Here is a 57,671-nt window from a genome sequence, read left to right as displayed (position 1 = left end):
GGATTTAACCAACTTAACTGAAATTGAAAACCTGCCTGTTGTAAATCGCGGCTTACTTCAGCTAAATCGTTTTCTACATATTGTGGTAATAAAAACTTGTCGTGTAACTCTGTACCCCAACGTATTAATGGCTTGTGGTAAGGTTTTTTCCAAAACCAAGCAAGTAAAGTACGCAACAGTAGCATTTGCACTAAACTCATTTGTGAATGTGGAGGCATTTCAAAGCCTCTAAATTCTACAATCCCTAAACGACCTGTGGCTGAGTCGGGTGAATAGAGCTTATCAATACAAAACTCTGCTCTGTGTGTATTACCCGTTAAATCCACTAATAAATTACGCAGTAACCTATCAACTAACCAAGGTTCAGGCACCTCACCTTCGGGCATATGTGAAAAGGCAATTTCTAGCTCGTATAAAACTTCATCACGGGCTTCATCCACTCGCGGTGCTTGGCTTGTAGGACCAATAAAAAGCCCCGAAAATAAATACGACAAACCAGGATGATGCTGCCAATAGGTAATAAAACTTCTTAAAATATCGGGTCTACGTAAAAATGGGCTTTGCTCAGGTGTTTCGCCACCAAGCGTTACATGGTTACCACCACCAGTACCAGTATGGCGACCATCTGCCATAAACTTATCGGTACCTAATCGGCATTCTTTTGCTAAACCGTATAACGTTGTGGTTCGACTGACTAATTGATCCCACGATGTTGAAGGATGAATATTTACTTCAATAACACCTGGATCTGGCGTTACAGCGTATTTTTCTACGCGGCTATCTTTAGGTGGGCTATAGCCTTCAATAACAAGCGGCATTTTAAGTTCTTTAGCCACACTCTCTATACTACTTATTAAACCCATGTAATGTTCAAAATGACTTGTTGGTGGCATAAATATATATAAACGCCCCTCTCTCACTTCCATTACAAGCGCAGTTTTAACCATTTCTTTACCAATAAAGCCCTTTTTAAGCTTTTTAGCTTTGGTAAAATTTTCTGGAATATCAAACGGGTCGCGGTCAATAATATTGCCGCTCCACTCAAGGCTGTCTAAAGGTAGGCGATAACCAAGTGGTGATTCACCCGGTAATAAAAAACAATGACCCCGTTTAAACTCCCACGTACACGACTGCCAACAGTTTTTACTATCGTTCCATTTTAAAGGTAGAACATAGCCAACAGGCTTTTCTATGCCTTTATCCATTTTGGCTAAAAAGCCTTTTCGGCTCATTGCATGGAGAAGTTCTGGTTGATCTGGCTTTATTTCGGTAGGTAATGAGGCTTCTTGCCACATGTGATATAAAATATCTTCATAAGCCGTAGTAAGTGCCTTGGTTTCAAGACCAAGTGAGTCACACAGTTTATCAGCAAACTTTTTAGTATCGGTATGATCAAATTTATAATCTTTATTAGGATCGGCTAATAGTGCAGCATCTTGCCATAAAGGCTCGCCGTCTTTGCGCCAATAACATGCGTATTGCCAACGTGGTAATGGCTCACCCGGATACCATTTACCTTGTCCGTAATGAGTAAAGCCACCTTTTGTGTATACTTTATTCATTTCTACAAATAAATTTTGAGCTAATATTCTTTTTTCTTTACCATCGGCATCAGTATTCCACTGAGGATGTTCCATATCGTCAATAGAAATAAACGTAGGCTCGCCACCCATAGTTAAATGTATGTTTTCTTCATTGTAAACATTGTCAACGTGCTGACCTAAGCGGTTAATTGCCGCCCACTGCGCCTCAGAATACGGCTTAGTAACACGTGGGTCTTCGTGTACACGCGTTACTTTATTATAAAAGCTAAACTCAGATTTACAGTCGTCTATACCGCCGGTTACCGGCGCTGCCGAGCTTGGCTCTGGCGTACACGCCAATGGAATATGACCTTCACCAGCAAATAAACCCGAGGTAGGATCAAGCCCTATCCAACCTGCACCCGGAATATACACCTCGGTCCATGCATGTAAATCGGTAAAGTCTTCTTCTGGACCGCTTGGACCATCTAGTGATTTTTGATCTGAGGTTAGCTGTACTAGGTAACCCGATACAAATCGAGATGCCAACCCTAAATGACGAAACAATTGTACTAACAACCAAGCAGAATCACGACACGAACCTGTTTTTTTACTTATTGTTTCGTTTGCCGTTTGCACACCGGGTTCTAAACGAATGCCATAACCTACTAATTCATAAATAGCTTGATTAACAGCCACTAAAAAATCAACGCTTCTAAGCGGCTCTTTAGGGTTTAAAGATTCGATTAATTCTTTAAATTTTGGACTGGCTTTGCGTTTTTTTAAATAAGGAGTGAGTTCTGACTTTGAAACAGCATCGTAAACAAACGGGAAGTTTTCGGCGTAATCTTCTAAAAAGAAATCAAAAGGATTAATAACCGTTAGTTCGGCGACCAAATCAACTGTAAAACTAAATTCGGTAGTTGGCTTGTTAAACACCACCCTCGCTTGGTAATTACCAAAAGGGTCTTGTTGCCAATTTATATAATGATCTTCTGGAACTATTTTTAAAGAATAACTTTTAATTTTTGTACGGCTATGTGGCGCTGGACGTAATCGGAATATATGCGGCCCCATATTAACTGACCGATCGTATTTATACTGAGTATGGTGCGAAATCCCAACTGTAATTGTCATCTATTAATTCCCCTTTAATAATGTATGGCCACAATATAACGCTGAAAATATTATTTGGACTAATTCACTTGTGCAATTTTTATACCAAAAGACTTGCTTAAGTAGTACTGTTCATCCACTCGCGGCTCTTGCACAAAGCAACGTTATGCATAAAGGTTTTGACCTAATTAATAGGAAAAACACACCAATTCAATAAATAGTAAACTTAGTGTAATTTAAACCATCAATTTTAGATTTTTAATGGTGCAGAAAATGCACCAAAATAGTGCTTTAAAATAACTTACAATTAAAGCTAATTAATTTAAAATATTGAAATAAAACAAATAAAGTTAATTTTTAAAAATACTTACTCCGTTATTTATAACGCTAAACGGGTATAATTAAAAGCATTTATTTAGAGTTTAAAAATCATTAAAAATAATCATTAAATAGTAAGAAATAGTTCACAATAAAGCTGCTGTTAAAGTAAGTAACGGTGCTATACTAGATCGATTTTTAACCGCTTACGTTACAGTAAAACTAACAATCTCGATGACATAAAACAAGCAACTTTTAATACATAGATGCTTACTTTAAAGATTAGTTTTGCAGTGGTGTGTTTTAATTTCAAACAAAACAGAACACGTCCAATTTGAAAAACCAGCACACCTCACTAACCTGTTAATTTTTCATTATCATCAATGCTAAAGGTAATGCAGCCCTGGCGTATTTTCAGATTTTTTAAATCAACCCAATCTACCTAATAGGATATTTTCTTATGCAAAAGCTAACAGATGTCGGTGAAAACTTAGTTAATGGTATAGCATCTCGTTATAACCTCAGTCACGATGCAGTAATTCACATGTTAGTTAGCGTTAATAACGGCGGTTGCTCAATGGCACAGTTTAATTGCCCAGAACTTGGTGGTTCTGGTCAATGGATGCGTGGCGGAATGACAATGGTTGGCGACATGTTTAACAACGGTTTAAAATCAACCGTTGATAACTTGTGCAACGAACTTGCTAATATATTGAGCAATAACCAAATATTTCCGGTTATTCCTGCAGGAACGCCCGGCAGCAATCAATGGTGGCCAGGTAATCTAGGCAGCCCATTTAGCAGTGGTGCGCAAAATAATATTCGCTACGCTATATTCCCTAATCGCTTAGCCGTTGAATTAAATGGACAAGTGAGCGTATACGACACGTTAGATCATAATATTGGTGGTGTAAGCCAACAGCAAGGCAATAATACCTCTCTTACATTTAACAGTCAGTGGGGGACAATTAATGTAAATACCCTGCCATTAATTTCAGGGCAAACGCCAACGCCTCCAGAACCTCAAAAAGATTTTACGCAGCAAGTAACGCAGCCGAATTTTGCATCGTTAACACCAAACCAAGTTGAAGCACCGGCTAATAATACTGTGGGGCAATACTCGGTAGACGAAACACTTCAAATTATTGAAAAGTTAGCACAACTTCGCGACTCTAATGCATTGAGTGATGATGAATTTAATATTAAAAAGTCTGAACTATTAAAAAGGATTTAACTATTAAAAAGGATTTAACTACTATCCTCCAATAGCATAGCGCTAAGTAAAAGTGGTTTATACGGTCTCTTTTTTATTCGGTAACATATGAAAACATTTAAATGTAATTGCACAGATCAACTTATTTTATTTTTTGAAAGCAGCCATTGTTTGGCTTGCGGTAGAACCGTGGGTATTGATGATGAGTTCGACCAAGTTGAACCCTATGAAATTGATGAGCAATCGGGGTTATTTTACAAAGCAGAAGCGCCTGAAGTTTTTTATAAAAAATGTGATAACAACGCTCAGTATCACGTATGCAATGGTATGGTTAATTTAGACACATTTATACCTGTTGCCGATAAAGACGAAGTGCTGTGTTTTTCGTGCCGCTTTAATGAAACGGTGCCCGATTTAAGTATTGTTGAACATATTCCATTATGGAAAAAAATGGAGACAGCAAAACGTCGCGCTTTGTATACATTAAAATCATTATCACTCCCTTTAAATACAACGATTCAAGAACCTGAAAGCGGATTAAGCTTCGATTTTATAGCAGACCGTAACGTAAGCGATCACTTTGTAAGCCCTATTATAGGTCAGGACGTTGTATTTACAGGGCACGATTGCGGGCATATCACTATAAACCTAGCTGAAGCAGACGACGTAGCACGCTCTCAAGCTAAAATAGCAATGGGTGAGCGTTACCGTACTTTACTTGGTCATTTTCGCCATGAACTTGGTCATTATTATTTTGATCAACTAATCGCAAATTCACCAAAAAAACATACTTTATGTAAGCAATATTTTGGTGATGACGAATTAGATTACCAGCAAGCGCTCGATACTCATTACAAGCAAGGTGCGCCAGCTAACTGGCATGAAACCTTTATTAGTGAATACGCTACTATGCACCCTTATGAAGACTGGGCAGAAACATGGGCGCATTACATGCATATTATCGATACTTTAGAAACAGCCAAAAACTTTTCAATTACAGGCTCAACAACGGGTAATGAGTTTGAATTAGATGAAGCAGACGAGCTTAGATTGCCACAAAGTGCTTATTACTTTAATTCACAAACATCGATTGATGCTATTTTAGATACTTGGATGGAATTTTCGATTATTCTAAATTCACTAAATCGCAGCATGGGACTTGCCGATGCCTACCCATTTGTACTAACTCAAGCGGTGCGAACTAAGTTATCTTTCATCCATCATGCTATCCATAACAGGCTCAATTTAATGCCTGATGTGAGCATTGGAAAAGTGTAATAAAATAAGCTCAGTCCAAAAAACATTTTAATAAAGAGCCATTTATTCTTGCTATGACTTTTCATGCATAGGTAGGTGGCTTTTTTATGATGAGAAAAAAGCCGTAAAAATAGTATATCCCCTACTTTCTCGCTGAAGCTTTGTTAGTTTGTCACAGCGAGGTTATTCTTAAGTCGACTTATGATTTTTTCTTGGTAAATACTAACTGTAGAAAACTTTTGTATTGAAACAAATAAGTCAGTTAGTTTTTCGTTTGATATATCAGAGATATTAATCCCTTTATATATAATAGGTGCATTATTTTGTCTGGTTAGATTATTCGACAGTAAAATATTCAATTTTACTGTACGTGCTAACTCTTCTTGATATAGAAAAAATTCTCTTAAATGTGTGCTAACAATATTGGCTGGTTTTGATCTGTCTATCATTAAAATCTCATCTATCAATCGATTTAACCTGCTGCGAGACTCTATTGCTTCGTCGAGAATATCTAACCAATTAAGTTCGCTATTTGATAGCAAAGCTAAAAAATATACCGTACGTGCTTTATTGTAATTAATAAAACCAGGCCACATAACATCTTCGCTAGATACTCTAAGTGCTTTATCGAACTGCTCAGCGGCAGATTTAAGATACATACTTACTTCTTCAAGTATTGATGGCTCTATGGTATTAATATTTTTTTGAGCCAACTCTAAACCATCAATCGTCAAAATATCTACAGAGTTCATATTTAGCGACTCTCGTAATAAATGCATGCCTTTTTTGTTGTAATACAAACCTAGGTAATTATGGTAAATGGTTTTTGTAACTGGATTACGAAGAATTGGACCTCTCACATGAAGTAAGTCTGCATGAATATTAAAATTATCATCTGCTACAAAACTTTGGTAAGACACAACAGCTTTAAATAGCTTTATTGTTTCCGTTATTTGAATTGAATTACCTTTACTCACCGAGTGTAATATTTCACAGCGCCTATCAACTTCTGACAAAATTGTATCCATACGCTTTTTATAAAGCACTTTGTTAGTTTCTGATGCATTAAAAACAGCTGGAAATAAAACAATTAGGTCAATTATATATTGCAGGGTATCGGCAAAAAGAACGGCGGTTTCTGACTCTTTTTTTAGTTTATGCTCAATAGAGTCAAAAATTTCTTTCTCTAATGTATTTTCATCTTGGGACTTAAACTGATTAATTAACTCTGGAAGTGAGGTTACGTAATTTTCATTATCTAAAATGTTACCTTCCATTTTGCTAATGTTATTTACACTATCAATTGATGTATATGTTCTAACAGTAATAAATAAAGCTAATACGGCTATACAAAAGCTTACTGTAGATATGGTAAAGCTTAGTAAATCTTTACCTTCTTTTAAATCATATACCCATACAGCAAGAAAAGCTGAAAGTAGAACAAGTAATAATATTGTAAAATATAACATTTTTGATGTGCGCATATGTCTTCCAGACTTGGGTCGAGCTAACAATCTAATATTGCTGATTTATAACACGAAAAACGCAGACTTCACACGCAAACTGAGAGTTACATAAGTTATTTATTATCGAGCTATAAAGCCTTTACTGAATGTAAATAATTAAATATTTGTATCACTCGTCCCATTTACCCAGCGCTTGTTTGTCACTTTGTTTAAACTCAACCCAATTTGATGAGTCTTTAAAGTGCTCTTTTTTCCAAAACGTGGCGTGGTTTTTTAAATAATCCATTATAAATTGTGCGCCTTCGAACGCGGCTTGGCGATGGCGGCTGGTCACGCCTACAAATACAATTTGCTCGCCAAGTGCTAAGTAACCAACGCGATGAATAATGCATATTCTCGCCAGTTGCCAGCGAGTTTGTGCTTGCTCTGCAATAGATTGAAGAAGTTGCTCGGTCATACCTGGGTAGTGCTCAAGCTCAAGTGCAATAACGTTATCGCCACTGCTGAACTCTCTTACCAAACCTGTAAAGGTGACAACAGCGCCATCGCTTTTATTATTACTACAAAGCGTATTGTGCTCGTCACCTACATTAAAATCATCGGTTTGTACTTGAATATGTATGCTCATTAGCCACCTGTAACCGGCGGGAAAAAGGCAAGCTCATCCCCTGCTTTCACTATTTCGTCGCTTGATGACATAGTTTGGTTAAGCGCTGCAAGTAGCTCACGCTCCTCCAGCCACGGTTGCCAATGCGGGTATTGACTCACTAATCTTAATTTAAGCTCTAAAATACTAAGCGGCTGCGTAATCTCAAGGCTTAATTTACTGCACTTTAACCGCTCTTTTAGTTGCCCAAAAAACAATAACTCTACTTTTCCGGCGCTAGATATAGCATCGTTTGGATTAATCTCGCTGCCAACTACCATTTTTGCCCCCTGCTTTTTGAGTAACGCGCATGCCGCTAATTTCCATTAGTGGGTCGGCTGCTTTACACATATCAAACAAAGTAAGCGCAGCAACAGATACCGCTGTTAACGCTTCCATTTCGACCCCAGTTTTACCGGCAAGTTTGCAGTAGCTGGTTATTTTAATTTGGCTGTTTGCTTCATCAAGTTCAAAATCAACAGCTACTTTAGTAAGTGCAAGCGGATGACAAAGCGGGATTAAATCAGCGCACTTTTTAGCGCCTTGAATACCCGCAATACGTGCCACGCCTAACACATCGCCCTTTTTGTTTTGATTAAGCATTACTTGTTCAAAGGCAAGCTTACTCATGCTAATAAAGGCTTCAGCTGAGGCATCGCGCAGGGTTACGTCTTTGAGCGATACATCAACCATATTAGCTTGGCCGTTTTCGTCAACGTGGCTTAACATACTATTGCTCACGCGATTCACACTTTTTACCAATGGTAATGTGCGGTGCAAAGTTACACGGTTTATGCATTGAGTTAAGTTGATCTTTTATAATGCCTGTCCACGCTGTTTTACATGCTCCGGTCGAGCCTGGCATACAAAAAATAACGGTGTTGTTAGCAAGCCCTGCAAGTGCACGAGATTGAATAGTTGAGTTACCAATTTCACCGTACGATATATGTCTAAATAGCTCACCAAAGCCGTCTACGCTTTTATCAAACAGCGGGGCAAATGCCTCAGGTGTTGAATCACGTTCGGTAAATCCTGTACCACCAGTCACTAAAATAGCGTGAATGGTGTCGTCGGCTATCCACTGCGATGCAATAGCGCGCATTTGGTAAACATCATCTTTTACAATTTCTTTATCGGCTAAGTGATGACCCGCCTCAGTTAGCGCTTTAATTAAGTAATGACCAGAAGTATCGGTAATCGCATCGCGCGTGTCGCTTACTGTAAGTACGGCAATGTTTAAAGGTATTTGTGTATCGCTTGTGTGGCTCATAATGTTCTTCTCAATAGGTTAATGCTTAGGTCAAAATGCTCATTTACAGCTTTAAATTGCGCCGGTGTATTGGTGTTTATTAATGCATGCGCTTTATTACATAAAAGCGTTTGCACACCAATGCTTTGGGTAAACTGTTTTATTGATTTATGACTGTTTGCGTTTGTGAGTATGTGTTTTAAATGATTTTTTACACTGCTTGTATTACGAATATACAGCGGTAGCGGTTCATTTTCAAAGTGCCAAGCATGTATTTGTGACTGATTTAATTGATTGTTCATACTTTGTACGTTATTTGACTGAGAAGCCAGCACTATTGTGCTTAGCAAACTACTCGTAAGTAGAGGCATATCTACCGCAGTAATAAGTAAGTCGTGCTCAGTGGCTATTAATGTTGAGTAAATTCCGCCAAGGGGTCCACTATTTGGGTATATATCTTTAACGTACTTTTCTGAGGGATAATCGCTCGGCGAGTAATGGCTCGATGACTTGACTGGATTTGTAATATTGCGGCTTATCAGTATGTTTTTAGCGCCTGCGTCTTTTAATAAATCACACCCATTTTGCAATAGTGTTTTATTTTTTAAAACTAAATCGGCTTTGTCTGTGCCCATTCTTGATGACTTACCACCAGCAAGCACAACACCTGTAAAATCTCGCTTAACTTTTATATCCGCTTCTATATGAGTATTCACATCAGCTCCCATATTAGCCACCTAACATGGCTAAGTGAGTTGTCGCACCTGTTAAGCGCTTATCTAGCTCATGACTTATTTCTTTATTGCCCATAGCAGCTCGAATTGCCTTTACGGTCGCTGCAGTATCGTCCTCGTTTAGCAGTTCGCGTAAATCTATACCTTGTTCGGCAAACAAGCATAAGTGTAATTTACCCAGCGCCGACACCCGTAAGCGATTACAACTTTTACAAAAATCTTTACTGTACGGCATTATTAAACCAATACGACCATCGTAATCAGGATGACAAAACTCCTCAGCGGGTCCGTTTAGTTTCCCCCTAACGACTTGTAACCAACCTTGGTCGAGTAATTGGGCTTTAACTGTTTGCCCACTTAAGTGGTTTTCTTCAAAAAATGTTGCGCCGTCACCTGTTTCCATTAATTCTATAAAGCGAACTGTAACTTTGTGGTGCTTTACCCACGCTAAAAAATCCTTCAATTGGTTTTTATTAAACTGCTTGGCAAGCACTGCATTTATTTTTATATCTTTTATGCCCAGCTCTACCGCGCGCTCAATCCCTTTTAAAATAAGGTTAAGTTTGTCGTGCCCTGTTATGAGTTTAAACATACTCGGATTTAAACTATCAATACTGACATTAAGCGCATCAAGCCCTGCTTCAGCAAATTCATTAATTTTCTTTAATAAATTAAATCCGTTGGTAGTAATGGCTACTTTTTCTATGCCGGGCGTGTTTTTACAAAGCTTTATAATATCGGTTACGTCGTTTCGTAAGCATGGTTCGCCACCTGTAATGCGCACTTTTTTAGTACCTAGCTCTGCAAACGCATTTACCAGCGTGCTAATTTCGTTTTTATTTAAAAAATTACGCGGCGTATCGCACTGATACCCGTTTGGTAAACAATAACTACAACTAAAATTACATACATCGGTTATTGAGAGGCGCAAATAGTTAAACTGCCGACCAAATTGATCATTAAGCATATGCTTCCTTTTTTCTTTACATTACAACCGCAACATCAATGCTGCTAGAACCTGCTTTGTAATGTTGTTTTATTAATTGGCTTAATTGTGTTTTACACGAACCGCAATTCGTTCCACATTTAAGTTCAGACCCCAATTGCTCGACGGTGTTTGCACCGTTTTTAATGGCGTTTATAATTGGCTGCTCTCTTACTTTAAAGCAGCTACACACTTGCACGCCTTGGGTAAATTCTTCATCTGGGGTTGCATAAAGCAAAGACTGTAACTGTGTAAAGGTCAGTAACGGCTCTGCAAATAGATGATTTATCCACTCAAGTGATATTTCTTTTTGCTCATTAGAAATAATACCAACAAACGCTAATAGATCGTTTTGAATACACTGCACATGCATGGCTTTTGCCGTATTCATAGCCGACCACTGCCCTTGTAAACCAGTTAAGGTTTGACAGTAATACAGTAAATCACTTTGTGGCTCATTAAGCGCCAATTGGTAGTTAAAGCAATTGCTTGCATTAACTTTGAGCCAAAAATCACTGTTTATAACAAGTTCGCTTTTAGCAAACAGCTGCATATATTGCACAAAGGGTGCTTTAGCTATATTAACAGCGCCGTGTTTGCACTCAGCCTGACCAGATAGAGGGTCAACTACCGATTGATACAACCCACTTACTGTTGCTGATGACGCAAATTGCTTGTTCCAATGAATAGGCATAAAGCATTCACCTTTTCGCACCGAATCGGTTACTTTTGCATGCGCGGTAACCTGCCCAGTTTGGGCAATCGCGCTTATTAAATCGTTTTGTTTAATTGCTAATTTACTGGCATCAAGCGGATTGATTTCAATATACGGGCGTGTAATATGCGATGAAAGCGCAGTGCTTTTACCCGTGCGGCTCATCGTATGCCATTGGTCGCGTATACGACCCGAGTTCATTACAAACGGGTAATCACTTGATGTTTTTTGCACAGGTAATTTCGGCGTTATGGGTATAAAACGCGCTTTTTTATCAGCGGTGCTAAATTGGTTATCTGTAAAAACCTGACCGTTTTTATAAGGCTCGTTTTTAACAACAGGCCACATAATGGGTTTTAAATTATCATACTGATTTTGTGTGAGCCCAACTAAACCAGAGAGGTTTAACAATCGGCTGCCGTTATTTTCAAAATCGGTTAATTGTGCCCATTCTTCAAAAATGCCACTTGGGTCTGTAAAATCAAACCCTTCAAAGCCCATTTTTTTAGCAACATCGCACATAATTTGCCAATCGTTTTTAGCTCCTGAATAAGGCGCTACTAACGGGCGCTGCCTTGATATTCTGCGCTCTGAGTTGGTTACTGTGCCGTTTTTTTCGCCCCATCCGGTTGATGGAAAAGCAACATCGGCAAATTTTAATGTATCACTTTTTGCAATACAGTCAGATACAACCACCAGCTCGCAGGTCTCTAATGCCTTTTTAATAGCGGCGTTATTGGGCAAGCTCACCATTGGGTTTGTTGCCATTATCCACACTGCTTTTATTTTACCTGCGGCTATTTCATCAAACATATCGATGGCATTGCTGCCTGCTTTTTTAGCAATAGTTGGCGAGAGCCAAAAACGTTGCACAAGTGATTGATGCGCTGCGTTTTCAATATCTAAATGCGCCGCTAACTGATTAGCCAAACCACCTACTTCGCGCCCGCCCATCGCATTGGGTTGCCCTGTAATCGAAAACGGACCGCTACCTGGCTTAAGTAATTTACCTGAGGCTAAATGCGCATTAATAATGGCGTTGCATTTATCTACACCCGAACTTGATTGATTTATACCCATTGAGTAAAAGCTAATCGCACTTGGGCTGTTAGCAAATAGCGCGTAAAACTCAGTGACTTGCTCAATTGCTATATCGCAAAAATCGCTAACTGCCTCACAACTCCATTTTGTTGCCTCTTGCAGTGCGCTTTCAAAGCTGTTTGTGTGCTGATCAATAAATTGCGTATCGAGGTGGTTATGCTCATTTAAATAATTAAGCAAACCGTTATAAAGCGCAGCGTCACTGCCTGGTTTTATATTTAAAAATGTGTCGGCAAGCTCGGCGGTGTCAGTTTTACGCGGATCAATAACCACTACTTTCATATTTGGGTTAAGCTGCTTTGCACGCTCCATTCGCTGATACAAAACCGGGTGAGTCCATGCAGCATTGGAGCCAATTAAAATAAGTAGCTCAGTTTGCTCTAAATCCTCGTAGGTACACGGCACTACGTCTTCACCAAAAGCGCGTTTATAACCTGCCACAGCAGATGACATACACAGACGCGAATTTGTATCAATATTGCCTGAGCCTATGTAGCCTTTCATTAATTTATTCGCGATGTAGTAATCTTCAGTAAGTAACTGCCCTGATACATAAAAAGCCACCGCATCGGGTCCGTGCTTTTGTATTATGTCGTTAAATTTATTGGCAACATGGTCGGTTGCTTCATCCCACGTAACAGCTTGATTATTAATAAGGGGTGACGTTAAGCGGTTATCACTGCCTGTTGTGTCAAGCAAATGCGTGCCTTTTACACATAAACGACCAAAGTTTGCGGGGTGCTCTCGCATGCCTTCAAGCTTGGTTGGCACATTATTAAAAAGTGAAATATCAACACCGCACCCTACACCACAGTAAGCACATGTTGTTTGTTTTAAACTGGTTTTATTTATAGTTGGTGACGTGTTTGCGGTTGTCATACTACTGCTCTCTTTTAGTGTGCTTTAATTTATGCAGGCTGTTTTACAGGCTCATTAAGAGTAACTACGTTAATAGTGTTACTTGCTTTAGCGAGCGCGCAGCTTATTACGTTTTGAACGAGCTTTTCACAACCTCCACAGCCGGTACTGGCTTTGGTGCTTTGCTGCACACTTGCTAGGTCTATAAAGCCTTTAGCGACTGTTTGTTCAATGGTGTGTTTAGTTACTTTATGACAAGCGCAAATAATGGCGTCATCAGGCAAGTCGTCGGCGCTTAGCTCTGCTATGTCGCCAGCAAGGGGCATAATGAGCGCTTCGGGCGCAGTGGTAAGTTCAATGTCGTTTAAATGATATTGCAGTAAATTATCGTAATCGCTGGTATCGCCAACAAGCACGGCGCCAATCAGCTTATTACTTTGTGAATTAGTGACTACTTTTTTATAAATACCATTGGGTTGATCTTCAAAATAATAGCTTATTGCACCTTCGCTGCGTGCATGCGCATCGCCAATAGAGCCCACTTCAACACCCATTAATTTAAGCTTGGTGCTCATATCGGCACCACTAAATTCATCGGCTTTATTGTCTAAGCCAGTACTTTGCAAAGTACCTTGCTGGGTCTGTTGTAAAATATGCCCAACTGCAATTTTAGCCATGGCGTAACCGGGTGCCACTAAGCCAAAAATAAAATTATTCCATAGTGCACATTCACCAATTGCGTATATGTTTTTGTCGCTCGTTTGGCAGTGGTTATTAATTACAATACCGCCGCGCTCGCCTAACTCTAAATTAAACTCGCGGGCTAAATTATCATAAGGGCGAATACCTGCTGAGAATACAATCATATCGGTTTCAAGGGTTTTACCACCTTTAAAACACATTTTGTAACGGCAGTTCTCACCCTCTACTATCTCCTCAGTTGCTACCGATGTATGCACAGTAACGCCTAAATCTGTAATTTTGTTTTTTAGTAGCCGACCGCCACCCGCATCAACTTGTACGCCCATAAGTTGCGGTGCAAATTCTATTACGTGAGTCTGTAAACCCAATTGCTTTAATGCGTTTGCAGCCTCAAGACCCAGTAAACCGCCACCAATTACCACGCCTACTTTACTACCGTGGGCTGAGTTTTTTATTGCGTGTAAATCGTTAATGGTCCGATAAACAAGGCAATGCTCACGATCTTTACCCGGTATAGGAGGTACAAATGGAAATGAACCTGTAGCAAGCACAAGCTTGTCGTATTCAAACGACTCCCCTTTAGCGGTCGTTACAGTTTGCGCATCACGATTTATGTCAACCACTTTAGAATGAGTATGAAAGCGTACTTGCCAATCGTCATAGGTTTTATTGCATGTAAGTGCGAGGTCGTCTGCGGTTTTGCCTTTAAAAAAAGAGGATAGTTGCACGCGGTCATACGCTAAACGGTCTTCACCGCTCAATACGGTAATTTCAAATTGCTCATCAGCTTGATTTTGAGAAACCAGCTGCTGCACAAAATGGTGCCCCACCATTCCGTTTCCTACCACTACAACACGCTGCTTGCTTAGCATTTACTCACCTTAAAATGATATCTACTTTAGTAATTGACTAAAATTGAAATCGAATGATTTGTTATAGGATTGTTATAGCAATATGTAAGCCAAATATATAAGCATTTAAAATCAGCAAGTTGCCTAAATTGGTGCAGGGGTGAAAAGCATAAAGCTCAACAAGATGGTGCAACTGCACCATCTTGTGTCGCCATAAATTACAAGAGGATTTTAGAAGATAGTGAGGGTTAAAATTTAGCGCTCATCCATACCCACAATTTTTGAGTATCGACTTTATTAGCTGCAGTATCGCCCGCTGAGTAATCAGCATATTTAACACCCACTGCGTATTGTTTATTAATAGGTTTAACGTATTGTACGTTTAGTTCAGTACCCAAATCGTCAACCCCATTTGATTGCTCATTAGCATCAAAGCTGTGATAAGCCACCAGCCATTTTCCGTCAAACGCTTTACCATTTAAACTTACGTAAGTGTCGTCCAAGCCTTGTGTGGGTGTATTTAAAAACGTATCTGTCCAACCATTAAATTTATGTAACGTGGCAAGTGGTGTTGCAAACCCGTAATCGCCATTGTCAGAGCCTAGTGACTCTATGCCGACTTTTAATGTTACTGTTTTTATACCCAAACCATTTAAATCAACAGCGCCTTCAAGTGCATAATAATCGGCATCAAAATCACTCACGCTTGTTGGCGCAGACTGCGTTGCATACTCCGCTTTGTAATAAAATTTTATGTCGTTTAGGGTTTTATTACCGTTAAAAGAGACGCCATAAGTGTCTAAACTGTCGTCCTGTAGTGCATCGTCACTTAATAAGTAACTGTATAAAACCACTTTACCGTAGTCTGTTTTAAAGCTTGCATTAATAAGATGATCGGACGATTTAATGTCTTTATCGTCAGCAAATATGCGGTTACGCTTATTTAAATAACTGTATTGTAAATCTATGTTATTAAATGCGTAATTAATGGTTGCTGCATCAAAGGTTTGTCTGTCTTGGCGCCAACCTACGTGCCCAACAAAACGCTGCCCATCAAGGGCTATTACTTGGCGTCCTACTTTTAGCGATAGACCATCGCGGGCATATTTAACAAAACCTTGGTCTATCTCAGTGCTTTCTGGGTCTGCAATAACAGAGTAATTAGTGTTTTTCCCCACCGTATTGTTGTAATCATCTATGCCTAATAGGCTGCGAGTGTCTTCTACTTCAATAACGGCTGAAAAACCATTAACCTCGTTTGTTTGATGCGTTAAGCGGGTTCTAAGTGTTAAGCCGCTTGCATCTTTTAAGGCATTGTTTTGATCGACGCTTTCAAAACGCAGTCTAAAATCAAGATCAGTTTGCGAAGCTTGGCTTATTGAAGGCGCAGTGAAGCAACCCAGTATAAAAATAATAGGTAAGTTGTTCTTATAGTTAAGCATTTTGGTTCTCTAAGTTTTAATTATTAATACACATACCAAAGCAATAAATAAACACAGCGAAATACATTTCCACACCATAACTGGATCGCGTTTCATTATTGAACTTTTATTAGCGGTACTTTCTAAATAAGGATTAGGTTTGTTGATATCGTTTATAAACTCAGAAAAAGCTTGGTATCTGAGCTCTGGTTTAGGGGCAAGCGCTTTCATAAGGGCTTGATCTAACCAAAACGGAATATCGGCTCTGTATTTACGAATACTTGTGTAGTGCCAATGGCTGTAATCTTTTGGCGCTACGTGGTTAAGTGGCAGTGGTTTGTAAGGTAATTTTGAGCACAATAACTCGTATGCAATAACGCCAAGTGAAAACAAATCACTTTTAAAATCGGCGTGCATAGTAATAAGTGTTTCGGGTGCAGTGTAGTCGGCAGTGCCTTGCGGGCAATCATCCGCAATTTGTTTAACCGACTCGTCCATAGCTGCAACACTTACTGTGCCGTAATCTATTAGCGTTACTTTTCCGTGCGCATCTATCATTACATTATCGAGTTTTAAATCGCGATGTACCATATCGAGTCGTTGAAACGCCCTTAGTGCATGTACTATTTGTTCAATAATACTGCGCACTTGGGTTATTTCTGGGTGCGGCACATCGTGCTTCCAATCACTGAGTGTTTGCCCGTCCATGTACTCACAAATATGATACAAAAAACGACTCTGCGATTGCGTACTCAATACTTTCATCACGTTTAAATGGTTTATGCGTTGCCCTACCCAACCTTCTCTTATAAAGCCTTGAAGGTAGTGCACATCGTCTTCAAAATTAACCGAAGGTGCTTTTAAAACCACTGGCGGTATATCGGGCGCTTGTTGCACTAAATAAATATGCGAGCGACTACTGGCATGCAATTTACGAATAACCGTGTAGTCATCAATTTTTTGTCCAACATTAAGCGCAGGTGGAATTTTTCGTCGTGTTAGCGAATGATAAAGCTCATCTAACTTTTGCTCGGCAATATTTTCTACTTTTACAAGCAAACAACTTACGTTGTCGTCACTACCTCGCGCTAATGCAAGTTCGGTAATTGCTTTAGCTGCATTTTCTAAATTAGTGTGATCTAAATTAACGTGTTCATTAATTAATTTAGCTATATCGCTGTTTGGGAGCACATCGTGTACGCCATCGCAGGTTAATATATAAATATCGTCTGCTTTAAGGTCAACTTCGTATACATCTATTTCTTGATGAAGTTGTGCGCCAAGTGCACGCGTTAGCGTATCGTTTACTTTGTGATCCCGTGTTATCGCCTCTATTTTATTTCCTCGCAAGCGGGTAATACGCGTATCACCTAAGTGAAATATATAACCCGTTGCCGACTTTAAAATAAGTGCTGTAAAAGTGGTCATCCAATCGGCTTGGCGCTGACCAAGGTGATTGTAATTAACCGATTGTGAATACAGCCACTGATTTAAACTTGCTAACACCTTCGACACTGACTTTTTAACCGCCCAACTTTCGGGAGTATTTAAATACTCATTTATAAAATGAGTAACCGAAAGTTGAGACGCTTGTTTAGCATTTTTTGCTGATGAACACCCATCGGCTAAGCAGGCAATAACGCCTTTAGACTCTTTTTCTTGCGCTTTGGTATTAAGAGCAGCAAACGCATCTTGGTTTTCTGCTTTTAACCCTTTAGCGCTGTGTCCGCCAAATGAAACATTGAGTTCATTTTTTAGCGCTTTAGCGTGGTGTGTTTCATCAAACATAGTCAATAATGCCTTAAGTCACTGAAATAAGTTCAACGGTGCCGTCTTCATTTACTTCGGTAATGTGTCCGTCTGGTTCTTTCATAAAAAACAGTGCGCCTAAGCCAAGTAATGCACTACCCGCAATAATGAAAAAGAAGGTTTGATAATCAACAAGTGATAATGCCGTTAAGTAAACTACTGCGCCTACATTACCGTAAGCGCCTGTCATACCTGCAATTTGCCCAGTTAAACGACGTTTAATTAGCGGTACTGCAGCAAATACGGCGCCTTCACCGGCTTGCACAAAGAACGAACATGCCATAGCAGCCACAACAGCAAGCCATAAAGGCCACGATGCATCAACCAAGCCCATTACAAAATAACCAACAGCAAGACCCATCGTAAGTACAATAAGTGTTATACGACGACCTAATTTATCTGAAATCCAACCGCCACCAGGGCGAGATGCTAAGTTCATGAATGCGTAAGCAGAGGCTAAAATACCCGCGTACACCATATCAAGCGCAAACACATCCATAAAAAACAGCGGCAACATAGAGACAACCGCAAGCTCAGAACCAAAAGTTGTAAAATATAAAATATTTAAAACAGCCACTTGCTTAAACTCATAACGATGCGACTCAGGTACAGGCTCTTTAAAAATATGACCATTTACGTCAAAGGTTTTATACACTTCGTAAATATAAAGTAGGACTAAAAAAGCATACACAGCAAGTACAAAATTAGCCGAAATTAGGTTAGCACCGGTTGGCGAAAGCTTCCAAGTAAGTAATGCTAATGCGCCGTACATAGGAATTTTCATAATAAGCAGTAATACAAAGTCGCCTTTACTGGTAACTTCCATTGCGCCTACTTTTTTAGGTTTAAAGTATGTACCGCCTTTTGGCGTATCGGTTACATTTAAGTACCAAATAACACCAAATATAACGCTTAATACACCGGTTAAACCTACTGCATAACGCCAGCCATCTTCGCCGCCAAACATTAGTGCAATAATTGGCAATAACATAGCCGCTGCTGCTGAACCAAAGTTACCCCAGCCGCCATAAATACCTTCCGCTATACCCAACTCATTAGCAGGAAACCATTCACTCACCATTCGAATGCCCACAACAAAGCCAGCACCAATAAAGCCTAAAGCAAAACGCGCTATTGCGGCTTGCTCAAATGTAGTTGCCATAGCAAACATAAAACATGGAATACTACAGCTAATAAGTAGTGCCGCATAAACAATACGGGGACCAAATTTATCAGTTAGCATACCCACCACAACACGCGCAGGAATAGTTAACGCTACATTTAAAATGAGTAATGTTTTAACTTGTGCCATGGTGATCCCAAGTGAACCCGCTATGGCACCTAATAAAGGAGCATGGTTAAACCATACAAAAAATGACACAAAAAAGACCATCCAACTTAGATGCAATACTTTCATTTTTCCGCTAAACGATATTAAGTTAAACCCAGAACTCGGTTGCATGTTTATTTTCCTCGTAAACGTATTATTGTTTTATTAATGCCCCACCCTTTTATATGAGTAGCAGCCCAATGTTTGTTAAATTTAAGTTAACCCGATATAGCAATTACTGAGCCACTAATTAAAAGCCATAAATTTCATATAGTTACATGCAACAGTTGTTTTTATACGTTATAGTTGCACTATATGAGTGAAGGGCTCTGGGTTGTTAGAGTGCAAATAAAAAGTGTTACTACTTGCTCTTGGATTTAACAACTTGGTATTGTTCAAAAAAATATGAGAAGTTTGAAAATGCAAAAAACACCGCTAACTTACCAGCAGCAACTGCGCTATTCTCGGCACATTATGCTGCCGCAGCTTGATATAGACGGACAAGAGCAGCTATGGCAATCGCATGCTTTAATTATTGGTGTGGGTGGGCTTGGGTGTGCGGTAGGTCAATACTTAGCGGCATCTGGCGTTGGGACGCTTACCTTAGTTGATAACGATGAAATAGACGTGACCAACCTGCAAAGGCAAATACTATATAAAGAAAGTGATATTGGTAGCTCAAAATGCAGTGCTGCTAAAAAACAGCTTAACGCGCTTAATAGTGAAATAGACATAAACACCATTGAGGCATTTTTTGATACAAGTACCTCTACAGAACAATTATTCAATAACATTGATATAGTGATTGATTGCTCAGATAACCTAGCAACGCGCAATGCACTTAATAGCGCCTGTTTTAAGGCTAAAGTTCCGCTGGTGTCAGGCTCTGCAATACGTATGGAAGGACAAGTCGCCTGTTTTACTATGGATAAAAACAGCCACTGTTATGGTTGTTTATCACAATTTTTTAGTGAACAAACACAAAGCTGCTCAGAATCCGGTGTGCTCTCTCCTATTGTGGGGCTAATAGGCAGTATTCAGGCTACTGAAGCGCTAAAAATGCTTGCTGGTTTGCCAAGTGGCTTAGACAAACATTTATTGCTGGTGGATGGTTTAAGCATGGAGTTTAATCGTTTTAAAATAGCTAAAAACAGTCAATGTGCGGTGTGCAGCATTTAGTTATTCTAGATTACTGATTGTTGTATAAAGCACATCGCCCACTTTAAAGTCGTTTTTGTCCCACACTCGTCTTGATGCCAAGCAATACAATGTTTGCCCATCTACATTAAGCGTTAACTGCCATTTATTATTAATAAGCTCAGCCTGAGTTAATACCGACTTTAAAACATTGCTATGCGTTGTTTGCTCAGGCTTTAACGCACTAAACGACATTTGCTCACTTTCTATAATTAGCTTATTACTGCTGTCTACAAGTGCAGGAAGCACAAAAAGCGGCTGCTCACTTTGCTGTAATTGTAGTTGATATAGCCCGTAGTCTTCATCAAATTTAACCACATCGTAATTAATTAAGCTCAGCGGTGTTTGCCTATCGTTTGCATAAATAGCCTTTGCAACGTGTGCACTTGCACCCTGGTTTATCACCTTACCTTTATCAAGCTGAATAAGGGTATCGCAGCAAAATAGCAGCTCTTTTAATGAGTGACTTACTATTATAAATTTAATATTAAACTTAACTGCAAACTCGCTAAGTTTAGTGAGCGTTTTAAAACGCAATGACCAATCAAGCGCACTAAAAGGCTCATCAAGCATTATAAATTTTTGACCTGCTAACAGCGTACGTGCAAATACTACACGTTGGCGTTCGCCACCCGATAAGCTTTGTACATCACGGTTTAGTAAGTCTTGTAATTCAAGCGCTTTAACAACGTATTCTAGCGTTAAGCTTGTTTGCTTATTCCCGCAGTGTTTTTGTGTAAACGCTAAATTACCTGCCACATCTAAATGAGGAAACAACGGGCACGATTGCAACTGAAGCGTAATACCGCGTTTATCGCTTGGCAACTCATGCACTGGCTGATTGTTTACATAAACACTTTTTGCAGGCTCTAAACCGCTAATACAACGCAGCAATGTTGACTTACCCGAGCCGGAAGGTCCGTAAACACCCAATACATTAAACGACTCAAGCTCAAGGTTTATATCTAAATCAAAATTATTGAGTGCTTTAAAAAGGCTTAACTTAATCATGTTATTGCTTAACCCCTACAATGCTTTTATTAAACTTAAATAACAGCACTAAACAGGCAAACGAAATAGCCAGTAAAATAAGTGAAAGCTGATGCGCCGCTGTATAATTTAACGATTCAACATGGTCATAAAGCGCAATAGACACCACCTGTGTTTGCCCCTGAATATTACCGCCAATCATTAATACCAAACCAAACTCACCCAATGTGTGCGCAAAGCCTAAAGCAAACGCGCTACCAATACTGGGTTTTAAAAGCGGAATAATTAAATGCACAAAGCGTTTAAACGGGCTTAACCCAAGCGCAATGGCTGCTTCGTTATAGGTTTGATTAATATGCTTAAACCCAGCCACAAGTGGCTGCATAACAAAAGGCAGTGAATAAAAAAGCGAGCCAATAACCACGCCCTGAAAACTAAACGCAAGCTGTGTACCCGTTAGCCAAAACCAAAACTGCCCAAAAGCGTGATCAGGCGAAAATAAAACAAGTAAGTAAAACCCTAACAACGTAGGCGGCAGCACTAAAGGCATTGCAATTAATGCCTCTAAAAATGGTTTAAATTTACCGTTATAGCCAGCGAGCTTGTAAGCCAGTGGAATACAAAAAACAAGAAGGAGTACTGCGGTTATAAAGGCAAGTTTTATAGTTAACCACAGCGCGGTTAAATCACTTTGAAGCATTGTTGTCCTTTATTCTGTAACCTAATTCAATTAACTGCTGCTGCGTAGCCTGCGTCATTAAAAATTGCATGAGTTGCTTAGCGCTAGCACGCTTTTTAGTCGACTTAATAATAACGCCTTGTTGAATTATATCGGGATATTGATTGGTAGGCAGCACGGTGTAATCTAAATATTTTTGATCTTGCGTGTTACTGTAAGCCGCCTTTAGTGATGAAACAGCCACTAGCCCTACTCCTACATTACCACTTTCAACAAACTGAAACGCATGCGTAATATTATTACCGTATACATAGTTTACTGGCTTTTTAAAATGGTTATTCGCGTAGTGCTCTGAGGCACGCCCGTATGGTGAAAAGCGCGGATTAGCAATGGCTACTTTATCGTTTACTTTTTCAGCTTTGGGTTGCCACAAAGCAAGTTCGCCTAACGCGTAAGTGATTAAGCTACTTTGCTCGGCATAACCTTCTTTAATAAGTGATTGCGGTCGAAAATCGTCAGCCGATAAAAACACATCAAATGGCGCGCCATGCACTATTTGCGAATATAAAACACCGCTAGAAGCGGCTGATATTTTCACGTCAACATTAGGTAATGGGGATTTTTTTAGTAGGGTTTGCAATACAGTTTTAAAATTACTCGCTACGGCTACTTGCAGCGTTTCTTTTGCGTTTACGCCGCACGAAAGCGTGCATGCTATAAGCAAAAAATAACCCAACCATGTATTGTAAAGCTTTGACATTATAAGTATTGTTTCAAAATAAAATGATTTAAGTAAGCAATATATATGAACGATGTTTGCAATGCACCCGGTTTATTGCCAATTGAAACTGCAATACAAAATATACTTGGCTCAATAACGCCTGTTAAAGACGTTGAAACCATCACTATAATGCAAAGCGTTGATCGCGTTTTAGCAAGCGATGTTAAATCAACTATAAACGTACCAGCTCATAACAACTCCGCAATGGATGGCTATGCGCTATGTATTTCAGATAAAAGCTTAACCTATACACAAATAGGCAGCGTGTTTGCGGGTCAAGTTTTTGAAGGAACGCTTACCCCAGGGCAATGCGTAAGAATAATGACCGGCGCCGCAATTCCACCCGGCGCTAACGGCGTTGTAATGCAAGAAAACGCCTCGGTTGATGGCGATAAAATTACGTTTACTGCGCAACCAGAGCTAAATGAAAACGTGCGTTTTGCTGGCGAAGATATTGCAATCGACGATGTTATTTTAAAAGCAGCCGATAAATTAAAAGCCGTTGATGTGGGGTTACTTGCATCCTTAGGAATTGCCAATATAGACGTGGTAAGAACCCTAAAAATAGCCGTGCTTTCTACAGGCGATGAGCTAATTGAACCTGGTCAGCCGCTTAAGCAAGGCGCTATTTTTGAAAGTAACCGCGCTGTTATTATTAGTGCGCTGCAACAAAAAAATATCGACGTGATTGATTTAGGGATTATTCCTGATGACAAAGAACTCATTACTAATGCATTTTTAAAAGCGAACGAACTTGCCGATGCCGTAATAAGCTCAGGCGGTGTATCGGTTGGTGAAGCCGACTTTACTAAAGAAGTGCTCAACGAAATTGGCGAAATTCACTTTTGGAAAATAGCCATGAAACCAGGCAAACCTTTTGCCTTTGGTAAACTAGCTAACAGTTACTTTTTTGGCTTGCCAGGTAACCCTGTGTCGGCTGCAGTTACGTTTAATCAGTTAGTAGAGCCGGCACTGCAAAAGCTGTCGGGTCTTGGTGAAGTAAACCCTAAAATGCGTTTTAACGCTGTTACTACATCCGTTATTAAAAAGCGCCCAGGAAGAGCTGATTTTCAACGCGGTACTGCAACAACTAACGAGCAAGGTGACTTGGTGGTTGCCCCGTTTAATAAACAGGGCTCGGGTGTACTTTCGTCGCTTAGTAAAGCTAACTGCTTAATTGTAGTGCCAGCACAAAGCGGCAATATCGAAAAAGGCGCAACAGTAAGTATTGAGTTGCTATAAGCCTAAAATGCTACAGCTAACTGTATAATTTAGCTGTAGCGCTATGTAGGTCTTAAAATATTTTTATATTTAATGTTTGAATTAAACAATTTAACTTTTCGCTACGCCCTACAAACTCTTCTTTGCTCAATTTATTAACACACTTTAGCGCATTTTTAGTCGCAAAGTATCTATCATAACTTAGGCTTCTTTCGCATTTAACACTATACGTTGAGGGCCAAGAGCCACCAGCACCTGTTGCTACTCCAACAACATTACATGTAGCATCTATATACTGCTCCCATGCTGATATTTGCGCTTTAACTGCATCAACTTGGTAATCATCAGTTAGTTGCGGGTAAATTTCATCCATCATTTTACTGATTTTAGTTTTGTATCTATTACCCTCTAAATTATAAGTATTGCCGGTGTGCATTGCACCGCCTTCTGGCCAACCATCAGCGCTTTGTGCAAATGCGCCAAATGATGAAATAGCAAAAGTAAACCCAATAATAATTTTATTCATTTTAAATCTCTTTAATACCAATCTGCTTATATATGGGGTCTATTTAACGTTAAGAAAATTACGCTAGAACTAGGCAAAAATTTTTGTATCTAGTTGTTCTAAATAAAAAATTTTTAACGACGTTATAGTGCAATTTAATTCGTTAAATTGATCAAAGATTTATGCAGGTTGGTATAATAGTTAGACCAGATACCTGTAAAAAAACGCCTATAAAAAAACGCCTATAAAAAATGCCGCTAAGCTTAACTGAGCGGCATTATATTATTCAATAAGCTTTTAAAGAGGTCTATTTAAAAACCAAATATTTTTAAATCAAAAAACTTAGTCGCCACTGTATTTATAAATATCACAGCTAGAATGACAGGAATAAACGTTGAAAGTGAAAAGTTGACGTACTTTTCCATCAAGCTTCCCGCATAATTAGGCGAACCTAAGCTTAGCTCTTGCGTTAAGCGTGCTTTTTTCCAGCGGTACATTACAAACAAACACACCATTAAGCCATTAAGCGGTAAAATTGTGTCGTAAAATACATCAACAATAATATCAAAAAAGCTCTTATTAACGCCGCCATAACTGGTGAACGAAGTAAGGCTGTCAATCATACCAAACGACATTGTACATAAAATAGTAAGTACACCGGTTGAAAGTGTAAGGATGCCCAATGCTTTTTTACGGCTAATACCTTTACGGTCACTTAGTGTTGCTGTCGGTACTTCTACTATTGAAACAAGTGAGGTAATTGCTGCAAAAAATACTAATAAGAAAAATGAGAACGCAACAATAGACGCACCTACATAACCAATATCATTTTGTAGTGCTAATAATATTTTAGGTAGGTATACAAAAATCATTGATACAGACGAGTCAGAAAGTGCTGATGGGTCTGTGTTTGGATCAAAGCTAAATATAGCGGGCAACACCATTAGGCCCGCTACAAACGCAACGAGTGAGTCCGTGATAGCGACCATTTTAGCGCTACTTACAATGTCATCTTTTTTAGAAATGTATGACGCGTAAGTCATTAATATACCCATACCCAGCGATAGCGAGAAAAACGCTTGGCTTAATGCGCCATTAAGTACACTTGCACTCATCTTAGAAAAATCAGGAATAATGTAGTATTTAACACCGGCCATTGCGTTATCAAGCGTTAATACATAAGTAACTAAGGCAAGTAGCATGAAAAGTAAGGCTGGCATTAAAAATTTAGCGGCTTTTTCTATGCCTTGTTTAACACCCCCTAATAAAATTAAGTTAACAATAATAACCACAACGGCCATATAGCCAAACACAGTGTAACTATTAATAAAAACACCAAAGTGGCCAGGATCTGCAAGTAAATCTAAATTACCGAGGCCTGTTTGCGTTAAGTAACCAAAAATCCAAACTGTAATTACCATATAAAACACAGCAATCATAAATGGTGTAAGCACCGCTAAAAAACCTGCTAGCTTCCATTTTTTATCGTTATTAGATAATAGCTTGTACGAACCAAGTGGATCTTTTTGAGCGTTACGACCCATTGCCATTTCAGCCATCATGACTGGTAAACAAATGAACACGACAAATAAAGCGTAAATTAATAAGAATGCGCCACCACCATTTTTGGTAGCAGAAACCGGAAAACCAACTAAATTACCAATACCAACAGCCGAACCTGCCGCTGCCATTATGAATCCGAGGCGGGAACTAAATCGTTCTCTATTTTCGCTCATGCATAAAACCTTTTTATTATTTTGTATATTTCAGCGACTCTACCAGTGTTACACAGATATTTTCAAGCAATTACAGCTTAAAAATAAAATCGAAGTGTAAACCTGTGTAAATACGCTTTTAATTCACCAATTTTCAACGCTGTGGTAGTATTGCGTTAATCAAATTTAACAATTTTTATGAGATTCCTTATGTTGTACATGATTCACTCAACAGATGTTGAAAACAGCTTAGAGCTTAGAAAAGCAGCACGCCCGGCACATTTAGCACGCCTTAGTGAGCTTGATTCACAAAACCGTTTATTAACTGCGGGTCCGTTTCCGGCAGTCGATAGTGAAGATCCTCAAGAAGCAGGTTTTACCGGTTCATTAGTTGTTGCTGAGTTTGAATCAATAGAAGCAGCTCGAGAGTGGGCAGCAGCTGACCCTTACGTTGCCGCTGGCATCTATGAAAATACAATTGTTAAACCTTTCAAAAAAGTGTTCCCTGCTTAAAAGTGTATTAAACCCTAAGAGCGTGTGTTGCACTGTAATTCAGGGTTTGTTCACAAGATTTTAATTAAAATTACTGAGATAAAAGCGAATTTAGCGTTTTTACTTGAATTTTAGTAACTTAGTTAATTAAACTAAGTGGGTCTGGTCTAGGAGTTTTCCATTATGCGCGTATTATTAAGCCTCGGTTTTATTGCTTGTGTTAGCTTAGCTAACTTTGCTCAAGCAGCGACGGCCACCCAAGCATCTCATGCTGAGGTGGACAAAAAGAAAGCCGTAATACTTGCAAAGAAAACAATAGGCGGTAAGACCTTAAAAATTACCGAAAAAACAGATTTTTATACCGTACGAATACTCAAATCTGACGGCCACGTCGTTGATTTACATATAAATAAAAAAACCGGCGAAGTGAAAAAGGATTAACAAATGCGAATTTTAGTTATTGAAGACGATTTACATTTAGCAGATAACCTACGTAATGCTTTAGAAAAAGAACGTTACAGCGTGGATTTATGTCACGATGGTGAAGCAGGTCTTTTCCACATTACAGAATACCCGCTTGATATGGCCGTAGTTGATTTAGGTTTACCTAAAATAGACGGTATTGAGCTAATCAATAAAGCACGAGCACAAGGCATTACTATCCCTATTTTAATCTTAACAGCGCGCGATCGCTGGCAGGATAAAGTAGAAGGTTTAGATGCAGGTGCAGATGACTACCTTACAAAACCATTTCATGTTGAAGAACTTATTGCACGTTGTAATGCATTAATTCGTCGCAGTGCTGGTAAAGCAAATCCAGAAATGACTGCGGGTCCAATTAAAATTCATACACGTTCACAACAAGTATGGGTTGATGATAAAGAACTTAGCCTTACAGCTTACGAATATAAAGTACTTGAATACTTAATGGTAAATCCGCAAAAAGTAATTTCTAAATCAGAACTTACTGAGCATATTTACGACCAAGACTTCGACCTTGATTCAAACGTAATTGAAGTATTTGTACTACGTTTGCGTAAAAAGCTTGACCCTGAAGGCGTACTAAACCCAGTAGAAACACTACGTGGGCGTGGTTACAGGCTTAAAAGCCAGTGGTAATACCGCAAATATCGTTAAAAATAAGGCAAGGATTTATCCTTGTCTTTGTTTTATTAGTCGCACTCCCTATCTTATTTTATTCAATTGGCAAAGCGTATTATGCTTCACTGGTTGATGCGACAGAAAAAACCCTCGAGGCACAGCTCTACTCGCTAATATCTGAAGTCGACTTTACTGAGCATGGTATTATTATGCCCAGCACTATTTTAGCGCCTGAGTTAAACAGATTAAATTCAGATACCTACGCAATGATTTACCGCGATGATGACCCTGTTTGGAACTCAGAATCGGCTGTAAATTTAAACTATGTACCTCAACAAATAGAGACCAAAGCCGGTGCCGCCGACTTCAGGCGCGTGGAGTATAATAATACCGCGTACTGGCAACTTAGCCTGACTGTAATTTTAAACAACATAGATCAATCAGAACAAGCTCGCTTTATATTAGTCAAACGTAACGACGCTCTACTTCGTATAATGGATGGCTTTAAGCAAACCCTTGTAGATTGGATGTTTATCATGGGGATTGCAATTGCAGGCCTAATGGCGATTGGTTTCATTTGGAGCGCTCGCCCACTCCAACGACTCGATAAAGAAATAAAAGCGATTGAATCGGGTGATATTCAAGAAATTAAAGGCCTCTACCCTGTAGAGCTGCAAACAATAAAAGCAGACCTAAACTTGCTACTTGAGTCGCAACAGCGCCAAAAAGAGCGCTACAGAGCCTCATTAAGCGACCTTGCTCATGCACTTAAAACACCGCTTGCAGTACTAAAATCAAGTCCATTGGCAAACGATGCCGATGCACAAGAACAACTCGACCGAATTAATGTGATGATCGAGCACCAATTAAAGCGTGCTGCAACGGGTGCATCAGACACGTGGAAAAAGCAAACACCTATTAAGCCAGTACTCGATTCAATACTCAGTGCTATGGCAAAAGTATACCGTGATAAAGATATTATTTTTAACTGCACTGTAACTGAAAAAGATTACTTTTTAGGTGACCAAACAGATTTAATGGAATTACTCGGTAACTTGATTGATAACGCCTGTAAAGCGTGTCGCTCGCAAGTAGAAATACAAGTAATCCAAAGTAAAACTCTGTGTATTGGAATTAGCGATGATGGTCCTGGTGTGCCAGAGGATAAACGTGAATCTTTACTTACACGTGGTACTCGCCTCGATACATACGAAAGCGGACACGGCGTAGGCATGGCGATTGTATCTGATTTAGTTAAGTCGTATAACGGGACGCTTACCATTACCGATGCTGATAACTTAGCCGGCGCTCAATTTATCTTAGAGTTTAATTACTATGACAAAAAGTAACTATTTATTAAAACTAACTGCCATTGTGCTATTAGCTACAAGCCAGTACAGCTTTGCAGATGAGGCATGTACTTTAGCCGCTAAAGCAACAACCGATGAAGCTAAGCGGTATATTCAATGCCTAGATAGCCAGATTGATAAAGCAAAGCAAGCACAAGGCAGTTGGATACAAAAGCGCAAATATGAGCTAACTAAATCACAAGAAAGCACAGGTAATACGCAAGTACTGCCGTTATTTATGCGCAGCATTAAAAATAATGAAAAGTACCTTGAGAGCGCCTGCCAATGGCGTTACTTAATAAAACTTCCTAATGCGACAACAGCGGCCATTAGCTATAAACTCTGTGAAATAGAGCTTATAAATCAATTTACAGAATCACTAAAACACCCATTTTAACGTAACTTAAGCACACTAAACTAGTTACGTTTATCTACTCGTTCCCTTTAGCCTACTTGACAATTTATTCATATCAAAACAAACTACCTACTAGTAGATTGCTAAATAGCTAATAGGTAAACAAATGACTAAACCAGTAATAATTATAGGTGGCGGACTGGCCGGCTTATACAGTGCGTATAAATTACAACTGCTTAATATTGAGTACTTATTACTGGAAGCTAAATCGCAATTAGGCGGCCGAATTTTTGCTGCGCAATCACCAATAAATAACGATGTTAGTTTTGATTTGGGTCCTACGTGGATATTTCCTCACCAACCAAAAATCCAAGCTTTAGTAAAGTCACTCCACTTAAGTATATTTGAGCAATACAACAAAGGTGATGTGTTATATCAAGCACCTAACTCCAAGCAGCCTCAACAAATTGCAGGTGCTGGAGATATGCAGTTATTTAGACTCAAACACGGCATGAATACCTTAATAACTGCCTTATACGAGCAACTTAATCCTGATTCAGTGTTATTAGAACACAATGTCACTGAGCTTAAAAAAGGTGATAATAACTGGCAAATTACGGTTAATCACTTAGGTAATATAAAGCACTTTACTACTGAAAAACTAATTTCAGCAATTCCTGCTCGTATGGTTACAACACACTTAACACCTGAACTATGGGCTACTCCAACGCTCATAAACCGCCTTAGTAGTGTACCTACATGGATGGCAGGACAAGCCAAATTTATAGCTACTTTTGAACATGCATTTTGGCGTGATAAAAACTTATCAGGGCAATGCTTTAGTCGCGTAGGCCCAATGGTCGAAGTTCACGATGCCAGTGCTGGAGATGGCAATTACGCCGCATTATTTGGCTTTATAGGTGTGCCCTACTTATCACGAAACCAAGTAACTAAAGAGCAATTAATTCAAGCCTGTGCCCAGCAGCTTAGCTACTTTTATGGTAAAGATGCTAAAAAGGCAACGGGGTATTTTATTAAAGACTGGGCAGACGATAAGTTTGTAGCTAATAGAGACGATCAAACTCAACCTTCGCAGCACCCAGAATTTGATTTTTCAGGCTTAGATGAGCAATTAAATAACTTGAACATTCATTTTGTAGCGAGTGAGTTTGCAAAACAAGAAGCGGGATATTTAGAAGGCGCAATAAACGCAGTTGATGAAGCTATCAATTCGTTTACTGATCAATAGCCGAACACTCAATAACTAGTATTAGTAACCGAGTATTTAACTATCAAAGGCCATAATTTATACAGCCCTTGATGGTTATAAATGTTAGTTATTTTTAGCAACGTCTTCGCCACTGCCTAGCAAGGTGGCAACCCACTTACCTTCAGCACTGGCTTCTAAGCCTATTTTTACAATCATAGTTAATGGCACAGATAAAAGCATACCCACAGTACCTAATAACCAGCCCCAAAATATTAATGATAAAAATACCACTAGCGTTGAAAGACCCAGCCCTTTGCCCAAAAACTTAGGCTCTACAATATTGCCCATCACCGTATTTATTGTTAAATAACCTGCAGCAACCAATCCCGCAATTAACGGACCTTGAGTAATAAGCGCAAGTAATACAGCCGGTACAGCCGCAATAATTGACCCAATATTAGGAATGTAATTGAACATAAATGCCAATACCCCCCACAGCACAAAGTAGTCAACGTCTAAAATCCATAAGTAAAACGCAGCAATAATACCCGTACCTAAACTTACTAGCGTTTTAATTGCCAGATATGAATTAATAGACTCTAAAAAGCGGTCAATTTGCTTCATTTTGCTATCGGGATCTTCAAGTGCCATATGTATTTTTTTGCTCAGCATTGGCCCTTCAAACAACATAAAAACAACGGTTAAAATAATTAAAAACATGTTTGCCATTACGCCACCTAAACCGGTGAGCATATTAGTGGCTACATCAACCATTTTACCTGGGTCGAACATATTGATTAACTGTTCTTTATTAATCAGTATGTTGTATTGAGATGCTAAATCTACAAGCCATACAAATTCTTCTTTGAGTTGTATTTTATACTCAGGAAGTTGCTGCGAAAAATCGTTTATTGATTGCCCTACAAGCCCGCCAAGGCTTACACCTAAGCCAACTATAATAAGCACTACCAACATAACAGCAATGCCTTTAGGAATTCGGTAGCGCGCAAAAAACTTGATAAGCGGATTACAAATAATGGCAATAAACGCCGCCAAAATAAACGGAATAATAATTACACTTGCCGCTTTTATCCCCGCGAGTACGACCACTAAGGAAGCAAAAACTATTAAGCTTTTATTTACTCCAGTTAAACTTGCCAATTTATTAATCCTTTTATTAATGATATGGCTTTAGTGTAAGGCAAAAGGTAATTAAATGAAATAATTACGAAGTGATCATAAAAGCCTGTTTTACGTATAAATTTGCAAAGCTGTTTGCTAGCGAGTATGTTTTTTAATCACTTGCTACTATTTTATTGTAAGGATTAATAATGCATATATTTGTTACTGGCGCGACGGGATTAATTGGTAAGCACTTATGCCCTTTTTTACTTCATCATAATACTGTTACTGTGCTTAGCCGAAATCCGACTAAAGCAAACGTATTATTGGGCCATAAAGTTAAAGCCGTAAGCAATGTCAATGCAGTAGATTTTAACACTGTTGATATTGTTATTAATTTAGCTGGCGAACCTATTGTAAATAAACGCTGGAGCGACAAACAAAAGCAAATAATACGCGACAGCCGTATTGGTGTTACACAACAAATTAGTGAAGCTATTAAAGCTTGTAGCACTGCCCCGCATACTTATATATCTGGAAGCGCCGTTGGGTTTTATGGTCGACAAAATAGTAACCCTATTGATGAAACTTTTGAAAGTCCACATGATGAATTTAGCCACCAGCTTTGTAAAGACTGGGAAAATGCAGCGCTACTCGCGCAATCAGAACACACCAGAGTGTGCCTTTTGCGCACGGGTATTGTTTTAGCTAAAAAAGGTGGAGCATTAAGTAAAATGCTCCCTGCCTTTAAATTGTGTTTAGGCGGCCCAATTGGTAATGGCGAGCAAGGAATGTCGTGGATACACATCGACGATATGATTCAGCTAATACTCTTTATTATTAAGCATCCAGAAATATCTGGCCCTGTTAACGCAACTGCGCCAAATCCTGTAAGCAATGCTCAATTTGGTAAAAGCTTAGGCGAGGCGTTATCGCGACCTGCATTTATCACTATGCCCACTGCAGTACTTAAACTATTAATGGGTGAAATGTCAGACTTACTAACAACGGGACAATTTGTAGTCCCTAAAAAGGCACTCGTTCATAATTATCGTTTTCATCATCCTGATATTAAATCAGCTTTAGAGAGTTTGGTTTAGCGGGCGTTAATAATTCTTGAGGTAAAATATAAAAATTGAAAAAGCAATCCTTTTAACTGAATTGACCTTTTCTTATTAATACATAATAATTACAACAGTTAGTTAAATATATATTTCATCATTTTATAATAAAGAGAATAAATCATGTTTCATTTGCCTACTGTGATCTTCTTCTCTTTTATCCTTAACTTATTCATAAGCTTATTTTTTCTCTCAATTTATAAATATAAAAAACAAACATCTTTTTTATTATTTGGTTTAGCCTGTGCCACATTTGCATTAGCCGAAATACTGGCATGTTTGCGCTTATTCATAGACTTTCCTTTAATAACCCACTATTTAGCTAGTGTTTCAATGATTACTAGCCCACTTTTAATCATTGTTGGACTATATAAATACAAAAACGTACAAAATATTAGCTTAATGCCTCTTTACTGTATATTTGGTTTTTCTAGCTTATTGTTATTGGCAATTTATCCTTTCGGTGCAGCAAAAATGCTAACGAGTTTAGTAATTGCCGGATTATTTATTTACACAGCGTATTTAATCAAAAGCATGAGCTTTGTTGCTAAAGCCCAGAAAAAGGCGTTAATTACCTGCTTTTTAGTGCACAGTGGAGTTATGTTTTTAAATGCTATATTTCTATCAATACCGGTACTTAGTTCGAGTATTCAAGATGTAGCAACCCCTTTGCAAATTGTGCTTATTAGTCATTTACTATTAGCCACACTGAGTGCTCTTATACTGCCATTTTTGTTATTTTCCAATAGTGAATACACGTTATCGAACCTTGCCAATACCGACTCTCTTACACAGTTATTTAATCGCAGAGGTTTCTTTAATAACGCCAAAGCAGTCCTTAAACAACCTAATAACAATGATATAAATGTATCTATAATTATTCTAGATATCGACTTTTTTAAGCATGTAAACGATAAGTATGGCCACGACACGGGCGATCAAGCAATTAAATGGATTGCTCAGCACATAAAAGAGCAATTTATTGATGAAGGTATTTGCGCCAGAATAGGCGGTGAAGAATTTGCAATATTACTACCAGACTATTCTCTACGAGCAGCTAAAGAATATGCAGAGCATTTACGTGAAAATATTTCTAAGCATCCGTTTTATTATCAAAACGCGCATATAAACCTATCTGTGAGCGCGGGAGTGAGTCACTCTGTAAATGGTAAAATGAGTGTAAAAGACTTACTATCGCTGGCTGATAAGCGCCTTTATCTTGCTAAAGAAACCGGCAGAGATAAAGTAGTCAGCTTTGACGAAAAAAACCTCTTAATGCAGTGCTAATTATTTTACAAGCAATTATAAAAAAGGCCCCACCAATAAAAACGTGGTAACACTTTGTATTTATAACGACTTGTTCCTATTTAGTTATATCAATTAGCTCAAGTATTTATGCAGGTTAGTATTAATCCTCTACATAAAAAAAGCCCTTCATTCGAAGGGCTTTGGTATACACACAATAGAGTTAATAAACTACTTACAAGACAGTGTAGCTTCGCCTGCCTTATTTGGCACAAACTGAATATTAGCCACAGAAATTGATGCTTTACCATTGCTGCGTAAACTAAATGGGCTTGTTAGGTTTGCAAAATTAACACCCTTATCAGCAAAACAACCTAAATCGATTGATACTGACTGCCATTTATTCTCAATGCTTTTATCTACAACGTTTGCTAAATCAATGCTTGCACCACATTCGCCCGAGCAAGTCATAGCAAGTGCTATATCGCTCGTTAGTGCTTCGTTTAATTTAATATCAAAGCTAATCACACTATCGGCTTCAACGTAGGCAATGGTATCTTCTGCAAAGCTTGTTACTATTTCAGCACTGGCTTTTTCTGCACCGCTAAAGTTAAATTGGCGAGCGTCTTCTTGTACTATTTTGTCCTCAGTTCGGTATTTAATTGCACCAAATTCATGTGTACTACTCGATACATCTAAAAGCTCATCGCCCGATTTTAACAATAAGCGCCATGGTGCTACAGGTGCACCAACAAGTATATCCATACTCGTAAGCCCTGAGTTATCAAGTTTAGAGTCTTCATCAAGGTCGTCAGCTAACACGTTTTTATCGCCGTACGTTAAACCAAAACCATAAGGAAGTAATGGGTCGTAATTTTCATCGCCTTTATTAACCGCAGTTTGTACCGCTGATTTAGGCCAAGAAAACGATAGCTTACCTTTAAAGTTATTTTGAATGGTGCCGTCTGCCGCTTTTAATAAAACATCAGCAATACCTGCGCCTTCTGTACCTGGCAACCATGCAGCTACAAACGCGTCAGATGCGTTAAGTTCACTGTTCACCCACATAGGTCGACCTGATATAAACACCGATACAACAGGGATACCTTGCTCTTTTAGCGAGCTTAAAAGTGCTAATGACTTTTTATTTCCGCGCTCAAACTCAAGGTTATCTTTATCGCCGTGCCCTTCTGCGTAAGGTTCTTCACCAAATACAACAATGGCAACATCAGGACGTTGATCAAACGTGCCATCAGCACTTAAAGTAACACTTCCATCTGCTGCTGATACTTGTTCTTCAAGCCCTTTATATATCGAAGTAGCACCAGGGAAATCTGCATTTTTATTATTAGTCCCTTGCCACGTAATACTCCAACCACCCGACTGTTTACCTATATTATCAGCACCATCACCTGCAACAAGTACGCGTTGATTAGCTGCGATAGGTAATAGGTTATTTTTATTTTTAAGTAATACAAGCGATTCGCGCACAGCTTGACGTGCGACTTCGCGATGCTCTTGCGCGCCAATTAGCTCTGTTTTTCCAGAGTAAAGACGCTTAGCCGGGCTTGGTTTATCAAATAACCCAGCGCGTAACTTAACGCGTAAAATACGTGCAACCGCATCATCAATGCGGCTCATACTAATTTCGCCTGACTTAACTTGCGCAATTGTATTGTTATAAAGTGGCTTCCAGGCACCTGTTGGCACCATAAATATATCGAGGCCTGCATTAACGGCTTGTGCACAGCTTTCGTTAGTACAGCCTTTAATTTGCCCATGACCATTCCAATCACCCACTACAAAGCCATCAAAACCCATACGTGTTTTTAATACATCTGTAAGTAAGTATTTATTGCCGTGATTTTTAACGCCATTCCAGCTATTAAAAGACGCCATAACCGATTGGCTACCTGCAGACAAGCCACCTACATAACCTTGGGCATGAATATCAAATAGCGACTGTTCGCTATCTATATTATTTCCCTGATCATCCCCATCAACGGTGCCGCCATCGCCAATAAAGTGCTTAACCGTGCTAATAACACGCTTATCACTTAAAAAGTCGCCATCGGCTTTACCTTGCAATCCATTTACAATCGCTGCTGAGTAATCGTGAACAATCTTTGGATCTTCAGAGTAGCCTTCGTACGTTCTGCCCCATCGGTCGTCTCGTACTACAGCTACAGTGGGTGCAAATACCCAATCTATCCCCGTAGCCATTACTTCTACTGCGGTAATAGACGCTATTTGCTCTATTAAATCTGGGTTATTAGCCGCGCCTAAACCAATGTTATGTGGAAAAAGTGTCGCGCCAATTACGTTATTATGACCATGTACTGCATCGGTGCCCCACATAGTTGGGATACTACTGCCATCAAGTGAGTCATCAACAGAAGCTTGATAAAAGCTCTCAGCTAAGGCTACCCAGTCCATTGGTGTTGCATGTTTGTCGCCATTAGGGAATGCTCCACCGCCATTAAGATATGAACCAAAGCCATATTTACGCATGTCTTCAACGGTAATATCACGAATTTCTGGCTGAATCATTTGAGCAACCTTTTGCTCAAGTGTCATAGCTTTTAAATAGTTAACTATTTTAGCTTCAATATCGGCATCTTTTTTAACAGCAATATTAAGTTTTGGCCAAATTTGCGCTGTTTTAGATAACGTTTCATTACTCTCAACCGATGTCACAGCGTCGTTTGAACAAGCCGATAAAGTACCTACTGATGCAATTAATGTTGCTAAGGCTATTTTATTAAGTGTAAAAGGGGTTTTCATTATAGAGTCTCCTGCGCTTGAACTGGTTTGCTACCGCTTAAACCATAGAACACGATAAATATGTAACATAAAATAGGTAAAACATACGAAAGTTGAACACCCACACTATCAGCAAGTGCACCTTGTAAAAGTGGCACTATTGCACCACCTACAATCGCCAAACACAAAATACCAGAGCCTTGAGCGGTATGCTTACCAAGTCCATTTAACGCTAAACTAAAAATAGTGGGGAACATAATAGAATTGAATAAACCAACCAAGAGTATTGACCACATTGCTAATTGACCCGACGTGCTCATGGCAATAACGACTAAGATAATAGCCATGGTCGCGTTAAAGCCAAGTACTTTACCAGCGGGTAATTTTTGCATTACAGCAGCACCAATAAAACGCCCAACCATAGCACCACCAAAATAATAAGTGATGTAATGAGCTGCAACATGCTCTTTTAGTCCTGCAATATGTTCTTGCGCTAAAAAGCTTACTAAAAAGCTACCAATTGCCACTTCTGCGCCAACATACATAAATATACCCACAGCACCTAATGTTAGGTGACGGTATTGCCATGCACTGCCCTCAATAGTGTCTGAGTTTTTAGCCGCTTCTTTTTGTTCACTCATAATGTCTGGCAATTTAAGCCATGCAAAAATACCGGCTAATAAAATAAGCATTGCAGCTAAAAGGAGGTAAGGAAGTTGTACTGATTCTGCATTTTGTGCCGGTGTTAAAAAGGCGTCCGACGCTGAGTCCAGAATTAACAGAGCACCAAATGATGGCGCAACTGTAGTGCCTAACGCGTTAAAAGCTTGAGTAAGCGTTAAACGAGACGACGCTGTTTTTGCCGAACCCAACAAACTTACATAAGGATTTGCAGATACTTGTAATAACGTTATGCCACTGGCAAGTACAAATAAAGCGAATAAAAATACAGGATAACTATGTAAAGACGCTGCTGGGTAAAATAAGACACACCCTACTGCCGCAATTAAAAGCCCAACCACGATTCCTTTTTTATAACCAAGCTTTTTAACAATCTGTCCACTAGGGAGTGACATTAAAAAGTAAGCGCCAAAAAAGCAAAACTGCACAAGCATTGCTTGTACATACGTTAAATCGAAAACCGCTTTTAAATGCGGAATCAAAATATCATTTAAGCAGGTAATAAAACCCCACATAAAAAACAGTGAAGTTAAAGATGTAAGTGCAAAACCATAGTTTTTATCTTGGTGGTTTTGCGACTGTGTGTGTGATGTCAGTGGTGCTGAACTAGCCATGTGCTCTCCGCAATTTATTATTATAAATTGATCTTCAGTAAGTAATTAATACAAACCCCGCTAAGGCGCAGTATTTAAGAGTTGACCTGAAGATTAATTAACATTAATCTAAAAATGTAAGCGCTTTCACGGCTAATTAAATACGAACATGTTACATATTTCAACAACTTTTATTTTTAATAATGTTTTGTACCCGCTGAAAGTCAGTAAAAATAAGCGCTAAGCGTGCAATTAAGTTCTCAAAAAGGTTTGTAACCAATGACAAAAATATCATTACCATTTAATTCACCTCTATTAACAAAAGACTTTGTTTATGGTGTAGCTACAGCATCATTTCAGATAGAGGGCGGATATGAGCATCGCTTACCGTGTATTTGGGATACCTTTTGTAGTACTGCAGGTAAAATTGCTGACAATTCACATGGTCATATTGCCTGCGATCATTACAACAATTGGCAACAAGACATAGATTTAATAGAGTCTCTAGGTGTTGATGCTTACAGGCTTTCTATTTCATGGCCTCGCGTGATGACTAAAGACGGAAAGTTAAATCCTGTAGGCGTTAAGTTTTATACTGATATTTTAGATGAGCTAAAACGAAAAAATATAAAAGCCTTTGTTACTTTGTACCACTGGGATTTACCGCAACACCTTGAAGATGAAGGCGGCTGGCTCAACAGAAAAACAGCTTATGCATTTGAGCAATACGTAGAACTAATTACTAACGCATTTGGAACTCGAGTGTATTCGTACGCTACATTAAACGAACCCTTTTGCAGCGCGTTTTTAGGTTACGAGATTGGCATACATGCCCCAGGTCTAGTAGGCAAGCAGTATGGTAAAAAAGCAGCTCATCACTTACTACTCGCTCATGGTCTGGCTATGAACGTGCTAAATAAAACATCGCCTGATACTCAAAACGGCATTGTGCTTAACTTTACACCCGCCTACCCACTTACCGATAATCAACAAGACATAGACAGTGCCAAATACGCTGATGACTACTTAAATCAGTGGTACATGAAACCAATAATGGATGGTAAATACCCGGATATAATTAACCAACTACCAAGCGATCATTTACCAGACATACACCCTGGTGATATGGAATTAATTTCTCAGCCAATTGATTACTTAGGCATTAACTTTTATACCCGCCAAATTTATAAAGCGCATCCTACTGACATTTATGAACCCATTGCACCTACAGGTCCGTTAACTGATATGGGATGGGAAATTTACCCGCAATCGTTCACCGACTTGCTCGTATCGCTTAATAAAACATACACCCTACCGCCTATTTATATAACCGAAAATGGCGCAGCCATGCCCGATACATATAATAATGGTGAAGTTAACGACTTAGATCGTTTAAATTACTATAATGATCACTTAAATGCGGTTCATAATGCGATTGAACAAGGTGTTGTTATAGATGGCTACTTTGCTTGGAGCTTAATGGATAACTTTGAGTGGGCAGAAGGTTATTTAAAACGTTTTGGTATTGTGTATGTAGATTATAAGACGCAGCAACGCACCATTAAAAATAGTGGCTTAGCTTATAAAGAACTCATCTCTAAAAGATAAGAGTATATCCATAACTAAAAACAAGTATAAAGCGGGATAAACAATCATGGTCAGTGTAAAAGAAAAAATAGCGTATGGCTTAGGCGACACCGCCAGTAATATTATTTTTCAAACAGTTATGATGTTTTTAATGCTGTACTACACAGACGTAGTGGGTTTATCGCCTGCTGTTGTAGGTACTATGTTTTTAGCAGTGCGTATTTTTGATGCCGTAACCGACCCATTAATGGGTAACCTTGCAGATAAAACACATACGCGCTGGGGGCACTTTCGCCCCTACTTACTTTGGCTTGCCCTCCCTTTTGCCATTATTAGTATTTTAGCGTTCACTACGCCCGATTTAGAAGGCACCGATAAAATAATTTATGCCTTTACTACTTACACTCTGCTTATGGTTGTCTACACCGCTATTAATATTCCTTATTGTGCATTAGGCGGCGTACTTACAAGCGACGCAAAAGAGCGCGTTACTATTCAGTCTTACCGGTTTGTATTTGGTATGCTAGGCGGCGTAATAGTAGCGGGTTGTACTATGCCAATGGTTGAGTATTTTGGCCAAGGCGATGCTGCCAAGGGCTATCAATACACAATGACTGCAATGAGCATTTTAGGCTTTGTACTGTTTTTACTTTGTTTTTTAGGCACAAAAGAGCGTATACAACAGCCTAAAGAGCAAAACATTCCTTTTGCCCAAAGTGTTAAAGCATTAATTAAAAACGATCAATGGCGAACACTTTGCTTAGCTGCATTCTTTTTACTTACCGGGCAAGTATTAAGGCTTACGCTTGCTGTTTACTACGTAAAATACTATTTAGGTCGAGACGATTTAATCACTTTATTTATGACGCTAGGTGTTGCAGCCAGTATGGTAGGTTGTGCTTTAGCTCAACCACTTGCAAAGCGCTTTTGTAAAATAAAGGCCTATATAAGCTTACAAGTTATTGCCGCCGCTATTTGTGGTTTTAGTTACTTTATTAGTAAAGATCAATTAGTACTCGCATTTACTGCCTTTATTTTATGGAAATTCTTTTTAGATATGGCAACCCCGTTGTTGTGGGCAAAAATGGCCGACACCATAGATTACGGGCATGAAAAAACAGGTGTACGCATTACGGGTTTGGTTTATTCAGGCGTTATATTTTTTATTAAAATGGGCGTGGCTGTAGGCGGCGCAATTGCAGGCTGGTTGTTATCTTTTTACAGTTATCAGGCCGATGCAGTACAAACTCTTGATACCCAACACGGTATTTTACTGTCATTCACTGTACTACCTGCTTTTGGCTCATTATTTGTTGCCTACATAATGAAAAAATATACACTGACTAATCAGGTTGTTGAAAATATTCAATCTAAACTAACAGCTAGTTAAGATATATACTCTAAGGTATTATTTAGCCGAAGTAGTTAAGGATAAGCGAGTGAACAAATAACATGGCAACAATTTATCAAGTCTCAGAGCTTGCGGGAGTATCGTTAGCCACCGTTTCTCGCGTGATGAACAAAAATACCCGTGTAAGCGATAAAACTAAACAAAAAGTGCTTGATGCTATGGCGCAGCTTGGCTACAAGCCTAATTCAATAGCGCAATCTTTAGCCTCTAACTGTACTAACAGTGTCGGTATTTTAGTGTCTGAGTTACATGGTCCTTTCTTTGCCCAAATGATGGCAGGTATTGAGTCAGAGCTTCGTGCTGCGGGTAAACACGTTATTATTACCACCGGACACAGTGAAGAAGACAAAGAACAAGAAGGCATTGAGTTTTTAATTAGCAGACGCTGCGATGCCATTATTTTGCACGTAGAAGGCGTCTCAGACGACTACCTAATAAAACTAAGCCAAGGCTCTACACCCGTTTATTTAATGAGCCGTTACGTAGAGCAACTAAAAGACAACTGTATCAGTCTAGATAATCAATTAGGTGGTTACCTAGCCACTAAATCGATATTAAATCAAGGCCATACACAAATAGCGTATATTGCAGGCCCGCAGTTTAAAGCCGATGCTTTTAACCGCTTAGAAGGTCATAAACAAGCGCTTACAGAGGCTGGTGTTAAATTTGATCCTACGCTTTATTATATTGGCGACTTTAACGAAACCGGTGGTAGTAAAGGCTTAAAACATTTTATTGATGAAAAACTTACCTTTACTGCACTGGTATGCGCCAATGACGAAATGGCCTCCGGTGCCATGAAGTATGCACGAGAGCACGGTTATAACTTACCAATTGATTTATCGATTGTTGGATTTGATAACGTTATTTTTGCAAACTACCTATACCCTACACTCACGACCATAGATAATCCGGTCGGAAAAATGGGCGAAATGGCTGCTAAATTAGTACTTAAAGACGTATATCAAAATAAAAACCTCGTTATAAATCGTTTTTTTGAACCCACTTTAATGCAGCGCGATTCATCAGCACCACTTATTAAATAAAAACTAAAGGCTAAAAACGAGTACTGATTTTGGTACAAAAAAAGCGGCTAAATGCCGCTTTTTGTATGTGAGCTACTTAACAATCCAAGGCGTTACTTTAATAACGTTCGATATATCGCCAAGCACTGCGCTATCATCTTCCCAGCTATCTTCAACTGCAAAATAACACACTGACTTTTCACACGTTATATTTTCATCATCAAATTGCATTGGGCTTTTAAATGTAACTGCTACGCCCTTTTGCTCTGGTAATAAAAACCACATTAATTTACTTACAAAAAAGCCCGACAAATCAGTTAATAGCTCATCAAGTTCTTCGTTAATGGTATATAACGACTGCTTTGAAAACGCTAAACCTTTAAGTTCGTTTGCTTCTATTTGTAGCTTTAATTGGCAATCGTGTACAGGATTGAGCGGCTCTACTACAATGACCGCTTTATCGGTATCAAGCTGCTTATCGAACGGCAATAGTAATTGTGCTTTATCGGTAAAGTTAAGTGGATACTCGTTTCTTTCGGTTAAAATAGTACCGCTTTTAATCGCACATGTTTCATTAGTACCAATATCACTAATGTAAAAGTTAACTCGCGCATATTGAAAATCGCCTTTGTTAACAATTTTTAAGCGGTCGTAAAAACCGTCATACGACATCACAAATTCTCTCGCATTTACATTAAACGCACTAATGCTCAGCAGTACTAACACAATAGCGTTGGTACAATTAAAAATGTATTTATTCATCAAAGTAGGCTCTATTTTGGCTAATCATCGTGTTTAACTCTTCTATATACGCTTCACCGCGCTCAGAGTAAGACATTAAACCTTGTGTAAGTTCAGTCGCTAAAATTGGTTTTTGCTCAAGACGTAAGTTTTCACGTATTGCGCGCAAATCTTTATAAGCAGGATGCGTATTTATGTTTTTAAAATAAGAGTTTATAGCAGCTCTTACTGATTTAAACGCAGCAACTTCGTGCGCAGCCCCTGTATTACGGCGTTTTGGCACCATGCCACAACCTTTTGTGTAACACCACTGACCAAAAAAGTTAAGGCCAATACGTGCAAAACGTGATGTGCCCCATGCAGATTCGTTTGCGGCTTGCATAAGCGCTAATTCTTTAGGAATTATATCAACACGGCGTAGTGCTTGCGTAAGTATTAGCGTATCAACCGTGGTTGGTAAGTCATACGACTTTAAAATTTTAGCAATATCTTTGTTTTGCTTTTTTTCTAAAGGTAATTCGTTTTGTAACATCATGCGTGCTATTTCGAGCTTAGCGCGTTGCTGTAATATTTTTTTATTTTCGGCTTCAACGTGCGGACGAATAAAGCTAAAAAATGCATGTTTTTTTTCTTTAACATCACTAAATTCTGAAAACTTTGGCAGTTTTACATTATGTAATGGTTTTTCTTTTTTCTTCACTTTTTTTGGTTGTTCTGACGTTTGCTCGTCTAAATCAACATCATCATTTTGTATAAACGGGTATGCAAGCGCCCATACAAAAAACACGGTTAGTAAAAGCTTAAAAATCGTTTTTAACATGTATTCTCTCTTTGAAACAACAGCTATGCATGGTTAATACACAAGCATACGAAGGCGCATTATACCTAAGCCACTTTATAAACGCGAATAACTGGGGTTTGATGACCTTTTACGGTTGAATTTTCAGCAGTGTATTTGGGTTTTAGATAAAACAGAGCCTATGTAGTGCATTTGTTCATTCGCAATTTATAAGTCCATGGGTATACTGAGCAAAGTTTAATAATATTAACGATGTGTGAGTAAGCAGTATGGATAAACAATGGCAAAGCCGAATAATAGAGCAATATAAACATCGTCCTAACGATAATCGCTCGCCGTGGCAGGTCGATCGTTCGCGTATTATTCATGCCGCTGCATTTAGGCGTTTGCAAGCAAAAACCCAAATTATGGGTATTGGCCTAAACGACTTTTATCGCACTCGCCTTACCCACTCTTTAGAAGTATCGCAAATTGGTACTGGCATATTGCGCCACTTAAAAGCGCAACATAGCGACTTTACGCACTTTCCATCAACCGGACTGCTAGAAACACTGTGTTTGGCGCACGATATTGGCCATCCGCCTTTTGGTCATGGTGGTGAAATAGCGCTAAATTACATGATGCGCGATCACGGTGGTTTTGAAGGTAACGCACAAACACTGCGCATAGTTGCAAAACTTGAGCCCTACAGTAATGAGCACGGGATGAACCTAACTCGTCGTACTTTATTAGGTTTTATAAAATACCCCGCGTTTATTAATACGCTTTGGCATACCATTCCCGACGATACAACCGGTCGTGCATTTATAAAAGCAGATGATTGGCGACCTGCCAAAGGGTTATACAACGACGATGAAGCCATATTCAATTGGATAGTAGAGCCACTGAGTCAAAACGATAAAACGTTGCTGGGTAACCATGGCGCTATTGATAAGTACCGCGCTAAAACAACGTATAAATCGCTCGACAGCGCCATAATGGAACATGCCGACGATATAGCATACGCCGTACACGACTTAGAAGATGCCATTGCAACACATGTACTTACGTTAGACGATTGGCAAACTCATGCTCTACCTCATTTAAAAGCACTAAACTTTGACTGGTTAAACACCATGCTTGAGTCGCTCACCCAGCGTTTGTTTTCAAAAAATGATTATGAGCGAAAAGATGCCATAGGTGAGCTGGTTAATACCTTTATTATTCATATACATTTAGATATTCAAAACGATGACTTTGAATGCCCTATTTTAAAGTACACCGCTAAATTAGATGCCCAATACGACAGTGTATTGCAAATACTTAAGCATTTTGTGTTTCAACGTTTAATACGCGACCCCGAAATGCAGCAAATAGAATTTAAAGGCCAAAACTTACTAATAGAGTTATTTACCGCGTTTGCTAGCGATCCGCTGCGTTTATTGCCCGAAACTACACAAGCACAATACATAGAAGCACAAAAGCAAAATCAAGGGATGCGTATAATTTGCGATTATTTGAGCGGAATGACCGACGAATACGCTTATAAAACGTATCAACGATTGTTTTCACCTATACAGTAGCAATACCAATAGACGTAAGTAATATAAAACTAGCAAACATTAAAAAGGCCGAGTAAATTAAATTTACTCGGCCTTTTTGCTCAGCTATTAAAGTTAGCTATTTTGTTAAAGCGCTTTTATAACGACTCTACGCCCATGTTATATAGCGTAAAACCAAATATATCAGCGTACTGCTCAATTGTTTTACTCGTTGGAGTACCTGCACCATGCCCTGCGTTTGTTTCTATGCGAATAAGCGTTGGGTTATTACCTGTTTGCTTTGCTTGAAGCTCAGCTGCAAACTTAAACGAATGCGAAGGGACAACGCGGTCATCATGATCGCCAGTTGTGATCATAGTGGCTGGATACTCAACACCTGCTTTTACATTATGAAGTGGTGAATACCCTTTTATGTATTCAAACATTTCTTTGCTTTGCTCACTGGTACCGTAGTCATATGCCCAACCAGCGCCGGCAGTAAATGTATGGTAGCGCAGCATATCAAGTACACCTACAGCAGGTAGAGCAACCTGAAATAAGTCTGGGCGCTGCGTCATCACTGCGCCAACTAACAAACCACCGTTAGATCCACCGCGAAGTGCTAAACGCTTTTTAGACGTGTACTTTTTATCTTTTAAGTACTCAGCTGCCGCAATAAAGTCGTCAAACACATTTTGCTTTTGCAATTTAGTGCCGGCATTGTGCCAGTCTTTACCGTACTCACCACCACCGCGAATATTAGCAACGGCGTATACACCACCTTGCTCAAGCCATACTGCATTAACAGGGCTAAAGCTTGGCGTTAAACTAATATTAAAACCACCGTAACCGTATAAAATAGTAGGGTTTGAACCATCAAGCTTAATGCCTGATTTATAGGTAATTACCATCGGTATTTTAGTACCGTCTTTTGATGTGTAAAACACTTGCTCAGACGTGTAATCATCACTATTAAAATCAATAGCCGACTTACGATAAACACCCGATTCACCCGTAGTTACATCAAACGTATAAGTAGTACCTGGTGTTTTGTAGTTAGTGAACGAATAATAAAGCGTTGTTTGATCTTTTTTACCGCCAAAACCACGTGCTGTACCCACGCCTGGTAATGTAATTTCGCGAATTAGCTCGCCTTTTTTGTTGTACTGTTTTACCTGCGAAATAGCATCAACCATGTAGTTGGCAAAAAAGGTATCGCCACCTTTTGTAAGGTTTAGTACGTTTTTGGTTTCAGGAATTAAATCAACCCAATTTTCAGGGCTTGGGTTACTTGCATCAACCGTCACTACTTTTTTGTTTGGTGCATTAAGGTTAGTAACTAAAAACAGCTTGCTGCCTTCGTTATCAATAACCGATGTATCTGAATCAGTATTTCCAACAACCGTTACAAACTCACTGTTTTCTTTTGTTAAATCTTTTATAAACAGCTTATTGCCTGAAGTAGACGTACTAGCTGAAATAAGTAAGTAGTGGCCGTCATGGGTTACATCAGCGCCTACATAGCGATGTTTTTGCTCATCAGTTTCACCAAATACAACACGGTCAGCAGACTGAGCAGTACCTAGCTTATGGTAATACGCTTTATGCTGATCTGTTTTAGCCGAAAGCTCACTGCCTTTAGGTTTTTCGTAACTTGAATAATAAAAACCTTCGTTGCCTAACCAATCAATGCCACTAAATTTAACGTCAACAAGCGCTTCTTCAACTTGCTCTTTAGTATGTGCATCAATAACTATAATTTTGCGCCAATCGCTGCCGCCTTCAGATATTTGATACGCGAGTAATGACCCATCTTTTGAAAACGATAAACCCGACATAGACGTCGTACCATCGTCACTAAACTTGTTTGGATCTAAAAATACTTCAACGTCGCCGCCATCTTTACTGCGGTACAAAACATATTGATTTTGCAGGCCATCGTTTTTATAAAAATAGGTGTAATCGCCTTCAGTAAAAGGAGCGCCTATTTTTTCGTAGTTCATTAGTTTTTCAAGGCGCTGCTTTAACTTATCGCGATAAGGGATTTGTTCTAAATAAGAAAATGTTAAATTGTTTTGCGTTTTAACCCAATCGGCAGTCTCGTCGCTCATATCATCTTCAAGCCAACGATATGGGTCGCTAACGGCTTCTTCAAAGTAGGTGTCTACGATATCGCCTTTTTTTGTTTCTGGGTATATAACTGCGTTAACTTGCTTCATTGGTGCTTTTACTTCTTCTTGAGTTACCGTATTAGTTGGCTCTGAACAGCCGCTAAGCGCTACAATTACAGCACACGCTAGAGTATGTTTAAACATCCTGAGTTCCATTCTTATTTATTAATAGTGCGCCTAAGTTATTAACTTTTAGCCCTTTTGTCTATTTAGATGCGTTAAGCGCCATTTATCGCTGTAAACAAATGTAAACTTACGCTTTAATAACACAACCCTCATTAAAATAAAAAACAATAAAAGAGCACACTATGCAAAGTACAAACCCCACGTTTAAAAGCTTTAAAGCCTTCTACCCTTATTATTTAAAAGAGCACCGCAATGTGATTTGCCGCCGCTTACATTTTATAGGAAGCACCCTTGTTCTTGCTGTAATCGCAATAGCATTATTAAAACAACACTACAGTTTATTGTGGCTATTACCTGTTATTGGATATGGATTTGCGTGGGTCGGGCATTTCTTTTTTGAAAAAAACCGCCCAGCTACTTTTAAACACCCTTTTTACAGTTTGTGGGGAGATTGGGTAATGTTTAAAGATATGCTTGTTGGAAAAATTAAATTTTAACACTATTTTTAGTGCTATTTTTTATACCAATTACTTATAAAAACAAAATTGCTTCATGCTTTAAAGTATAGGTTCTAATAAGTAGTACATAATTTATAGTACACCCATTAAATGTTAATTTAGTTAACATTTAATGGGTTTATTTGTATTTTAAATTTTAAAAAATATTTATAGATCAACAGCTATTTATTGCCAGCCCAATAAAAACGGCTTCCTACTCATGATTAGTTAAACCTACCAACCTCATCTTACCAGTTAATTAAACGTTAAATTTAATTTTTTAATATAATTCATTATCCATCAATTACTTAGCAATTACCTTCGCTATATACCTAAAACAATGATCATTATAAAAAACAACCAAATGTAATTATAAAAAACCTTAAATTAATTGAATGTTATTCAATTGACTGGCTTTGTTAATTAAGTATATGTTCAAGGTAACAAAGAGGTTTAATCTTTTTGTACAAAACTAAAATAATTCAATGGGTATGGGGAAATACAGCATGAATAGAAAACCGTTATTTAAATTACAGCAATCGGTACCACAAATATTACTCGCAATGAGCGCGTCTGCTGCACTACTTGGTTCGCTCTGCGTAAATGCTGCAGAGCAAGACACTAAAGCAGAAGAAAACATCGAACAAATAAGCGTAATTGGTTCTCGCCGATTAGGCCGTACAGTAGAAGACAGCGCAGTACCCATCGATATAATTGGTGCAGATGCACTTAAAAACTCAGGCTTTACTGAAACGAATGCCCTGCTTAGCAGTTTATTACCAAGCTTTAACTTCCCACAAGCATCACTTACTGATGGCAGCGACCATGTACGCCCTGCTCAACTTCGTGGTTTAGCACCCGATCACACCTTAGTGCTTGTTAATGGTAAACGCCGCCACAGCAATGCATTACTTAACTTAAATGGCTCAACGGGTCGTGGTTCATCATCGGTTGACTTAAATGCGATACCTGCAAATGCTATTGCCCGTATTGAAGTATTACGCGATGGTGCAGCAGCGCAATATGGCTCTGATGCTATAGCTGGTGTTATTAATATCGTACTTAAAAGTGCCAGCAGCGGTGGTTCAGTTGCGGCTATATATGGTGCTAACGTAACCGAAATGGACGGTGTACCACAGCTAAAATCAGTATCTGAAGGCAGTGATGGTAATTTAGCATTTACCGAAGGGGGCGATCGCTCTTTAACCGATGGTCAAACATTAACGCTGCAAGGTAATATGGGTTTTGAGCTTGGCGATAATGGCTTTTTAAACATCTCAACAGAATACCGCGACCGCCATTCAACTAACCGCTCAGACTACGATAACCGTGAAAACTACGCACGCATAGATGACGGTTCAGTAGATGGCGCGCTTGACCCACGTGAACTTACCGTAAATCGATATAACCATAACTTTGGTAATGGCGATGTTGAAGATTTTTCAATGTTTTATAACGCAGGTTACCAGTTAACAAACGAAGTCGACTTATATTCGTTTGGCTCTTACAGCAAACGTGAAGGCGAAGGCGGCGGGTTTTATCGCCGTGCAAGCGATAGCCGTAATATAGAAGAAGTATACCCTGATGGCTTTTTACCTGTTATTACCTCAGACATAAATGACTTTTCATTGGCACTTGGCGCTAAAGGTTTTGTAAGTGAATGGAATTACGATGTATCGGCCGTATATGGTCAAGATGCATTTGAGTTTGGTGTTATAAATAGCTTAAATACCTCATATGGCCCTACTAGCCAAACAAGCTTTGATGCAGGAACACTTACCTACGATCAACTTACCTTAAACGTTGATTTTAGCCGCGAGGTAGACGTCAGCTTTTTAGAAAGCTCTGTAAACGTAGCTGTAGGTGCTGAGTATCGCCGCGAAGGATACCAAATAGATGCAGGCGAAGAAGCATCATATGCACAAGGCACATTTGGCCCAGGAGGCGCAGTAACCGACCCTGTTGATGGCCCATTTGGCGCAGCGGGCGCACAAGTATTCCCGGGGTTTACACCCGAATCAGAGGGCGATAACAGCCGCCACAACGTGAGCTTATATATAGACCTTGAAACCTACCTAACCGACGATTGGAATTTAGCGGTTGCCGCCCGTTATGAAGATTACTCGGACTTTGGCGATACACTTAACGGTAAAATTGCAACTCGTTATTCATTAACTGAAGACCTAGCACTACGCGCCTCTGTATCTACTGGTTTTAGAGCACCTTCTTTGCAGCAGCAATACTTTACCTCAGTAGCCACTGTATTTGTTGATGGCGAACCAACCGAAACAGGTACCTTTGCACCAAGCAGCGATGTAGCAAAAGCACTGGGCTCACCTGGTCTTGATGCTGAAGAAGCAACAAACTACGGCGTTGGTTTTACATGGTCTACCGACTTTAATTTCAGCTTATCGGTTGATTACTACCAAATATTAATTGATGACCGCATTGTGCTATCAAACAACTTATCGGGTGCTGCTATTGCCGATTTACTTCAAGGCACAGGCGCTAACCAAGGTCGTTTCTTCTTAAATGCAATTGACAGCAAAACCCGTGGTGTTGATGTGGTTGCCTCATATAATGTAGCAACTGATGGTTATGGCGATTTAGCCTTTAACCTAGGTTACAACTACGGCAAAAATGAAGTAACAAATATTATCGACCCACCAGCAGAGCTTCAAGGTGCAGGGTTTGATCAAGACAACTTGTTCTCAGGCACTGAGCTGCGTCGTTTTGAAGTAAGCACACCGCGTAATAAGTACAACTTAAGCGCAACGTGGACTAACGATGATATTCGTACCACTCTTAGAACAACACGTTACGGCGAAACTCAAGACCCTTCAGATATCCCAGAACGTAACGAAGTGCTTAAGCCTAAATGGATAACCGACTTAGATGTCGCCTACTCGCTTAGTGAAAACGTATCGCTGAGCTTAGGTGCTAATAACATTTTTGATGTTTACCCAGATGCAACCCGTGAAAATGTTGACGATGTAACCACCTTCTCACGTTTATTTGCTTACTCTAGCTTCTCGCCGTATGGATTTAACGGACGCTACGTGTACGGTAAAATAGAAATGAAGTTCTAATAAGCACAGCTTAAAGTAACCAAACACAAAAAAGCCACCGATTAGGTGGCTTTTTAATGCGAGTTGCTATTAAATCTATAATTAGATTTTAGTTAACCAGCCGTGCTTGTCTTCACTTTTACCCCATTGAATATCGTTCAATGCTTGGCGAAGGCGCGCAGTCGTTGGGCCTGGTTCGCCAGTACCTACTTTGTATTCTTTATCGTTATGAATAAACGTACCCACAGCAGTTAGTACAGCTGCAGTGCCCGAAAGCGCCGCTTCAGTACCTGGTTTAGCAGCACGCTCTAGTAGCTCAGTAACGCTAAAGTTACGCTCGCTTACCGTCATACCTAAATCTTTGGCTATGGTTAAAATACTATTACGCGTTACACCGTGTAAAAACGTGCTATCAAGCGCTTTAGTAATAATTTCGTTGCCATCAATAAGTATAAAGTTAGCAGCACCGGTTTCTTGTACGTCGCCACCTGGGCAAAATAAAATTTGATCTGCTTGATACTTAGTTCGTGCAGCACTAATAGGTGCTAGAGCACTGGCGTAGTTACCACCACTTTTTACCATACCCATGTGCGGAGCGCAGCGCATACCATCTTCTTCAAGCAGTACGCGCAGTGCAGTTGCGCCACCGGCAAAGTAATCACCTACTGGCGATAGTAACGTGTATAAAAGCGAGCTCATTGACGGCGCAGCCGCTTTACCAATTGCCGCCTCAGTACCAATGTGCGTTGGGCGAATATACATAGAGCCTGGTGGTAATGGCGTTTCATCTGCGTATTCACGCATAATATCGATAATCATCGTTTTTAGCATATCACTGTCAAAACTCGGTAAGCTTAATAGCGCTGAGCTTTGTTGCATGCGTGCAATGTTTGCATCCATTCTAAAAAGATAAACAGAACCATCTTCATGGCGAAAGGCTTTTAAGCCTTCAAAACATGTACTTGAATAATGAAGAACGTGCGCACCAGCATGAAGTTCAAGTTTATCGGAAGGGACAATTGAGCTTTCGCTCCATTTATTATCAGAAAAACGAGCTTGAATCATCTGCGGCATAAACACGGTACCAAATGCGGCCATTTTAATCTCTCTTGTGTGGTCTATTTCCCTCCATTGTATGACAATCACCCGCCATTTAACCATAGCTAAAGTAAGGCTTTTTTAATTAACTATGAGAATTTTTTGCAAGTGCTGTTTACTAATCAACCGTATTGAGTGCAATAAACAAAAAAATCGGTCAGTGTAGTTACACAGACCGCTTTTTTCATTCGTTAATTAAAACATGTTTATTTAAACGAATATTTAATAATACGTTTTAACACCGACGTATACTGTCTAAAAAATCCACCCGTATGATAATCAACACCGTGTTTTTTCAAAACAGCTTGTACTTGTGGCGCAACTTCTTGATAGCGCGAAGACGGCATATCAGGAAATAAATGATGCTCTATTTGACAGCTCAAATGCCCTGTTAAAACATGAAACCAATGCGGCCCTTTAATATTAGACGAACCCAGTACTTGGCGGTAATACCACTGCCCTTGGGTTTCGTTTACGCAGTCTTCTTGTTTAAAAGTTTGCGTTTCTTCAGTAAAGTGACCACAAAATATTATGGTCGATGTCCATAAATTACGGATTAAGTTAGCTACTAAATTCCCCGCCAATACCCATAAAAATAAAGGCCCTGCAAGTAACGGAAATATCGCATAATCTTTAATTAACTGGCGAGCGCCTTTACTAAAAAAGCGCTGCTTTAATGTAGAGTGTGATACAAGCCCTTCGCGGTTTTCTTTCTTTTTACCAATAAAAACACGCTCTGCAGCCAACTCGTGATACGACACGCCCCACTGAAATAACACACTTAAATTAATATACGTAAAAAACTGCCATACATTTTTAAAACGCCACTTAAAATCATCGCTTAAACGCAACAAGCCATAGCCAAAATCACGGTCTTTACCAATAATATTAGTATACGTATGGTGTTCAAAGTTATGAACTCGGTGCCAACTTTGCCCATCGCACGCTATGTCCCACTCATAATGTTGTGAGTTAAGTTGCTTGTCGTTCATCCAGTCGTATTGACCGTGCATTACATTGTGGCCAATTTCCATATTGTCTAAAATTTTAGCAAGTGCTAATAGCAGCACGCCTGCAACCCACAATAGTGGCTGAATAAAACCAAGCATAAGTAAAATTCGCCCGCTCCATTCACACACTCGCTGTTTGCGCACAACAGAGCGAATGTAGTCAGCATCTTGTTGACCTACTTTGCCAAGGGTGTCCATTTTAATGGCATCTAACTCGCTTGCGAGCATGTCATAATTAATGTTTTTCATAATTGTAACTCCAAATCACTAACAGGTTGGCTTACGCAAAGTTGTATTAACTGCTCGCCGTTGTCACTCAATTCACCTGTTTTTAAATTACGTACCACGCCTGACTTTTTAATACATTGGCATTGATGGCAAATACCAATACCGCAACCGCGTTTAACGGGTAGCTTTTTTTCTTCAAACTGAGGTAGTAAAACATCGTTGCCCGATACAACATGGGCACTGGCGTTAATTTTTACATTAAATTGGCTGTCATCATTTAAGCTAGGCAGCGCCAAACCAAAGGCCTCTTGGTAGTAATTTAGCTTATGCGTTTTAGCAAAATCGCTCACCGTTTGCATAAATGCTGCAGGGCCACAGCAGTAAATGTCTGGGTTTTCCCACGGCTTAATATTGCTGGTTATATCGCTGGTTATATCGCTTGATTGCTCACGCGTTAATAATAAAAACGAAAAATGCTCAAATTGCGCCGCAAACTCACTCAGCTCATCAACACATTGATGCTCAGTGGCTTTTGCGTAATACACTAACGACACTTTTTGCGTAGTTTGGTTTAAGTAATCATCAAGCATAGCCAGCATAGGTGTTATACCCGAGCCGCCTGCAATAAAAGTGGCTGGTGTATGTGTGTTTTTAAATACAAAGTCGCCGTTTGGCGCAGAAATATTGCACCACAAACCCGCTTTTAATGCGCTGCTGAGTAAGCCAGTAAAGCGCCCTTGCGTATTTGTTTTGATTAGTAAACGCACTAACCCAGTATTTTTAAATTGCTGAGCGCTTGAAGCCACGGTAAAAACGCGTGTTAATAATCGCCCATTAATTTCAAGCGTTAAACTTATATGCTGCCCTGACGTATGTGCCTGCCAATGTTTGCTTGGCTTAAGTTGCACACTTAAAAAGCCGCCATCAAGCACAGCGGTACTAACTACTTGCGCTCTAAACTGCCCTGCACTCCATGCAGGTTTAAACACCTGCATTATTGGCTCTATGTAGCCTGCAAAACTTTGATGGTGTAAAAACCATTTTGAAAATTGGTTTAATACTTTAATTATCATCACTATTAATCTCTTGGATCGTAAAATACTTAACGTTTGAACTTACACGTGTACGCTCAAACTTCAGCGCACAAGTGTACGCTGAAATTTTTAGTTTTCAACCCCAATAGAGTAATTATTCAATTTTTTATTAGCGCTAATTACTAAAACAATTTTCTGTTAAAAGGCCATCGTATAAAAATATAAGTGTGTGTTTTTCATTCAACTCAACGCTTAACAAATTTATTTATGCCATGTTAAGGTTATGTAAGATTGGATTAATTTTGGAAGCCATAATGATAAATTTAATGTCACATAACACACTCCCTAAACTAATAAGTGCAGGCTTAGCCGTTGCTATGTTTGCTATTAACGCACCCGCAAATGCACAAAGCGATTACATAAAAAACTATAAAGAACTCGATACTTTACCGCTTAACATTAACGCAGTAACAGCGGCAGAAGGTGTGGTTATACCTTGGGCTATTGAGCCTTTAGCTAATGGTGATTTGTTAATATCTGAGCGCAGTGGAACGTTATATTTATTACCTAAAAATACCACTACGTTAACTAAGGTCTCTGGGTTGCCCGACATTGACGCTAATGGCCAAGGTGGGTTGCTTGATTTATCACTACACACCGATAGTAAGCAAAACCAATGGCTGTACTTTAGTTACTCAAGTAGTGAGGGCAAAGGAAGCGGAAGTAACACCGCCCTAATGCGCGCCAAGCTAAATAGCGATCATACGCAGTTGTCTGATCAGCAATTGCTATACAAAGGCGAGCATAATAGTAGCAAAGGCCAGCACTACGGCAGCCGTATTGTGTTTGATGATGAAGGTTATGTTTATTTTTCAATTGGCGATCGCGGCTCGCGCGACATAAACCCGCAAGATCTCACGCGGGATGGCGGTAAAATTTATCGCTTACACGAAGATGGTAGTATCCCAAGCGACAATCCGTTTGTTAAACAAAACGATGCAAAGCATGCGGCATGGTCTTATGGGCATCGTAATCCACAAGGCATGTGGTTTGATAATCAAAACAATATTTTATGGTCTCACGAACACGGGCCACGCGGCGGCGATGAACTTAACATTATAAAAAAAGGCGCTAACTACGGATGGCCTTTAGTAAGTTATGGCGTTAACTACAGCGGTACCAAGTTCACAGACCTTAAAGAAAAAGACGGTATGCAATCGCCCGTATTACACTGGACCCCTTCAATTGCCCCTTCCGATATGTTGTATGTAACGAGTGATAAATACCCACAGTTAAAAGGTAAACTATTACTAGCCTCCATGAAGTTTGCTTTCATTAGCGCGCTGGAACTCTCAAAGGGCAAGGTTGTTAAGCAATATAAAATACTCGATGGCATTGGCAGAGTTCGCAGCCTAGCCCAAGGCAGCGATGGTTTTATTTATTTAGGTATTGATGGCCAAGGTATTAAACGCCTAGAGCCAGAAACGTAAGCACTAGAACTAGCACACAGTACGTTAATAGTTACACCGTGTTTACTTTGCGCTTTTAAAGCGCAAAGTAAACATTTTCACCAAACAAAGAACTATTAAGCCCATTAATGCGTACACTAACTACATATAATTTAATAAATTAAGAGAATACTAATGTTTTCATTTTTAAAGCCTGACCCAATAAAAAAACTGCGTAAAGAATACGACGTAAAGCTAGAGCAAGGCATGCAGGCACAAAGAAAAGGCGACATTAAAGGCTTTGCAATGTTAAGTGCAGAAGCCGAAAAAATCTGGAGTGAAATAGAAACTCTAGAGGCTAAAAAAGCCAAATAAATAATATTTAAACGCGTCTGCCCTGTTTTAAAAGTAGGAAGACGCGTTTAGTAAATAATTTATGACCTCGTTTTTTACAGCTTCCACCAGCCACAAATCACCTTTTATAATATGCTTACACAAACAAGTGTACTTAAAGCGGTTACTTGCATTATCGCAGCCGTTTTTTAGTGAATATTAAATGATTTAAAATCGGGTTTGGTTTTCATTTTAAATACTTAATTGCTGCATTTATGTACCGCGCTGGCGTTTTTCCTCATAAGTCTAGAAATGAGGACGTTTTCCTCTTTTCTGCATATTATTAAAAGAACGGCCCGACTTAAAGTTTAATACTCGCAATGTGTTACAGGATTTGCTATTAATATTAAAAAATAATTAAGAGGACATACTTTGCTCATAAAAAGAGGAAAGTGTCCTCTGATAAAGCTGTTAGCTACCAAGAGTATTTATGAGCATTGACGATATATTTAAAATTTCAGGCGCTATCATTGCTTCTGTAGGTGGTTCAGCTTTACTCATAGCAGGTTTTAGCACCTGGCTTGGTAAGGTGTGGGCGAATAGAATCCTAGAAAAAGACAAACTTAAATACACATCTGAACTTGAAGCAATAAAATCAGAATTGCAACGAGAATCAGAGCGTCAAAAGGTTACATTCTCACTTTACTTTGAGGGGCAATTTAAATTATATAATGAGTTGTGGATTGCTTTGTCAGAATTACAAAATGAAGTAGATAAATTGTGGGAGTCAGCGTCAAATGAAAATTTGAAATCATTTATCAAAGCGGTTCAGAAAGCGAAAAAACAAATTAGAAATAGCGCTATTTTAATTGAAAAAACTCATTATGAAAAAATACTTCAAAACTTAAATTCATTTGAAAATTATAAATTCGGTAAAGAGAGGTTAATTGTTAGTAGAAATATCTCTAATTTAGCCTCATATGAAATAGACGAAATAGTTAGACAAAACCAGCAGTTTAGAACTGAAATAACAGAGTTTACACAGTTTATGCTTGAACATATGCGAAACCAAATAAAAGGTAGCTAACAAGAGACTATGGCGTCAATAGTTAATTTATAACTTTTGGCGCTACCCATGAAACACCGTCTCTTAGCATTGAA

At 39.2% G+C, this 57,671-nt stretch carries 48 protein-coding genes (1 of these 48 running past the window's edge); 21 read left to right on the top strand and 27 right to left on the bottom strand.

The annotated features are described in order from the left end of the window. Positions 1-2,660: the 5' portion of a transglutaminase family protein gene (locus tag AAEY68_RS12800; RefSeq protein WP_024593780.1), read on the bottom strand. It extends 652 nt beyond the left edge of the window; only the first 2,660 of its 3,312 coding nucleotides appear in the window; the start codon lies at positions 2,658-2,660; its stop codon lies off the left edge, out of view. Positions 2,661-3,417: 757 nt separating this feature from the next. On the opposite strand from AAEY68_RS12800, the gene AAEY68_RS12795 reads away from it, so the two are divergent. Together AAEY68_RS12795 and AAEY68_RS12790 are read left to right on the top strand one after the other, a co-directional pair. Beyond that, positions 3,418-4,191 carry an SHOCT domain-containing protein gene (locus AAEY68_RS12795; RefSeq protein WP_007585227.1) on the top strand — a complete coding sequence of 258 codons (774 nt, stop codon included), beginning with the start codon at positions 3,418-3,420 and terminating at the stop codon, positions 4,189-4,191. Positions 4,192-4,278: 87 nt separating this feature from the next. After that, entirely contained in the window at positions 4,279-5,448 is a 1,170-nt protein-coding gene (locus AAEY68_RS12790; protein ID WP_024593779.1) for a zinc-binding metallopeptidase family protein, read from the top strand. 143 nt (positions 5,449-5,591) lie between these two features. Here AAEY68_RS12790 and AAEY68_RS12785 read toward each other — a convergent pair whose 3' ends face one another. From AAEY68_RS12785 to AAEY68_RS12730, 12 genes are all read right to left on the bottom strand, one after another. Beyond that, positions 5,592-6,911 (bottom strand): hypothetical protein, encoded by a 1,320-nt coding sequence (locus tag AAEY68_RS12785; RefSeq protein WP_024593778.1) that lies wholly within the window; start codon positions 6,909-6,911, stop codon positions 5,592-5,594. Between the two features lie 151 nt (positions 6,912-7,062). After that, the gene (gene moaE, locus AAEY68_RS12780) at positions 7,063-7,521 is read right to left on the bottom strand and encodes a molybdopterin synthase catalytic subunit MoaE (RefSeq protein ID WP_024593777.1); all 459 of its coding nucleotides are present in this window, start codon (positions 7,519-7,521) and stop codon (positions 7,063-7,065) included. Next, positions 7,521-7,820 (bottom strand): MoaD/ThiS family protein, encoded by a 300-nt coding sequence (locus AAEY68_RS12775; protein ID WP_024593776.1) that lies wholly within the window; start codon positions 7,818-7,820, stop codon positions 7,521-7,523. The genes moaE and AAEY68_RS12775 overlap by 1 nt, the downstream gene beginning before the upstream one ends. Next, positions 7,798-8,268: a cyclic pyranopterin monophosphate synthase MoaC gene (gene moaC, locus AAEY68_RS12770; RefSeq protein ID WP_024593775.1), complete on the bottom strand. Its 471-nt coding sequence runs from the start codon at positions 8,266-8,268 to the stop codon at positions 7,798-7,800. The genes AAEY68_RS12775 and moaC overlap by 23 nt, the downstream gene beginning before the upstream one ends. Before the next feature lies 1 nt (position 8,269). Then, positions 8,270-8,809: a molybdenum cofactor biosynthesis protein B gene (gene moaB / locus AAEY68_RS12765; protein ID WP_024609783.1), complete on the bottom strand. Its 540-nt coding sequence runs from the start codon at positions 8,807-8,809 to the stop codon at positions 8,270-8,272. Next, positions 8,806-9,516, bottom strand: a complete 711-nt coding sequence (mobA, locus tag AAEY68_RS12760) for a molybdenum cofactor guanylyltransferase (RefSeq protein ID WP_024593774.1) — start codon at positions 9,514-9,516, stop codon at positions 8,806-8,808. The genes moaB and mobA overlap by 4 nt, the downstream gene beginning before the upstream one ends. A gap of 1 nt (position 9,517) precedes the next feature. Then, positions 9,518-10,489 carry a GTP 3',8-cyclase MoaA gene (moaA, locus tag AAEY68_RS12755; RefSeq protein ID WP_024593773.1) on the bottom strand — a complete coding sequence of 324 codons (972 nt, stop codon included), beginning with the start codon at positions 10,487-10,489 and terminating at the stop codon, positions 9,518-9,520. Positions 10,490-10,505: 16 nt separating this feature from the next. Beyond that, positions 10,506-13,202, bottom strand: a complete 2,697-nt coding sequence (locus AAEY68_RS12750) for a nitrate reductase (protein WP_024593772.1) — start codon at positions 13,200-13,202, stop codon at positions 10,506-10,508. Positions 13,203-13,231: 29 nt separating this feature from the next. Further along, a complete protein-coding gene (locus AAEY68_RS12745) occupies positions 13,232-14,755 on the bottom strand; it encodes an FAD-dependent oxidoreductase (protein ID WP_350586046.1) in 1,524 nt (507 codons plus the stop codon). A gap of 227 nt (positions 14,756-14,982) precedes the next feature. After that, positions 14,983-16,176, bottom strand: a complete 1,194-nt coding sequence (locus AAEY68_RS12740; protein WP_024593771.1) for an alginate export family protein — start codon at positions 16,174-16,176, stop codon at positions 14,983-14,985. A gap of 9 nt (positions 16,177-16,185) precedes the next feature. Next, positions 16,186-17,943, bottom strand: coding sequence for a bifunctional protein-serine/threonine kinase/phosphatase (locus tag AAEY68_RS12735; RefSeq protein WP_024593770.1), 1,758 nt, complete (start codon positions 17,941-17,943; stop codon positions 16,186-16,188). Positions 17,944-17,956: 13 nt separating this feature from the next. After that, positions 17,957-19,426 (bottom strand): NarK family nitrate/nitrite MFS transporter, encoded by a 1,470-nt coding sequence (locus tag AAEY68_RS12730; protein WP_007585259.1) that lies wholly within the window; start codon positions 19,424-19,426, stop codon positions 17,957-17,959. A gap of 288 nt (positions 19,427-19,714) precedes the next feature. On the opposite strand from AAEY68_RS12730, the gene AAEY68_RS12725 reads away from it, so the two are divergent. Beyond that, positions 19,715-20,473 (top strand): HesA/MoeB/ThiF family protein, encoded by a 759-nt coding sequence (locus tag AAEY68_RS12725; RefSeq protein WP_024593769.1) that lies wholly within the window; start codon positions 19,715-19,717, stop codon positions 20,471-20,473. Here AAEY68_RS12725 and AAEY68_RS12720 read toward each other — a convergent pair whose 3' ends face one another. The 3 genes from AAEY68_RS12720 to modA are packed head-to-tail and all read right to left on the bottom strand — an operon-like array spanning position 20,474 to position 22,920. Continuing rightward, complete coding sequence (locus AAEY68_RS12720; RefSeq protein WP_024593768.1) at positions 20,474-21,502, bottom strand: ATP-binding cassette domain-containing protein; 1,029 nt, start codon at positions 21,500-21,502, stop codon at positions 20,474-20,476. A gap of 1 nt (position 21,503) precedes the next feature. Continuing rightward, on the bottom strand, positions 21,504-22,181 hold the full coding sequence (gene modB, locus AAEY68_RS12715; protein ID WP_002959821.1) for a molybdate ABC transporter permease subunit: 678 nt from the start codon (positions 22,179-22,181) through the stop codon (positions 21,504-21,506). Next, positions 22,168-22,920 (bottom strand): molybdate ABC transporter substrate-binding protein, encoded by a 753-nt coding sequence (modA, locus tag AAEY68_RS12710; protein WP_024593766.1) that lies wholly within the window; start codon positions 22,918-22,920, stop codon positions 22,168-22,170. Before modA ends, modB begins: the two co-directional genes overlap by 14 nt. A gap of 45 nt (positions 22,921-22,965) precedes the next feature. On the opposite strand from modA, the gene moeA reads away from it, so the two are divergent. Further along, positions 22,966-24,183, top strand: coding sequence for a molybdopterin molybdotransferase MoeA (gene moeA / locus AAEY68_RS12705; protein WP_024593765.1), 1,218 nt, complete (start codon positions 22,966-22,968; stop codon positions 24,181-24,183). Between the two features lie 52 nt (positions 24,184-24,235). On the opposite strand, the gene AAEY68_RS12700 is transcribed toward moeA, so the two are convergent. Together AAEY68_RS12700 and AAEY68_RS12695 are read right to left on the bottom strand one after the other, a co-directional pair. Next, positions 24,236-24,688, bottom strand: coding sequence for a lysozyme inhibitor LprI family protein (locus AAEY68_RS12700; RefSeq protein WP_024593764.1), 453 nt, complete (start codon positions 24,686-24,688; stop codon positions 24,236-24,238). Positions 24,689-24,978: 290 nt separating this feature from the next. Then, positions 24,979-26,403, bottom strand: coding sequence for a sodium-dependent transporter (locus tag AAEY68_RS12695; protein ID WP_010552537.1), 1,425 nt, complete (start codon positions 26,401-26,403; stop codon positions 24,979-24,981). 189 nt (positions 26,404-26,592) lie between these two features. On the opposite strand from AAEY68_RS12695, the gene AAEY68_RS12690 reads away from it, so the two are divergent. From AAEY68_RS12690 to AAEY68_RS12665, 6 genes are all read left to right on the top strand, one after another. Continuing rightward, positions 26,593-26,895 carry a YciI family protein gene (locus tag AAEY68_RS12690; protein WP_010552536.1) on the top strand — a complete coding sequence of 101 codons (303 nt, stop codon included), beginning with the start codon at positions 26,593-26,595 and terminating at the stop codon, positions 26,893-26,895. Positions 26,896-27,057: 162 nt separating this feature from the next. Further along, positions 27,058-27,315 (top strand): PepSY domain-containing protein, encoded by a 258-nt coding sequence (locus AAEY68_RS12685; RefSeq protein WP_002959808.1) that lies wholly within the window; start codon positions 27,058-27,060, stop codon positions 27,313-27,315. A gap of 3 nt (positions 27,316-27,318) precedes the next feature. Next, the gene (locus AAEY68_RS12680) at positions 27,319-27,993 is read left to right on the top strand and encodes a response regulator transcription factor (protein WP_007375447.1); all 675 of its coding nucleotides are present in this window, start codon (positions 27,319-27,321) and stop codon (positions 27,991-27,993) included. Continuing rightward, positions 27,987-29,324, top strand: coding sequence for an ATP-binding protein (locus tag AAEY68_RS12675; RefSeq protein WP_024593486.1), 1,338 nt, complete (start codon positions 27,987-27,989; stop codon positions 29,322-29,324). The genes AAEY68_RS12680 and AAEY68_RS12675 overlap by 7 nt, the downstream gene beginning before the upstream one ends. After that, complete coding sequence (locus AAEY68_RS12670) at positions 29,311-29,721, top strand: hypothetical protein (RefSeq protein ID WP_024593485.1); 411 nt, start codon at positions 29,311-29,313, stop codon at positions 29,719-29,721. The genes AAEY68_RS12675 and AAEY68_RS12670 overlap by 14 nt, the downstream gene beginning before the upstream one ends. Before the next feature lie 124 nt (positions 29,722-29,845). Then, the gene (locus tag AAEY68_RS12665; protein WP_024593484.1) at positions 29,846-30,928 is read left to right on the top strand and encodes a flavin monoamine oxidase family protein; all 1,083 of its coding nucleotides are present in this window, start codon (positions 29,846-29,848) and stop codon (positions 30,926-30,928) included. A gap of 84 nt (positions 30,929-31,012) precedes the next feature. On the opposite strand, the gene AAEY68_RS12660 is transcribed toward AAEY68_RS12665, so the two are convergent. After that, a complete protein-coding gene (locus AAEY68_RS12660; protein WP_024593483.1) occupies positions 31,013-32,050 on the bottom strand; it encodes an AI-2E family transporter in 1,038 nt (345 codons plus the stop codon). 170 nt (positions 32,051-32,220) lie between these two features. Here AAEY68_RS12660 and AAEY68_RS12655 point away from each other — a divergent pair, with 170 nt between their 5' ends. Both AAEY68_RS12655 and AAEY68_RS12650 read left to right on the top strand, forming a co-directional pair. After that, positions 32,221-33,111, top strand: coding sequence for a TIGR01777 family oxidoreductase (locus AAEY68_RS12655; RefSeq protein WP_024593482.1), 891 nt, complete (start codon positions 32,221-32,223; stop codon positions 33,109-33,111). Positions 33,112-33,465: 354 nt separating this feature from the next. Beyond that, positions 33,466-34,419, top strand: a complete 954-nt coding sequence (locus AAEY68_RS12650) for a GGDEF domain-containing protein (protein ID WP_081707864.1) — start codon at positions 33,466-33,468, stop codon at positions 34,417-34,419. A 189-nt stretch (positions 34,420-34,608) separates the two neighbouring features. On the opposite strand, the gene AAEY68_RS12645 is transcribed toward AAEY68_RS12650, so the two are convergent. Then, a complete protein-coding gene (locus tag AAEY68_RS12645) occupies positions 34,609-37,161 on the bottom strand; it encodes a glycoside hydrolase family 3 protein (RefSeq protein ID WP_024593480.1) in 2,553 nt (850 codons plus the stop codon). Next, positions 37,161-38,435: a sugar MFS transporter gene (locus AAEY68_RS12640; RefSeq protein WP_024593479.1), complete on the bottom strand. Its 1,275-nt coding sequence runs from the start codon at positions 38,433-38,435 to the stop codon at positions 37,161-37,163. Before AAEY68_RS12640 ends, AAEY68_RS12645 begins: the two co-directional genes overlap by 1 nt. 258 nt (positions 38,436-38,693) lie before the next feature. On the opposite strand from AAEY68_RS12640, the gene AAEY68_RS12635 reads away from it, so the two are divergent. The 3 genes from AAEY68_RS12635 to AAEY68_RS12625 all read left to right on the top strand — a co-directional run bounded on the left by AAEY68_RS12635 (position 38,694) and on the right by AAEY68_RS12625 (position 42,458). Then, on the top strand, positions 38,694-40,022 hold the full coding sequence (locus AAEY68_RS12635) for a GH1 family beta-glucosidase (protein ID WP_024593478.1): 1,329 nt from the start codon (positions 38,694-38,696) through the stop codon (positions 40,020-40,022). Positions 40,023-40,068: 46 nt separating this feature from the next. After that, positions 40,069-41,391, top strand: coding sequence for a glycoside-pentoside-hexuronide (GPH):cation symporter (locus AAEY68_RS12630; protein ID WP_010552529.1), 1,323 nt, complete (start codon positions 40,069-40,071; stop codon positions 41,389-41,391). A 62-nt stretch (positions 41,392-41,453) separates the two neighbouring features. After that, complete coding sequence (locus AAEY68_RS12625) at positions 41,454-42,458, top strand: LacI family DNA-binding transcriptional regulator (protein WP_024593477.1); 1,005 nt, start codon at positions 41,454-41,456, stop codon at positions 42,456-42,458. Between the two features lie 72 nt (positions 42,459-42,530). On the opposite strand, the gene AAEY68_RS12620 is transcribed toward AAEY68_RS12625, so the two are convergent. Together AAEY68_RS12620 and AAEY68_RS12615 are read right to left on the bottom strand one after the other, a co-directional pair. Then, positions 42,531-43,199 (bottom strand): DUF2987 domain-containing protein, encoded by a 669-nt coding sequence (locus tag AAEY68_RS12620; protein WP_024593476.1) that lies wholly within the window; start codon positions 43,197-43,199, stop codon positions 42,531-42,533. Continuing rightward, the gene (locus tag AAEY68_RS12615) at positions 43,192-43,998 is read right to left on the bottom strand and encodes a glucosaminidase domain-containing protein (protein WP_024593475.1); all 807 of its coding nucleotides are present in this window, start codon (positions 43,996-43,998) and stop codon (positions 43,192-43,194) included. Before AAEY68_RS12615 ends, AAEY68_RS12620 begins: the two co-directional genes overlap by 8 nt. 248 nt (positions 43,999-44,246) lie before the next feature. Here AAEY68_RS12615 and AAEY68_RS12610 point away from each other — a divergent pair, with 248 nt between their 5' ends. Beyond that, positions 44,247-45,539: an anti-phage deoxyguanosine triphosphatase gene (locus AAEY68_RS12610; protein ID WP_350586039.1), complete on the top strand. Its 1,293-nt coding sequence runs from the start codon at positions 44,247-44,249 to the stop codon at positions 45,537-45,539. Positions 45,540-45,655: 116 nt separating this feature from the next. Here the strand turns inward: AAEY68_RS12610 and AAEY68_RS12605 are convergent, their stop codons facing one another. Further along, positions 45,656-47,812, bottom strand: a complete 2,157-nt coding sequence (locus AAEY68_RS12605; protein WP_024593473.1) for a prolyl oligopeptidase family serine peptidase — start codon at positions 47,810-47,812, stop codon at positions 45,656-45,658. A gap of 164 nt (positions 47,813-47,976) precedes the next feature. On the opposite strand from AAEY68_RS12605, the gene AAEY68_RS12600 reads away from it, so the two are divergent. Both AAEY68_RS12600 and AAEY68_RS12595 read left to right on the top strand, forming a co-directional pair. Next, positions 47,977-48,291 carry an Mpo1-like protein gene (locus AAEY68_RS12600; RefSeq protein WP_010552524.1) on the top strand — a complete coding sequence of 105 codons (315 nt, stop codon included), beginning with the start codon at positions 47,977-47,979 and terminating at the stop codon, positions 48,289-48,291. Between the two features lie 506 nt (positions 48,292-48,797). Further along, entirely contained in the window at positions 48,798-51,380 is a 2,583-nt protein-coding gene (locus tag AAEY68_RS12595) for a TonB-dependent receptor plug domain-containing protein (protein ID WP_350586036.1), read from the top strand. An 81-nt stretch (positions 51,381-51,461) separates the two neighbouring features. On the opposite strand, the gene AAEY68_RS12590 is transcribed toward AAEY68_RS12595, so the two are convergent. The 3 genes from AAEY68_RS12590 to AAEY68_RS12580 form a co-directional block, all read right to left on the bottom strand. Then, a complete protein-coding gene (locus tag AAEY68_RS12590) occupies positions 51,462-52,520 on the bottom strand; it encodes a branched-chain amino acid aminotransferase (RefSeq protein WP_269435109.1) in 1,059 nt (352 codons plus the stop codon). Between the two features lie 143 nt (positions 52,521-52,663). Next, complete coding sequence (locus tag AAEY68_RS12585) at positions 52,664-53,716, bottom strand: fatty acid desaturase family protein (RefSeq protein WP_166421666.1); 1,053 nt, start codon at positions 53,714-53,716, stop codon at positions 52,664-52,666. Next, complete coding sequence (locus AAEY68_RS12580) at positions 53,713-54,768, bottom strand: flavin reductase family protein (RefSeq protein ID WP_350586054.1); 1,056 nt, start codon at positions 54,766-54,768, stop codon at positions 53,713-53,715. Before AAEY68_RS12580 ends, AAEY68_RS12585 begins: the two co-directional genes overlap by 4 nt. A 275-nt stretch (positions 54,769-55,043) precedes the next feature. On the opposite strand from AAEY68_RS12580, the gene AAEY68_RS12575 reads away from it, so the two are divergent. From AAEY68_RS12575 to AAEY68_RS12565, 3 genes are all read left to right on the top strand, one after another. Then, a complete protein-coding gene (locus AAEY68_RS12575) occupies positions 55,044-56,219 on the top strand; it encodes a PQQ-dependent sugar dehydrogenase (RefSeq protein ID WP_350586034.1) in 1,176 nt (391 codons plus the stop codon). Between the two features lie 153 nt (positions 56,220-56,372). Further along, on the top strand, positions 56,373-56,552 hold the full coding sequence (locus AAEY68_RS12570; RefSeq protein WP_024593466.1) for a DUF6435 family protein: 180 nt from the start codon (positions 56,373-56,375) through the stop codon (positions 56,550-56,552). A gap of 448 nt (positions 56,553-57,000) precedes the next feature. Further along, a complete protein-coding gene (locus AAEY68_RS12565) occupies positions 57,001-57,597 on the top strand; it encodes a hypothetical protein (RefSeq protein ID WP_024593464.1) in 597 nt (198 codons plus the stop codon). Positions 57,598-57,671 lie beyond the last annotated feature (74 nt).

The sequence above is a fragment of the Pseudoalteromonas sp. RB2-MNA-CIBAN-0110 genome, assembly GCF_040309305.1.
Classification (GTDB): domain Bacteria; phylum Pseudomonadota; class Gammaproteobacteria; order Enterobacterales; family Alteromonadaceae; genus Pseudoalteromonas; species Pseudoalteromonas arctica.
This window is presented reverse-complemented; position numbering and strand designations above follow the sequence as displayed.

Coding starts and splice junctions, on each gene's coding strand:
- AAEY68_RS12795 (WP_007585227.1), top strand. CDS start 3,418: ATGCAAAAGCTAACAGATGTCGGTGAAAACTTAGTTAATGGTATAGCA.
- AAEY68_RS12790 (WP_024593779.1), top strand. CDS start 4,279: ATGAAAACATTTAAATGTAATTGCACAGATCAACTTATTTTATTTTTT.
- AAEY68_RS12785 (WP_024593778.1), bottom strand. CDS start 6,911: ATGCGCACATCAAAAATGTTATATTTTACAATATTATTACTTGTTCTA.
- moaE (WP_024593777.1), bottom strand. CDS start 7,521: ATGAGCATACATATTCAAGTACAAACCGATGATTTTAATGTAGGTGAC.
- AAEY68_RS12775 (WP_024593776.1), bottom strand. CDS start 7,820: ATGGTAGTTGGCAGCGAGATTAATCCAAACGATGCTATATCTAGCGCC.
- moaC (WP_024593775.1), bottom strand. CDS start 8,268: ATGTTAAGCCACGTTGACGAAAACGGCCAAGCTAATATGGTTGATGTA.
- moaB (WP_024609783.1), bottom strand. CDS start 8,809: ATGAGCCACACAAGCGATACACAAATACCTTTAAACATTGCCGTACTT.
- mobA (WP_024593774.1), bottom strand. CDS start 9,516: ATGGGAGCTGATGTGAATACTCATATAGAAGCGGATATAAAAGTTAAG.
- moaA (WP_024593773.1), bottom strand. CDS start 10,489: ATGCTTAATGATCAATTTGGTCGGCAGTTTAACTATTTGCGCCTCTCA.
- AAEY68_RS12750 (WP_024593772.1), bottom strand. CDS start 13,202: ATGACAACCGCAAACACGTCACCAACTATAAATAAAACCAGTTTAAAA.
- AAEY68_RS12745 (WP_350586046.1), bottom strand. CDS start 14,755: ATGCTAAGCAAGCAGCGTGTTGTAGTGGTAGGAAACGGAATGGTGGGG.
- AAEY68_RS12740 (WP_024593771.1), bottom strand. CDS start 16,176: ATGCTTAACTATAAGAACAACTTACCTATTATTTTTATACTGGGTTGC.
- AAEY68_RS12735 (WP_024593770.1), bottom strand. CDS start 17,943: ATGTTTGATGAAACACACCACGCTAAAGCGCTAAAAAATGAACTCAAT.
- AAEY68_RS12730 (WP_007585259.1), bottom strand. CDS start 19,426: ATGCAACCGAGTTCTGGGTTTAACTTAATATCGTTTAGCGGAAAAATG.
- AAEY68_RS12725 (WP_024593769.1), top strand. CDS start 19,715: ATGCAAAAAACACCGCTAACTTACCAGCAGCAACTGCGCTATTCTCGG.
- AAEY68_RS12720 (WP_024593768.1), bottom strand. CDS start 21,502: ATGATTAAGTTAAGCCTTTTTAAAGCACTCAATAATTTTGATTTAGAT.
- modB (WP_002959821.1), bottom strand. CDS start 22,181: ATGCTTCAAAGTGATTTAACCGCGCTGTGGTTAACTATAAAACTTGCC.
- modA (WP_024593766.1), bottom strand. CDS start 22,920: ATGTCAAAGCTTTACAATACATGGTTGGGTTATTTTTTGCTTATAGCA.
- moeA (WP_024593765.1), top strand. CDS start 22,966: ATGAACGATGTTTGCAATGCACCCGGTTTATTGCCAATTGAAACTGCA.
- AAEY68_RS12700 (WP_024593764.1), bottom strand. CDS start 24,688: ATGAATAAAATTATTATTGGGTTTACTTTTGCTATTTCATCATTTGGC.
- AAEY68_RS12695 (WP_010552537.1), bottom strand. CDS start 26,403: ATGAGCGAAAATAGAGAACGATTTAGTTCCCGCCTCGGATTCATAATG.
- AAEY68_RS12690 (WP_010552536.1), top strand. CDS start 26,593: ATGTTGTACATGATTCACTCAACAGATGTTGAAAACAGCTTAGAGCTT.
- AAEY68_RS12685 (WP_002959808.1), top strand. CDS start 27,058: ATGCGCGTATTATTAAGCCTCGGTTTTATTGCTTGTGTTAGCTTAGCT.
- AAEY68_RS12680 (WP_007375447.1), top strand. CDS start 27,319: ATGCGAATTTTAGTTATTGAAGACGATTTACATTTAGCAGATAACCTA.
- AAEY68_RS12670 (WP_024593485.1), top strand. CDS start 29,311: ATGACAAAAAGTAACTATTTATTAAAACTAACTGCCATTGTGCTATTA.
- AAEY68_RS12665 (WP_024593484.1), top strand. CDS start 29,846: ATGACTAAACCAGTAATAATTATAGGTGGCGGACTGGCCGGCTTATAC.
- AAEY68_RS12655 (WP_024593482.1), top strand. CDS start 32,221: ATGCATATATTTGTTACTGGCGCGACGGGATTAATTGGTAAGCACTTA.
- AAEY68_RS12650 (WP_081707864.1), top strand. CDS start 33,466: ATGATTACTAGCCCACTTTTAATCATTGTTGGACTATATAAATACAAA.
- AAEY68_RS12645 (WP_024593480.1), bottom strand. CDS start 37,161: ATGAAAACCCCTTTTACACTTAATAAAATAGCCTTAGCAACATTAATT.
- AAEY68_RS12640 (WP_024593479.1), bottom strand. CDS start 38,435: ATGGCTAGTTCAGCACCACTGACATCACACACACAGTCGCAAAACCAC.
- AAEY68_RS12635 (WP_024593478.1), top strand. CDS start 38,694: ATGACAAAAATATCATTACCATTTAATTCACCTCTATTAACAAAAGAC.
- AAEY68_RS12630 (WP_010552529.1), top strand. CDS start 40,069: ATGGTCAGTGTAAAAGAAAAAATAGCGTATGGCTTAGGCGACACCGCC.
- AAEY68_RS12625 (WP_024593477.1), top strand. CDS start 41,454: ATGGCAACAATTTATCAAGTCTCAGAGCTTGCGGGAGTATCGTTAGCC.
- AAEY68_RS12620 (WP_024593476.1), bottom strand. CDS start 43,199: ATGAATAAATACATTTTTAATTGTACCAACGCTATTGTGTTAGTACTG.
- AAEY68_RS12615 (WP_024593475.1), bottom strand. CDS start 43,998: ATGTTAAAAACGATTTTTAAGCTTTTACTAACCGTGTTTTTTGTATGG.
- AAEY68_RS12610 (WP_350586039.1), top strand. CDS start 44,247: ATGGATAAACAATGGCAAAGCCGAATAATAGAGCAATATAAACATCGT.
- AAEY68_RS12605 (WP_024593473.1), bottom strand. CDS start 47,812: ATGTTTAAACATACTCTAGCGTGTGCTGTAATTGTAGCGCTTAGCGGC.
- AAEY68_RS12600 (WP_010552524.1), top strand. CDS start 47,977: ATGCAAAGTACAAACCCCACGTTTAAAAGCTTTAAAGCCTTCTACCCT.
- AAEY68_RS12595 (WP_350586036.1), top strand. CDS start 48,798: ATGAATAGAAAACCGTTATTTAAATTACAGCAATCGGTACCACAAATA.
- AAEY68_RS12590 (WP_269435109.1), bottom strand. CDS start 52,520: ATGGTTAAATGGCGGGTGATTGTCATACAATGGAGGGAAATAGACCAC.
- AAEY68_RS12585 (WP_166421666.1), bottom strand. CDS start 53,716: ATGAAAAACATTAATTATGACATGCTCGCAAGCGAGTTAGATGCCATT.
- AAEY68_RS12580 (WP_350586054.1), bottom strand. CDS start 54,768: ATGATAATTAAAGTATTAAACCAATTTTCAAAATGGTTTTTACACCAT.
- AAEY68_RS12575 (WP_350586034.1), top strand. CDS start 55,044: ATGATAAATTTAATGTCACATAACACACTCCCTAAACTAATAAGTGCA.
- AAEY68_RS12570 (WP_024593466.1), top strand. CDS start 56,373: ATGTTTTCATTTTTAAAGCCTGACCCAATAAAAAAACTGCGTAAAGAA.
- AAEY68_RS12565 (WP_024593464.1), top strand. CDS start 57,001: ATGAGCATTGACGATATATTTAAAATTTCAGGCGCTATCATTGCTTCT.